43 protein-coding genes, 1 tRNA gene and 1 rRNA gene are annotated in these 46,770 nt (G+C 38.4%); 27 read left to right on the top strand and 18 right to left on the bottom strand.

What is annotated here, in order from left to right:
- The 7 genes from rrf (at nt 1) to G7Y57_RS15595 (ending at nt 6,350) form a co-directional block, all read left to right on the top strand.
- Nucleotides 1–111, top strand: a 5S ribosomal RNA gene (gene rrf / locus G7Y57_RS15565).
- A gap of 298 nt (nt 112–409) precedes the next feature.
- A complete protein-coding gene (locus tag G7Y57_RS15570) occupies nt 410–673 on the top strand; it encodes a DUF2089 family protein (protein WP_165026185.1) in 264 nt (87 codons plus the stop codon).
- Nucleotides 663–1,271 (top strand): hypothetical protein, encoded by a 609-nt coding sequence (locus tag G7Y57_RS15575; RefSeq protein WP_165026187.1) that lies wholly within the window; start codon nt 663–665, stop codon nt 1,269–1,271. Before G7Y57_RS15570 ends, G7Y57_RS15575 begins: the two co-directional genes overlap by 11 nt.
- Nucleotides 1,255–2,349, top strand: coding sequence for an alpha/beta hydrolase family protein (locus tag G7Y57_RS15580; RefSeq protein ID WP_165026190.1), 1,095 nt, complete (start codon nt 1,255–1,257; stop codon nt 2,347–2,349). Before G7Y57_RS15575 ends, G7Y57_RS15580 begins: the two co-directional genes overlap by 17 nt.
- A gap of 159 nt (nt 2,350–2,508) precedes the next feature.
- On the top strand, nt 2,509–3,519 hold the full coding sequence (locus G7Y57_RS15585; RefSeq protein ID WP_165026192.1) for a tetratricopeptide repeat protein: 1,011 nt from the start codon (nt 2,509–2,511) through the stop codon (nt 3,517–3,519).
- Nucleotides 3,520–3,607: 88 nt separating this feature from the next.
- The gene (locus G7Y57_RS15590) at nt 3,608–4,057 is read left to right on the top strand and encodes a hypothetical protein (protein ID WP_221412141.1); all 450 of its coding nucleotides are present in this window, start codon (nt 3,608–3,610) and stop codon (nt 4,055–4,057) included.
- Between the two features lie 88 nt (nt 4,058–4,145).
- Nucleotides 4,146–6,350, top strand: a complete 2,205-nt coding sequence (locus tag G7Y57_RS15595) for a TonB-dependent receptor (protein WP_165026198.1) — start codon at nt 4,146–4,148, stop codon at nt 6,348–6,350.
- Between the two features lie 67 nt (nt 6,351–6,417).
- Here the strand turns inward: G7Y57_RS15595 and G7Y57_RS15600 are convergent, their stop codons facing one another.
- The 8 genes from G7Y57_RS15600 to G7Y57_RS15635 all read right to left on the bottom strand — a co-directional run bounded on the left by G7Y57_RS15600 (nt 6,418) and on the right by G7Y57_RS15635 (nt 15,008).
- Nucleotides 6,418–7,002 carry an outer membrane beta-barrel protein gene (locus G7Y57_RS15600; protein WP_165026200.1) on the bottom strand — a complete coding sequence of 195 codons (585 nt, stop codon included), beginning with the start codon at nt 7,000–7,002 and terminating at the stop codon, nt 6,418–6,420.
- A gap of 58 nt (nt 7,003–7,060) precedes the next feature.
- Nucleotides 7,061–7,540, bottom strand: coding sequence for a gliding motility lipoprotein GldH (locus G7Y57_RS15605; RefSeq protein WP_255491480.1), 480 nt, complete (start codon nt 7,538–7,540; stop codon nt 7,061–7,063).
- The gene (locus tag G7Y57_RS15610; protein WP_410492655.1) at nt 7,533–9,005 is read right to left on the bottom strand and encodes a stage 0 sporulation family protein; all 1,473 of its coding nucleotides are present in this window, start codon (nt 9,003–9,005) and stop codon (nt 7,533–7,535) included. Before G7Y57_RS15610 ends, G7Y57_RS15605 begins: the two co-directional genes overlap by 8 nt.
- Before the next feature lie 304 nt (nt 9,006–9,309).
- Entirely contained in the window at nt 9,310–10,434 is a 1,125-nt protein-coding gene (holB, locus tag G7Y57_RS15615; protein WP_165026205.1) for a DNA polymerase III subunit delta', read from the bottom strand.
- Nucleotides 10,435–10,601: 167 nt separating this feature from the next.
- A complete protein-coding gene (locus tag G7Y57_RS15620) occupies nt 10,602–11,552 on the bottom strand; it encodes a methylenetetrahydrofolate reductase (protein WP_165026208.1) in 951 nt (316 codons plus the stop codon).
- A gap of 32 nt (nt 11,553–11,584) precedes the next feature.
- Nucleotides 11,585–12,946, bottom strand: coding sequence for an RIP metalloprotease RseP (gene rseP, locus G7Y57_RS15625; protein WP_165026211.1), 1,362 nt, complete (start codon nt 12,944–12,946; stop codon nt 11,585–11,587).
- Between the two features lie 33 nt (nt 12,947–12,979).
- Nucleotides 12,980–14,128: a 1-deoxy-D-xylulose-5-phosphate reductoisomerase gene (locus G7Y57_RS15630; protein ID WP_165026214.1), complete on the bottom strand. Its 1,149-nt coding sequence runs from the start codon at nt 14,126–14,128 to the stop codon at nt 12,980–12,982.
- 7 nt (nt 14,129–14,135) lie between these two features.
- Nucleotides 14,136–15,008 (bottom strand): murein hydrolase activator EnvC family protein, encoded by an 873-nt coding sequence (locus G7Y57_RS15635; RefSeq protein ID WP_165026217.1) that lies wholly within the window; start codon nt 15,006–15,008, stop codon nt 14,136–14,138.
- A gap of 282 nt (nt 15,009–15,290) precedes the next feature.
- Between G7Y57_RS15635 and spt the strand changes: the two genes are divergently transcribed.
- A complete protein-coding gene (gene spt, locus G7Y57_RS15640) occupies nt 15,291–16,484 on the top strand; it encodes a serine palmitoyltransferase (protein ID WP_165026220.1) in 1,194 nt (397 codons plus the stop codon).
- A gap of 103 nt (nt 16,485–16,587) precedes the next feature.
- Nucleotides 16,588–17,475, top strand: a complete 888-nt coding sequence (locus G7Y57_RS15645) for a beta-1,6-N-acetylglucosaminyltransferase (protein ID WP_165026222.1) — start codon at nt 16,588–16,590, stop codon at nt 17,473–17,475.
- A gap of 7 nt (nt 17,476–17,482) precedes the next feature.
- Here G7Y57_RS15645 and G7Y57_RS15650 read toward each other — a convergent pair whose 3' ends face one another.
- Nucleotides 17,483–18,256 carry a hypothetical protein gene (locus tag G7Y57_RS15650; protein ID WP_165026224.1) on the bottom strand — a complete coding sequence of 258 codons (774 nt, stop codon included), beginning with the start codon at nt 18,254–18,256 and terminating at the stop codon, nt 17,483–17,485.
- Nucleotides 18,257–18,613: 357 nt separating this feature from the next.
- On the opposite strand from G7Y57_RS15650, the gene G7Y57_RS15655 reads away from it, so the two are divergent.
- Both G7Y57_RS15655 and G7Y57_RS15660 read left to right on the top strand, forming a co-directional pair.
- On the top strand, nt 18,614–19,927 hold the full coding sequence (locus G7Y57_RS15655) for a gliding motility-associated C-terminal domain-containing protein (protein WP_165026226.1): 1,314 nt from the start codon (nt 18,614–18,616) through the stop codon (nt 19,925–19,927).
- A 36-nt stretch (nt 19,928–19,963) separates the two neighbouring features.
- Nucleotides 19,964–21,268, top strand: coding sequence for an anaerobic C4-dicarboxylate transporter family protein (locus G7Y57_RS15660; protein ID WP_165026329.1), 1,305 nt, complete (start codon nt 19,964–19,966; stop codon nt 21,266–21,268).
- 201 nt (nt 21,269–21,469) lie between these two features.
- Here G7Y57_RS15660 and G7Y57_RS15665 read toward each other — a convergent pair whose 3' ends face one another.
- Nucleotides 21,470–21,763 carry a hypothetical protein gene (locus tag G7Y57_RS15665; RefSeq protein ID WP_165026228.1) on the bottom strand — a complete coding sequence of 98 codons (294 nt, stop codon included), beginning with the start codon at nt 21,761–21,763 and terminating at the stop codon, nt 21,470–21,472.
- Between the two features lie 134 nt (nt 21,764–21,897).
- The gene (locus G7Y57_RS15670) at nt 21,898–22,494 is read right to left on the bottom strand and encodes a hypothetical protein (protein WP_165026230.1); all 597 of its coding nucleotides are present in this window, start codon (nt 22,492–22,494) and stop codon (nt 21,898–21,900) included.
- A 703-nt stretch (nt 22,495–23,197) separates the two neighbouring features.
- Here G7Y57_RS15670 and G7Y57_RS15675 point away from each other — a divergent pair.
- Together G7Y57_RS15675 and G7Y57_RS15680 are read left to right on the top strand one after the other, a co-directional pair.
- A complete protein-coding gene (locus G7Y57_RS15675; protein WP_165026232.1) occupies nt 23,198–23,623 on the top strand; it encodes a helix-turn-helix domain-containing protein in 426 nt (141 codons plus the stop codon).
- Between the two features lie 104 nt (nt 23,624–23,727).
- Entirely contained in the window at nt 23,728–24,183 is a 456-nt protein-coding gene (locus G7Y57_RS15680; RefSeq protein ID WP_165026233.1) for a cupin domain-containing protein, read from the top strand.
- Nucleotides 24,184–24,341: 158 nt separating this feature from the next.
- On the opposite strand, the gene G7Y57_RS15685 is transcribed toward G7Y57_RS15680, so the two are convergent.
- Nucleotides 24,342–24,725 (bottom strand): hypothetical protein, encoded by a 384-nt coding sequence (locus G7Y57_RS15685; protein WP_165026235.1) that lies wholly within the window; start codon nt 24,723–24,725, stop codon nt 24,342–24,344.
- 126 nt (nt 24,726–24,851) lie between these two features.
- Between G7Y57_RS15685 and G7Y57_RS15690 the strand changes: the two genes are divergently transcribed.
- Nucleotides 24,852–25,694, top strand: a complete 843-nt coding sequence (locus tag G7Y57_RS15690) for a GNAT family N-acetyltransferase (RefSeq protein ID WP_221412142.1) — start codon at nt 24,852–24,854, stop codon at nt 25,692–25,694.
- 277 nt (nt 25,695–25,971) lie between these two features.
- A complete protein-coding gene (locus tag G7Y57_RS15695; protein WP_165026237.1) occupies nt 25,972–26,658 on the top strand; it encodes a DUF1062 domain-containing protein in 687 nt (228 codons plus the stop codon).
- 250 nt (nt 26,659–26,908) lie between these two features.
- On the opposite strand, the gene G7Y57_RS15700 is transcribed toward G7Y57_RS15695, so the two are convergent.
- A complete protein-coding gene (locus tag G7Y57_RS15700) occupies nt 26,909–27,397 on the bottom strand; it encodes a GNAT family N-acetyltransferase (RefSeq protein WP_165026240.1) in 489 nt (162 codons plus the stop codon).
- A gap of 298 nt (nt 27,398–27,695) precedes the next feature.
- Between G7Y57_RS15700 and G7Y57_RS15705 the strand changes: the two genes are divergently transcribed.
- Both G7Y57_RS15705 and G7Y57_RS15710 read left to right on the top strand, forming a co-directional pair.
- Entirely contained in the window at nt 27,696–29,909 is a 2,214-nt protein-coding gene (locus G7Y57_RS15705) for a RelA/SpoT family protein (RefSeq protein ID WP_165026243.1), read from the top strand.
- Between the two features lie 438 nt (nt 29,910–30,347).
- Complete coding sequence (locus G7Y57_RS15710; protein ID WP_165026246.1) at nt 30,348–32,165, top strand: DUF4139 domain-containing protein; 1,818 nt, start codon at nt 30,348–30,350, stop codon at nt 32,163–32,165.
- 175 nt (nt 32,166–32,340) lie between these two features.
- On the opposite strand, the gene G7Y57_RS15715 is transcribed toward G7Y57_RS15710, so the two are convergent.
- Nucleotides 32,341–32,925 carry a sugar O-acetyltransferase gene (locus G7Y57_RS15715; protein ID WP_165026249.1) on the bottom strand — a complete coding sequence of 195 codons (585 nt, stop codon included), beginning with the start codon at nt 32,923–32,925 and terminating at the stop codon, nt 32,341–32,343.
- Between the two features lie 494 nt (nt 32,926–33,419).
- Between G7Y57_RS15715 and G7Y57_RS15720 the strand changes: the two genes are divergently transcribed.
- The 4 genes from G7Y57_RS15720 (at nt 33,420) to G7Y57_RS15735 (ending at nt 38,449) form a co-directional block, all read left to right on the top strand.
- A complete protein-coding gene (locus G7Y57_RS15720; protein ID WP_165026252.1) occupies nt 33,420–34,748 on the top strand; it encodes a solute carrier family 23 protein in 1,329 nt (442 codons plus the stop codon).
- Nucleotides 34,749–35,257: 509 nt separating this feature from the next.
- Nucleotides 35,258–35,719: a nucleoside-diphosphate kinase gene (gene ndk, locus G7Y57_RS15725; protein ID WP_165026255.1), complete on the top strand. Its 462-nt coding sequence runs from the start codon at nt 35,258–35,260 to the stop codon at nt 35,717–35,719.
- Between the two features lie 7 nt (nt 35,720–35,726).
- Entirely contained in the window at nt 35,727–36,749 is a 1,023-nt protein-coding gene (locus G7Y57_RS15730; protein WP_185153946.1) for a peptidoglycan DD-metalloendopeptidase family protein, read from the top strand.
- A gap of 344 nt (nt 36,750–37,093) precedes the next feature.
- Nucleotides 37,094–38,449 carry an FISUMP domain-containing protein gene (locus G7Y57_RS15735; protein ID WP_165026259.1) on the top strand — a complete coding sequence of 452 codons (1,356 nt, stop codon included), beginning with the start codon at nt 37,094–37,096 and terminating at the stop codon, nt 38,447–38,449.
- 83 nt (nt 38,450–38,532) lie between these two features.
- Here G7Y57_RS15735 and G7Y57_RS15740 read toward each other — a convergent pair whose 3' ends face one another.
- The 3 genes from G7Y57_RS15740 to ung all read right to left on the bottom strand — a co-directional run bounded on the left by G7Y57_RS15740 (nt 38,533) and on the right by ung (nt 41,644).
- Nucleotides 38,533–39,630, bottom strand: coding sequence for a hypothetical protein (locus tag G7Y57_RS15740; protein WP_165026263.1), 1,098 nt, complete (start codon nt 39,628–39,630; stop codon nt 38,533–38,535).
- Nucleotides 39,631–39,837: 207 nt separating this feature from the next.
- Entirely contained in the window at nt 39,838–40,929 is a 1,092-nt protein-coding gene (locus G7Y57_RS15745; RefSeq protein WP_165026266.1) for an SPFH domain-containing protein, read from the bottom strand.
- A 52-nt stretch (nt 40,930–40,981) separates the two neighbouring features.
- Complete coding sequence (ung, locus tag G7Y57_RS15750; protein ID WP_165026270.1) at nt 40,982–41,644, bottom strand: uracil-DNA glycosylase; 663 nt, start codon at nt 41,642–41,644, stop codon at nt 40,982–40,984.
- A gap of 132 nt (nt 41,645–41,776) precedes the next feature.
- On the opposite strand from ung, the gene G7Y57_RS15755 reads away from it, so the two are divergent.
- The 6 genes from G7Y57_RS15755 (at nt 41,777) to G7Y57_RS15780 (ending at nt 45,362) form a co-directional block, all read left to right on the top strand.
- Nucleotides 41,777–41,848 (top strand) — tRNA-Arg (locus G7Y57_RS15755).
- Between the two features lie 158 nt (nt 41,849–42,006).
- A complete protein-coding gene (locus G7Y57_RS15760) occupies nt 42,007–42,210 on the top strand; it encodes a hypothetical protein (RefSeq protein ID WP_165026273.1) in 204 nt (67 codons plus the stop codon).
- A 78-nt stretch (nt 42,211–42,288) separates the two neighbouring features.
- Nucleotides 42,289–43,362: a phage integrase SAM-like domain-containing protein gene (locus G7Y57_RS15765; protein ID WP_165026277.1), complete on the top strand. Its 1,074-nt coding sequence runs from the start codon at nt 42,289–42,291 to the stop codon at nt 43,360–43,362.
- Nucleotides 43,363–43,364: 2 nt separating this feature from the next.
- Complete coding sequence (locus G7Y57_RS15770) at nt 43,365–44,465, top strand: hypothetical protein (protein WP_165026280.1); 1,101 nt, start codon at nt 43,365–43,367, stop codon at nt 44,463–44,465.
- 118 nt (nt 44,466–44,583) lie between these two features.
- A complete protein-coding gene (locus tag G7Y57_RS15775) occupies nt 44,584–44,898 on the top strand; it encodes a DUF3853 family protein (RefSeq protein ID WP_165026284.1) in 315 nt (104 codons plus the stop codon).
- 125 nt (nt 44,899–45,023) lie between these two features.
- Nucleotides 45,024–45,362: a hypothetical protein gene (locus G7Y57_RS15780; protein ID WP_165026320.1), complete on the top strand. Its 339-nt coding sequence runs from the start codon at nt 45,024–45,026 to the stop codon at nt 45,360–45,362.
- A gap of 635 nt (nt 45,363–45,997) precedes the next feature.
- Here the strand turns inward: G7Y57_RS15780 and G7Y57_RS15785 are convergent.
- The gene (locus G7Y57_RS15785) at nt 45,998–46,507 is read right to left on the bottom strand and encodes a hypothetical protein (RefSeq protein WP_165026323.1); all 510 of its coding nucleotides are present in this window, start codon (nt 46,505–46,507) and stop codon (nt 45,998–46,000) included.
- Nucleotides 46,508–46,770: the final 263 nt, after the last annotated feature.

The following is a 46,770-nucleotide window of genomic DNA, read 5'->3' on the forward strand; positions in this document are numbered from 1 at the left end:
TAAGGTGGTTATAACATTGGGGCTCCACCTCTTCCCATTCCGAACAGAGAAGTTAAGCCCAATCGTGCCGATGGTACTGCAATTATGTGGGAGAGTAGGTTACCGCCGTCTTTAAGCAAGAGCGCCTCTAGTAGAAATACTACAGGCGCTTATTTTGGTAGATACTACATATACTACATATACTACTCACGAAACACGAAAACATAAAACGAATACATAACAAAAGAACCTAAACACAAAATGCAAAACTAGAAATACAAAAAAATAGTTAAATGAATTGGTCGCTAATTCTCTGTTTTTTTATTCTATTTTGTAAATAATATTTAGTTTGTGTTTAATATTATTTATATTTGTATTGTTTTTATTGAATAATTTATTTTCTTTGTGAAAAGATTAAACCAATTATAGTATGCTACCTTGCTATTGTCCAAGTTGCAAAGCGCAACTAAAAGTCAAAAGTCTTAAATGTGAAAATTGTGAGACTGAAGTGATAGGGAATTACGAATTACCCATATTAGCTTTATTGTCTACTGAAGAACAAGATTTCATTCTGAAATTTGTGAAGCATAGCGGAAGCCTTAAAGAGATGGCAAACCAGTTAAAATTGAGTTATCCTACTGTTAGAAATCTATTAGATGAAATAATCGAAAAAATCAGATCTTATGAAAAATGAGAATAACTGGCACCTGTTGCTAAATCCATTTGTGCGCATTGCCGGATGGAAAGCTTTCTTATTGGGAAGCCTTATTGCAAGTATAACAATTATTATAGGATATTTTAGTAACGTTTGGTATCCGGGAGTATTGGATATTAAATTGGCTACGCACCTCAATTTAGGAAAGGCTTTTCTGGTGCAAATTGTAAGTCAGTTCTATGTTGTATTTTTTATGTATCCCGCAGCTTTAATATTTGCTAAGAATACCAGATTACAGGATATTTTGGGTACTACAATGTTAGCTCGTTTCCCTTTCTTAATAGCATCTTTACTCGGTTTTATGGTGAAACCCGAGAGTATAGAGAATTTGATGGATGTTTTGCAAATGGGTATGTTTAATGTTGCTGATAATATTGGTCTTATTGCTGCTAGTATAATAATGGTTCCAATAATTATCTGGTATGTAATATTATTGTATAATGCTTTTAAGGTGTCTTCCAACATAAAAGGAACCAAGGCGGTTGTGACTTTCACAGTATGTCTTATCTTAGCTGAGATAGTATCATTAATTGTTAATTGGGTTTTTATCAAATATGTATATGAAACGATATTTTAATTTTATATTTCTAATACTACTTTCTGTTCAATTATCGTTTGCACAGGAAACCGTCTTGTCTAGGCCACAAGAGCCAATAAAACCGTATCCTTATATTTCGGAAGATGTAGTTTTTAGTAATGAAAATGCTAATATATCTTTGTCTGGTACTTTGGCTTATCCTAAAGATGTTACTAATGTGCCTGTTGTCATTCTGATATCGGGTAGTGGTCCTCAGGATCGAAATGAAGAATTACTTGGACATAAACCTTTTCTTGTGTTATCAGATTATCTTACCAAAAACGGTATTGCTGTTCTACGCTATGATGAAAGAGGAGTTGGCGAATCTGAAGGTAACTTCGGTATAGCAACAACATTGGACTTTGCTTCAGATGTTCGATCAGCTATCGACTATCTGAAAACAAGAAAAGATATTAATTCATCTAAAATGGGATTAATAGGGCATAGTGAGGGGGGCTTAATCTCGTTTATGCTGGCAGCAGAAAATGATGATGTCGCTTTTCTTGTGTCTATGGCCGGGCCGGGTATGAGAGGAGATTCTTTATTGCAGATGCAACGTAAAGCTGTATTTAAAGCTAACGGAGCGAGTGATGCAGCGATAGAACAGAATGAAATCTTACTGATTAAATTGCAGGATATTGTAGTTAACTATTCAACAGAAGATATTGTAAAGAATATAGATTCTATAGCAAAAGATATTCTTCCGGCACCATTGTGTGATAATATAGATGCAAAAAAAGGATTGGTTGGTCAACTTATGATGCTGTCTGCACCTTGGTTCAGTTATTTTATGACTTATGACCCGACGGATGCTTTGAAAAAGATAACTTGCCCTGTATTTGCTATTAATGGTGAGAAAGATGTACAAGTGGATGCAATAGTTAATCTGCAAAGGATAAAATTGTTTGTTGAAAGTAATGGAAATAAAAATGTGACAACAAAGCTATATCCTGATCTTAATCATTTATTCCAACATTGTACTACCGGTTCTCCTGACGAATATAGCCAGATTGAAGAAACTATTTCTCCGGAGGTTCTAAAAGATATATCAGATTTTATTTTGACTCAGACCGAATAAATTATTCTGATTCAAGAAAGCTATTTTGTCTAATCCTTTATTGAAAAATGAACAAGGTCTAAATCTTTTTTATTACTTTCGATATTAATCACCTTCTCAAATCGGAGGTGAATTTTTATGTGCTAATTATTAAGCCTTAACCCTTACTTACGAATATATATGAATAAAATTATTCCCGTATTATTACTAATAATCCTTTTTAGTTGCAAAACATCAAAGCAAAACATTATTTCCGAAGCAACGCCAAATACAAATATAGAGAAATTGGATATCGAGGAATGCATGGATCAGGCAAGCCTCTATCTCAAGACTAAAGAATATGACAAGGTTATCGCTAATTGCTTCGTGGTACTTAAACAAGATTCGACATACTGGAGACCACACATTCTGGCGGGAATAGCCTATCGGAATATGAATAAATTTCCAAAAACCATTTATCATTTCCAAAAAGTATTGGAATTACATCCTGACAATGCAGCGCCTTATAACAATTTGGCAACTATATATAACGAGTTGGGATACATTGATATTAGCCTCGACTTGTACAGTAAAGCACTGGAGATTGAACCCGTCTATGCTAACGCTTATAACAATAGGGGAAATCTATATATCGACTTGCAGGAATACGAGAAGGCAATGGCCGATTTAGAAGAAGCCATGCTGATAAATCCAAGTGGCGGTGATTCTTATTACAATATGGGAATAGTCTTCATGAAACAAGAAAGATACGAACTAGCAGAAGAATATCTATATGAAGCAGTAGAAATAGATCCTAATTTTACAGAGTCACTGTTGGTATTAGGAGATGTATTCGAAAAGCAAAACAAAGAAAAAGAAGCAAAGGAGTTATACGAGAAACTAATTCCTCACCTTACCCAAAATATTGAAGATAATCACTACGACTATAGTTCTTTGTTATATAGAGCAGAAACATATACCAAACAAGGTAAAGATGAATTGGCTCAACCCGACTATCAGAAAGCAAATGAGATGTATAACGAAATTGTCGAACAGAATCCAGATAGCTGGACTATGCTCAATAAGAGGGGGTGCACATTCATAGGGCTTAAACAATACGACAAAGCTCGTGCCGATTTTAATAGATCATTATTGCTTTTCCCAAAATCGGACGAAGCGAAACGCAAGTTAACTGAAATAGAAGGTAAATAATGAAAAAGAACTCTTAATATTTTATAACAACTAAAAACAAAGATTGTATCGACAAAGAGCATATCTTTGCACCACGATGAATAAACTGATGCATCATATTGTAATAATTATTGCGGCAATTGCTGTCTTCTTTACAGGGACAGGAGTTACTGTGATGAGTTATTGCTGTACGGGATGTATCACAGAAGTTTTTGCAGACAAACAACAATCCTGTTGTCTGTCGGAAGAGGCAATGCCAATAGAAGAATCGGACTGCTGCACTATGCACGGCGATATGGCTCACAACGAAATTTGTGCCAATACAATATCTTCTGTCGACGAGCATTGTACATCGTCCCGTCTGTCTATCGATTTAGATTCATCTATGTTCAGACCCCATGTGGCAAGTCCGTTTGTGTGGCTGAGCGATGTGCCTGTGTTTTCGGTAAACCTTTTACCTAAAGACATTGAGCGTGTAGATGTTGTTCAACATGTTGATGATCCACCCACTATTCCGCCACGCTCTTATCTGTCTCTGATAAGGGTGTTAGTCATTTGATTCGATAGTGCTTTATATCAGCTACTCAGAGATAATATCTTTGTGTGGCTACTAATTGTATTGTACTATTTTACTAAATTTGAATCAAATGAAATCATTTAAAATAATTATATTATTATTGTTTATACCTCTTATTGCCTTTAGCAAGGAAATGCTTAAAGGGCATGTTTACGATGCTGATAAACAACCGCTGATTGGAGCAAGTGTCCGCTGGGAGAATGCTAAAACAGGTGTTGTTACAGATGCAGAAGGAGCTTTTCAGATAGAAGGAACGCCTCACAAAGACCATATGTTAGCTGTATCTTATGTTGGCTTTACGGATAAGGTTGTGCATATAAACAGTTTTAGCGATGAGTTAATTATCATTCTCGACGAAAACATAGAACTGGGCGAAGTTGTGATTGAAAAAACACCTCCCGGTAGAATCACTTCCCGGTTGAATGTATTACAGAGTGAAACGATAACTAAGAAAGAGATAGGTCGTGCAGCATGTTGTAATCTTGCTGAAAGTTTCGAGACCAATCCATCGGTCGATGTTTCTTTTAGTGATGCCGTAACAGGTGCAAAACAAATCCAGTTGTTAGGATTATCAGGAACATACGTTCAGATGCTTACCGAAAATTATCCCAATTTCAGAGGGTCAGCCTCTATTTATGGAATGGACTATATACCCGGTCCATGGATGGAAAGTATACAAATATCGAAGGGCGCAGCATCCGTGAAGAATGGCTATGAATCGCTGACCGGACAAATGAATGTAGAGTACAAGAAACCTCAGACAGCCGATCCGTTAAGTTTAAATCTTTTTGCAAGTAATGTAGGTCGTTACGAAGGTAATGCCGATGCAGCTTTTGTGTTGAATGACAAATTATCTACGGGGTTATTTCTTCATTATTCTAACGAAACAGGCGAGCATGATGATAATAACGACGGTTTCTTAGATATGCCATTGAAACATCAGTTCAATGTGATGAACCGCTGGCAATATATATCGGGCAGATATGCATCTCAGGTAGGGGTACGTTTCTTGCAAGACTATCGTACCAGTGGACAGACAATGCACACGATGAAAGATAAGACAATGAAACCGTACGAAATATCGGTAAATGCTAATAGAGCCGAATTCTTTACAAAGAATGCTTATATGGTCGACGAAAATAGAAATGGCAACATAGCTTTGATATTAACAGGTTCGTACAACGACCAAAAATCGAAGTATGACATTAATCAATATAATGTATATGGAAATAACGTGTATGCGTCGTTGATGTACGAAACTCAGTTAGGTGTAGATCATCAGTTAAGTACAGGTTTGAGCATGAACTGGGATAAGTTCAACGAAAAAATAGCTTTGTCACAACCGATAACAGCCCAACCCAACGAAGAAACGACCACAGGAGCTTATGCTCAATATACCTTCAATAAGGATAATAAATTTGTAGTATTAGCCGGATTACGAGCCGATTACAGTTCATTGTATGATGTATTTGTTACACCACGCTTACATCTGAAATATATGCCGGTCGATTGGTTCAATGTTCGTGCTTCGGCAGGAAAAGGATATCGGACTGTATTTGTAATGCCCGAAAATAGTTATTATCTGGCAAGTAGCAGACGTATCGATATTGCACCCGATCTTAAGCAGGAATCTGCATGGAATTATGGTACAAGTGTTTCTTTCAATATTCCTATCAAAGGGAACGATTTAGTAATCTCGGGAGAGTGGTATCATACAAAGTTCAATAATCAGGTCGTGATAGATACCGACACAGACCAGCATGCAGTGAAATTCTATAATCTGGATGGTGGCAAATCGTATGCAAACAGTATGCAGATCGAAGCATCTTATCCATTCTTTAAAGGGTTTCATGCCTTGGCTGCCTATCGTTGGATTGATGTTAAAACCGAATACGGAGGTATATTGATGGATAAACCATTGACGAGCGATTATAAAGCTATGATAACCGCAAGTTACGAGACCCCTCTTAAGAAATGGCAATTCGATTTTACTACCCAGTTTAACGGTGGTGGACGTATGCCTACCCCCGATGCTGTAAACCCATTGTGGGATACTCGATTCGATTCATTTACAATCTTGAATGCTCAGGTAACAAAGAATTTCAGAGCATGGAGTATTTATGTAGGAGCTGAAAATATTACCGATTTTATTCAAAAAACTCCGATTATATCGGCTGATAATCCTTATGGTCAAGACTTCGATGCCACCATGGTATGGGGTCCGACACAAGGACGCCGATTCTATGCCGGAATCAGATATATTATCGGTAAATGATTTTATTATGATATATGAAAAGCCTTAAAGTTTATCTCTTAAGGCTTTTTTGTTTTATTGTTAAAGTTTAGAAGTTATATCCTATTCCTAATTTAACTCCTAGATTAAAGAAGTTCATCTTTTTATCGGGGCTTATGCTGTTCATCTGGAAATAAGGATTGATATTAAGTGTAATGTTATTCGAAAAAGTATGTTCAGCTCCTATACCAACGAGAAAACCAAGCTTCCCATCGTGATAAGACTCTTCATTATCCGATATCTTGAAATTAAGTACCCCTCCTCCGTTCACAAACAAGTAATTAAGAAAATGATATTTAACCAGTATAGGAATGGTAAGAAAATCAATATTATAAGATCTGCCGGACATATCTATTATCGGATTAAATGAAGGTGTAAAGCTTATTTTATTATGAACATATAAGATTCCGGTAGTGATTTCTAAATTCCGATATACTTCACGATTATATTCAATTCCAAAACTATAAAAGCTTTTAGTATCGTATCCTCCACCGCCATCAATATTATCTTTATAGCCGTATGATGCTGCTCCAAGTGGTGTTACTGTAAGACTTATTGTGTTTTTCTTTTCACTTTGAGCAAATAGGACAATAGTGAAAGCAGAAAACAGAATGATACAAAGTATCTTTTTCATAGTGTTTAAGGTGTTTAACTCGTTTGAATTTTTGCACACATAGCTTCAGGCTGTATTGCTAGTCCTGTTTGCTAATCCTTATACCGACCTTCTCTATACCGGTTAATGGCTCGTCGCGCATACCCTGTTCTATTTTGATGCGATAATTACGCTTTTCTTTGAAAACAGTGGCTTTGTCTAGCGATAAAGATGTTTGATACAATGAGCCGAAGCCCGAGCCTTTCCATTTACCGAATTCATCGGCAAGCAAGTATTCTTTCTCTATATGAGTAAATGTAGAATCGTTATCGATGTTAGATTGTACCAAGAACCAGATATTTTGATAAGGATAGTTTACATTGTTGGTAACCTCTATCGATATATTGTACGGAACGTTCACGTCGAAACTCGTAGAATCAATATCGAAAATCAATGTGTCCGTTTTAGACCACTCGGCATTCAACGGCTCTTTGTATTGATAATATATTTCACCCTGCTGACACGAGTAAAGTACAAGTGCCAGCAAAGTAAAACAGATTATATATAAAGTTTTAGGCATCAGTTTTCGGTGCATCCGGATTTTCATTTCTCGGCGGTCTGTTTCTGTTGTTATTTCGCCTGTTATTATTCCTGTTATTGTTTCGGTTTTCAGGTCTGTTGTTCCTTTCGGTTCTCTCTCCTTCAACTCTCTTCTCTGAATTATTTTCAGCCTTGTTTACTTCCGGTTTATTATTTTCAGATCGATTATTATTTGGTCTATTCGGTCTGTTCGGTCTGTTGTTTGGCTTATTAGCTTCAGTGTTGTTGCCTTCGGGTTTGTTTTCCGACTTGTTATTGTTTGGCTTGACGTCTCCACTCTTTTGAAGTTTTTTCTTCTTGTTGTTGGAGTTGTTGCCATTGCCGTTACCATTACCGTTCTTTTTCCCACTATTACTGTCGAATCGGGTAATACTACCTTGATCGAGTAAATCGTGCGATGCAGGTTTTTCTACCAATTCCTCTTCTTGCGTTTTCAGATGAGTTGGTCGGTCACCCTTCTTATTCATTCGCATAATATCCGACACTCTGTCCTTGGTCAGAGTTACGAGATTGGCAGCGAAATGTTTGTCGGTAGAGTAGGTCATCATACCCGACAATATATCTGTTTTGAAGTGGAAGAACGAACCGTCTTTTGTCTCTAGCGGAATTTCGCGTGGAGGAAGTAAACGTTGCGCTTCTACGTATGTATCCACTTCGAAGTTCAAGCAACATTTCAATTTACCGCACTGTCCTGCCAACTTTTGCGGATTCAGCGGTATGTCTTGCAAACGGGCTGCCGATGTAGATACAGAAACGAAGTTAGACATAGAGCTCGAACAGCACAATTCTCTGCCGCAAGGACCGATACCGCCTACACGACCTGCTTCCTGTCTTGCTCCGATTTGCTTCATTTCTATTTTTACACGAAACTCGGATGCGTATACTTTTATCAACTGACGAAAATCGACACGCTCGTCAGCTATATAGTAGAATATGGCTTTGTTACCATCGCCCTGATATTCTACATCGCTTATCTTCATGTTCAGAGCTAGTTCCTCAGCCATTTCGCGGGCACGCAACATTGTTTTGTGCTCCTTCTTTTTAGCCTCTTCGTACTTCTCTATATCGTTTGGTTTCGCTACGCGGTATATTCGTTTGGTTTCGCCACGATAGTTGTTTTTCATCATTTGCAGTTGTACAAGCTTACCGGTCAGGGTAACTTCTCCTATGTCGTGTCCGGGAGTTGCTTCTACCGCTACTACGTCACCTTTGTATATTTCTATATTATTGCTGTTCAGATAATATCCTTTGCGAGTGTTTTTGAACTGAACTTCTACCATCTGCGATTCTACCATCATATCGGGCATATCCTTCATCCAGTCGAATACTTCCAGTTTATTAGTGCCGGCACAGCACGATCCTGTTTTCTTTGTTTTGCTGCAACCACAACCTCCGCCGCTACTGCAACCACAGATTCCTCCTGCATTGTTGCCACAAGTGCACATCTTTGCACCGGCAGTAGCTACACCTATTACGCTTTGGGCTGTAACAATGCTCTTGCTTGCTGGTGCTGCCAGTAGGCTATCTGGCTGTTTGGCAGCCATGATCAAATGGTTATCCTCTTCATTATCTGCTTTGTCGCATGTGCAGCCGATAGGAGTCTTACACGTGCCTTTGCAGTCGTTGAAGCGGATTATTTTATTGGGATCTATATTGTTATCATTCATCATAATAAATTATTAAATTAGTAAAAACAAAGCCCCTTTTTACGACTTTGTGGGTTTATATTTAAGTATATAGGTTTTAAACCTATTGTTTCAATAGCATTGTTATCTTGAGGCAAAGATCAAAAAAAACCATCTTTGCGTTCACATTTTGTTCTATATGTCTTTCGGCAAGTGCCAACTCATCCATAAATCCGACGATATTCCGTTCATTAATAAACGGAGCAAAGCGTGTTCCGAAATTGGCTTCATCCTTTTCCAGATAAACCATATCGGGTTGTTTCAAATTACTCACAAAATATTCGCGAATCATATGCTGGGTATATACCAGATAATTCTTTTGGCTTTCGCGGCCTATACCACCCAGCTCGTTGCCAATAGATTTTATTTCTTTAATGTTGCGTGCATACGAAGCCCGCATCATTTTTACAAACAGGTTGAAGAAGAATTTATGTTCTTCGTTCAGGCTGATTGTATCCAACGCTTTCAGATAGCTGCCTTTTGATATATGAGCTATATTATCGGCATCGTCGGGTGTTATACTGTATTCCGATATCAGTGCCTTTGTGATTTCAGATTTATCTACACCATGAATATTGATACGCTGGCAGCGCGATTGTATGGTGGTAATAACTCTGTCGGGCGTATCCGATACCAATAAGAATATTGTCTGATCGGTAGGCTCTTCTATTATTTTCAATAGCTTGTTGGCACACGATTCATGCATCTTCTCGGGCATCCAGATGATCATAATCTTATACTTAGCCTCGTATATCCTGAGGCTCAGTTTACGGATAATCTCTTCACTCTCTTTGGCATATATCAAACCTTGCGAGTTTTCTGCCTCTATATTGGCCAGCCATTGAGTAAGATTGAAATAAATATTTTTGTGCAAAAACTCGCGCCAGTCGGCAATGTAGTCATCACACACCTCTTTCTTTTTTGCAGCCTTCTTTACAATCGGGAAAACAAAGTGCAAATCGGGGTGTGCCAGATGATTGTATTTCGAACATGAAGGGCATTTACCGCACGAATCGTCTTCACTTGGGTTCTCGCAGTTAAGATATTGGGCATAAGCTATCGCCAGAGGTAGTTTTCCAACTCCCTCCGGTCCGCAAAAAAGCTGTGCATGTGGAATAAATCCTTCTTTGATCGATTCCAGCAGGCGCTTCTTAATTTCGCTTTGTCCTATTATATCTTTAAATTGCATCTTTCAATTTTTAGCCCCTCCAACCTCCCCCAAGGGGAGGCTTTGCGAAGCCATTGTAATTTAGTTTACTATATTCTGTTCATTTCCATTTAATAGACTCACTCTTTCCATCTTAATTAATGCAAATTGCCTCTCTGAAGCCTCCCCTTGGGGGAGGTTGGAGGGGCTCAAAACACCTCTTTTGCTATTCTTCTAACGCTTTCAGTTGCCATCAGCGAATAAAAGTGCAGGCTAGGTGCGCCACGGGCAATAAGTTCTTTGCATTGTTTTATTCCCCATTCTACGCCGATTTCTTTAGCCGCATCGTCGTCTTTACATTTGCGAAGTTCGTTAGCCAATTCTTCGGGCATGCTCGATCTGAATATCTTAGGCAATACGGTCAATTGGTTTGCAAGATTGATAGGCTTCACTCCCGGTATAATTGGTTGGGTGATTCCTTCTTTGCGACATTTGTCTACAAAAGAAAAGTATTTTTCATTGTCGAAAAACATTTGAGTCACAAAGTATTCAGCACCATTCAGCGCTTTTTGTTTCATATAATAAATGTCCGACTCCATATTCGGAGCTTCCTCGTGTATTTCAGGGTAACAAGCCATACCGTATGCAAAAGGGGTAGAAGGCTTAGGAAATGCAGTCCCATCCATTGCAATGCCTTGGTTGAAATTATTCACCTGATTTTGAAGATCGGTAGCAAATTCGTTACGATTACCGTATACTTGGTCTGCCTCCAATTTTTTTGCATCACCACGAAGTAGGAGCAAATTATGTACACCTAGGAAATCAAGGTCTATTAGTGCATATTCAGATTCTTCTTGCGAGAAACCTTTACAGATCATATGAGGGATGGCAGTAATACCATACTTGTTTTGTAGAGCAGCTGCAATTGCCACCGATCCCGGACGTTTACGGATATTCATTTTCTTGATAGTTCCGTCCGGCATATCTTTATAGATATACTCGCTATGATGGGTTGTGATGTTGATGTACTGAGGATCAAACTCAACCAATTTATCTACTATATTATATATCTTCTCAATGCTATTTCCTTTCAATGGAGGAAGAGTTTCAAAAGAGAAAGCTGTTTTTTTGCTGTTATTTATTAATTCTGTTACAGTCATATTGTATTTCTATAATCTTTTCAACTTAGATATTATCCGAATATCGCTTTTACTATATCATTTCCGTTGGCTACAACCAACAATCCCAAGAGGAGAACCATACCTACGGTCTGGGCATACTCCTGAAACTTCTCGTTTGGTTTCCGGCGTGTTATAACTTCATACAGAAGGAACATAATGTGTCCGCCATCGAGCATCGGTATTGGTAGTATATTCATAAATGCAAGTACGATAGAAAGGAAAGCAGTCATTGTCCAGAATGTTTGCCAATCCCATTCGGCAGGAAACATTTTTCCGATTCCGCCAAATCCGCTTACACTTTTCGCTCCTTCTTTCGTAAAGATGAAACGTGATTGTGTAACGTATGCTTTAAGTGTTCCTACGCCCAGTTCTACTCCTGCCGGAAAAGACGTAAAGAAACTGTAATTGTCTGTTTGAATATTTTCTTTAGTGAAAGGAGAGAATGCTCTGGCGTTGATGCCAATAATGGCTGCTGTATCTACCATAGCAGTAACAGTTTGTATTTCTCCATCGCGAGAGAACGAAATAGAGACAGGGCGTTTTTCATCACCTTTAAGTTCACTTCCCATTTTGCCGACCATGCTTTGAAGCTTGTTGAACGATGTGATGTTAGTACCATCTAACGATGTTATACTGTCACCCGGCTTAAGACCGATTCTCGAAGCCTCAGAATTGCTCAATACACTGTCGATAACAGGTGATTTCCAGAAATCGTATGGTTGTTGACGAGATGCAATTACATTGTCGGCAAATCCTACAGGGGGATGGATTGTAACTAATTTACCGTCACGTTCAACTACTACAGCATCAGCATCGATAAATTTCATCAGCATGTTCATATCCAATATGCCACCACGCATTTGGAATTCTTCGCCATCGGCGCTCACCATTATATCTTTATCTTGAAAACCTCCGGCTTTAACAGATTCCGAGAAAGCCATTCCTTGTTTTGCGTTCTTCAATGGCAGATAAGTATCGCCCCATGCAAATAGCATCATCGAAAAGATAAACATTGCAAGTATAAAGTTGAACAATACGCCGCCAACCATTACCAGCAAACGTTGCCATGCCGGTTTGGTGCGAAACTCCCATGGTTGTGGTGGTTGCGCCAGTTGCTCTTTGTCCATCGATTCGTCCATCATCCCTGCTATCTTTACGTAGCCGCCCAGTGGCAACCAGCCAATACCGTATTCGGTATCGCTATTTTTAGGTTTGAACTTGAAAGGAGTAAACCATGGGTTGAAGAACAGGTAAAATTTCTCAACCTTTATTTTAAATATACGGGCAAACATAAAATGTCCCAATTCATGTATAATTACCAGTATCGATAAACTTAATATAAGTTGTAAGGCTTTGATTAAAAATGTTTCCATTAAATATTGTTATGTTATTATTTTTTCTGATTATTATTTGATGTATTCGTATGCTATGCGCCTTGCTTCGGTGTCTGTCGCTACATAATCTTCGTACGACGGTGTTTTCACAAAACTTGTTTTCAGCATTGTTTTTTCTATTATATCGCTCATTTCGAGGAATCCTATTTCATCTTTCAAAAACGAAGCTACTACTATTTCGTTTGCAGCATTAAGCGTGCAGGGCATATTGCCTTTGGTGCGTGCCGCTTCGAATGCAAAAGCCAGATTGCGGAAACGATCCATGTCGGGCTTCTCGAATGTCATTGTGCCAAGTTTGAATATGTCGAGACGTTCGAAGTTCGATTTCAAACGGTGAGGGTATCCGAATGCATATTGTATCGGTAAACGCATATCGGGCAATCCCAGTTGTGCGATAATGGATGCATCTTCGAATTGCACCATCGAATGAATGATCGATTGCGGATGTACTACCACTTCCACCTGATCGGGTTCGACATTGAACAACCACTTAGCTTCTATCATCTCGAAACCTTTGTTCATCAGTGATGCCGAGTCGATAGTGATTTTAGCACCCATGTCCCAGTTCGGATGTTTTAGCGCTTCTTTCTTTGTCACTTTGGCTAACTGATCGGTGGTATGATGACGGAAAGGGCCTCCCGATGCCGTAAGAAGTATTTTTTCGATTGGCGAATTCTCGCCGCTTAAGCATTGGAATATAGCAGAATGTTCAGAATCGACAGGCAGGATAGGAACTCTCTTTTCGGTAGCTAATGCCATAATGAGTTCTCCGGCAACAACAAGTGTTTCTTTGTTGGCCAGAGCGATAGCCTTGCCTGCACGTATTGCGCTGATAGTAGGTCTCAATCCTGAGTATCCGACCATCGCCGTAAGCACCATGTCTATCGGTTCGCTTTCTACAACCTGCGCTATGGAGTCTGCGCCAGCCCATACTTTGATGGGTAGGTCTATAAGTGCTTCTTTTAGTTCTTTGTATTTGTCCTCGTTGGCTATAACAACTACTTCGGGAACAAATTCGCGAGCTTGTTTTATCAGCAGGTCAACACTGTTGTTGGCTGTGAGTGCATATATTTCGAAATGGTCGGGGTGTTCTCGTACAACATCAAGTGCTTGTGTGCCGATAGAACCCGTAGAACCAAGTATTGCAATGTTTCGTTTCATATGTTTTTCAAAATGATATATAATCTTCAGGGTTAACAGCTGTGCCTTTGTACCATAGTTCGAATTGAAGAAACGAATCGGTCTTGATATTTTCTTTATCTGCTTCTATGACTGCTATTGCTTCCCCTGTTCTAACCTTGTCTCCTACTTTCTTGAGGAGCATTGTGTTGTGCTTATATATCGAGATAAATCCGTTTTTGTGTTGAATCTGAATCATGTAACCTTCCTTGAAATCGTATCCGGCAAATATAACCGTGCCTTCCAGTGCTGCCGAAACGCTTTCTTTGGTGGTCGTATTTATATTTACTCCGAATATTTGTTTGCTTGGGTTAAATTTCTGTATGATAATACCCTTCACCGGTTTGAAGAACACAATACCGTCCATCGGATTGTCCATGCCTTGGGGCAGTACAGAGAGATTGTATTTTTCTTCTTCGGCATATCGATTCGTATAGTCTATCTCCGATTGAGTTTTCTTTAGTAAAGGATCATTCTCCGAAATGGAAATGGTATCTAATATTTTTACAGAATCGAATTGACGTGTACCTGCAAATATTCCTTTCAGATTTTGCATGTAAGCTTCCTGATACATCATTTGCTGCTCGAGCGAGTCGATCTTGATTGCCGATTTGATAGCTTGCTCTCTCACTTCCGAATCCAGATATCCCGGCAGATAGTAGCGGATAGGGGTTGTGATGATAATGACAGAGGTAACGGTGACGAGCATGAACGCAAAAAGTAGGAACAAAACAGCCCCCGAAAATATAGATGCTCTTAGTTTCCATATTTCCTCTAATGTATTCTCATTAATAGCTGAAAGGCGATATTTGAAGTGTAACCGCTTCCAGAGATTATGCTTGTTTTTTTTCTTTGTACTCATTTAAACCTTTTAGTCTTTGCTTAGTCATAGGAACTATGCCCTGTTGTTTTCGGTTGATTATGCTATGTATAGTAAGACTAATGTACAAAAATAAGAAAAAGTAGGATATTTCGGGCTATATGGTAGCGAAGATTCACCCTAAATGTTCTTTTTTAAAATATTTAAGGTAAAAGGGGGAAGATGTGATTTTTTTTAGCTATTTTTGCAGCCTGCTTTTTTGTGAGACATGTTGTCTGACAGAAAATTGCAGTTATAATAATTTATGTTTGTTATAATTTGATTATGAGTTTATTAAGTGATAAGCTGTATAGATACGATGCGGCGAGAAATGCTCGGGCAGCAGGTATCTATCCCTATTTCAGAGAGATCCAAAGCGACCAGGATACAGAGGTCGTTATTAATGGTAAAACAGTGTTAATGTTTGGATCTAACGCCTACCTTGGCTTAACCAATCACCCTAAAGTAAAAGAAGCATCGATAGAGGCTGTTAAAAAATATGGAACAGGTATGGCCGGTTCTCGTTTTTTGAACGGAACTCTTGATATTCATGTTGAATTGGAGAAGAAATTAGCTGAGTTTGTTGGTAAAGAAGATGCCATCGTATACTCGACCGGTTTTAATGTCAATCAAGGTGTGTTATCATGCATTACAGGACGCGAAGATTATATATTGTGGGACGAGTTGGATCATGCTTCTATAATAGAAGGATGCCGTGTGTCTTATTCTACAAAACTGAAATTCCGCCATAACGATATGGAATCGTTGGAAAAACAACTTCAAAAATGTGAGCCTGACAAGGTGAAGCTGATTGCTGTTGACGGAGTATTCAGTATGGAAGGTGATGTTGTAAATCTACCCGAAATAATAAAACTTGCTAAAAAATATAACGCTAGCGTAATGGTCGACGAAGCTCACAGTTTGGGAGTTTTAGGATCTAACTATAGCGGAAAAGGAGTTGTAGAACAATGCGGGGTTACAGATGATGTAGAGCTGATAATGGGTACATTCAGTAAATCATTGGCATCTATCGGTGGGTTCATTGCCGGTGATGAGATTGCTCTTGATTACCTTCGTCACAACTCGCGTGCATATATCTTTACAGCCAGTGCAACACCTGCGGCAACTGCTGCGGCTAGTATGGCACTCGATATATTGAAGGCTGAACCGGAAAGAGTAAAAGCACTGTGGGATATTACTCACTATGCGCTTGACGGATTCCGTGCTATGGGTTGCGAGATAGGGCATACTTCTACACCAATTATTCCTTTGTTTATCAGAGATAATGAGAAAACATTCATGATTACGAAGATGTTGTTCGAAGAAGGTATCTTTGTTAATCCGGTAGTTTCTCCGGCGGTGGCTCCGAACGATACATTGATTCGTTTCTCATTGATGGCTACACATACCAAAGAACAGGTTGATATAGCATTCGATAAAATAGGAAAGATATTTAAACAATTAGGCGTACTTGCTTAAAATAATACCTTTTGTTTTATAAAATAAGTTTAGCCCTCTGTCTGTATGATAGAGGGTTAATTCTTTTTATATACCTTTGATGTTTAATTTAGAAGACTTATAGATGACCGGTGTAAAACATGCTTATCTGATAGTAGCTCATGCTAATCCGTTTATAGTGGAGCGATTGATTCGCCTCCTCGATGATGAACGAAATGATATCTATATACATGTGGATAAGAAAGCACATGACTTTAATTTTGAATATCTCAATTCGTTACCCCAAAAATCGAATATTTACTTTACCGAACGTGTCGACGTCAGATGGGGGCATGTGAGCCTCGTGAAGGCCGAGCTTATCTTATTTAAGTCTGCTTACGAAAAAGAGAAATATGGGTATTATCATCTGATAAGCGGTGCAGATCTGCCCATCAAGTCGCAGGATTACATACACAATTTTTTTGCAAAGCATAGTGGTCTCGAATTTATTGGATTTAGCAATGCCCAATGGGATGCCCAACGGGTAGATAAGATTCATCTCTTTTCCCGACATATGCGTGTAGGGGAGAAGCAGATAATAAAACGTATAGCCCGAAAAATAAGATTGTCTTTTTTGAAGACTCAAAATGCTATCGGATATAGTCGCACTAGAGGGACGACTCATAAATTTGTTTTTGGTTCGGAATGGGTTAGCGTAACATCCGATTTTGTGAGAGATTTACTGAAAAAGGAAAAATGGTTCCTTAGCTTTTATAAATATTCTAATTGTGCCGACGAAATTTATAAGCAGACTTTTGCACTAAACTCGCCATACAAGGATAAGCTATATAATACTGACGATGAACTGAAAGGCTGCATGCGTTTCATGGACTGGCAGCGAGGCCGACCTTATACATTCAGGGTAGAAGACTTTGACGAAATAATGGCGTCGGACAGTTTTTTTGCACGTAAATTTGAGGACAGTATTGATAAAGATATTGTAGAGAAAATATATAATTATCTTGCAAAATAAAACGATTTTAAGGAATTATAGGTGGCGTTATTTCAGGCCCCTCTGGGTCAGGTTCCGGATCCGGGTCGACCGGAGTGGTGTCTTCTGCAACATTTATTTGGAACCGAAGGCTTTTATCTCCGGCAGTAGCTATAAAATAGGCGAATGGACCACCAGCGATGTTGGTTGCTCCTGTATATGTAACAATTATGTTTTTTCCGTCGACTCTGACCGAGGCCGGACCTTCGGTAGTCCAGGTGATATCTTTAATCGATTGGCACGTAGAAGGGGACTCTAGTGTCACGAATACCGGCAAATTCATCAGTGTAATATTTGTAGGAGTGCTGGCCCCTTTACTAATATTAATTCCGCCGATACTGGATGTCACAGATTTCACTTGTGGTGCGTTTAAGCCACTCCATTTATTTCCATCCCATACATATAAACCGGGACATAGACCCGATGCATCTAATGTATTATATACAATTAATCCGGTGTGTTCAGCGTCTATATTTGCTTTGTTTGTTATGTATTCACTATTAGGATTGACGCCATCTTCTTTGGCAAACATGGGGAATAAATTATTTTTGCTGGTAAGTGTTACTCGCGGCAGCGATATTCCTTTAGTCGAGTTAGAGCCGTTCACTGCTCTGGCATCGTCTTCGGCATACTCTTTTATCTCTAATATGGTGCCCGGTATGGGTGGTGCAGCAGAGCCAATGGTTACTTGTGCGTATGTGTTAAAAGTGAATGAGGCTATTGATATGATAGTAAGTAGTGTAGCTATATTTTTATATTTCATTTGTATGAAAGTTTATAAATCCTTCTAATTCTATAATATACAATTCTAAAACATTCTATGTTTTACAAAGCCCTTTTTAGAATTAATATTAGAATACGATTCTTATTTCTGGTGCTGAGTGAGTTTATGAATACAAAATTAGCTATTATTTTCTGCGCAGACAAAGCTCATCAGTCATTATAATATTTTTTAAGAATGAAATAGTTACAGTGCAGTTCTATTCTGATAGGTCTATGGAAAACCATAAAAGCGATTGTTTTGTTTTAATCATATCCATAACAAAATTATGTAAGTCATAGATACGGCTTTTGTGATTTATATCGTATTTTTAGAACTTCATTCAAATAATTGAATAACATGAAGAGAATAGCATTCTTATGCTTGATCAGTATATTGTCGATACCCTTGTTTGCTCAGCAGTTTAAAGTGTCGGGCAATCCGTTTGTTTATAATGAAAATATAGGAGGATCGGGTTTGCAGGGAGTTTATTTGCTCAATAACCTTTCGGGCATTACAATATCTTATGCGTCTTCGGCAGTTTCTGTCAAATTTTACCATTATACCAGTTCTTGGAACGATAGGGTTTTAATATCTGCTTCCGATATTACGACCTACTCGAGTGGGGGCGTTACAACATACACTATATCTAACCTCGTCGACAACAGAGGGTATCTGGTGGAGGAGAATGGGACTTTGAGATCGGGTATATGGATTTTCGATTATAGCCGGCACCTGCCATCGCTGATTTCTATTTCGCCGATGGAGGATGAGAATAAATGTGAATTGCTTCGATTGATAATAAGTAAAACAGACGATTTGTTTTTCTATGGCAGAAATGGCGGAAGGCAGTCGGTCGTTCGTAGATATACAATTAGCTACAATACGTTGGAGTGGGATGCAACAAGTAAAAAGTTTAAAAGTAAATTGGATGAACGGAAAAATCTTGACATAGGAACCGAATACGTAGTAGATGCGCCACTTATAGATACTAAATTTACATTGCGCGGTGATCAGATTGCAGAGTATTTTGGCATTACTAAGTCTATAAGTTCCTCTACTTATCAGGCGGTGAGAGTACAGGCTCAGATCGATTATGAAATAGAAGAACGGGATTCTCCTAACGAAATAAACAAAGAAGAGGGTACATCCACTTCGTTTTCAGCGCCTGTGAGAATGAGATTGTTCGGGTATGGAAACGAGCCTGTAACTCGGTTTTATACTTGGTTCGTTTATAGAGCCGCAGATCTTAGAAATCCGATTTCCCGTTCCACCGATCGTGATATAAATTATGAATTTAATCAATCGGGCGATTTTGTTGTAAAGCTTGAGGTTGCCGACGCCTCTTCTCTCTGTGTAGATACGGCAAGTGTGTCGTTTAAGATAACAGAGTCGAAGCTCGAAGTTCCTAACTATTTCTCACCGGGCGATTCTCCCGGATCGAACGATGAGTTTAGAGTTGCTTACAAGTCGTTGGTAAGATTTAAGTGTACTATCTTCAACCGCTGGGGTGTAAAGCTTTACGAATGGAACGATCCGGCTAAAGGATGGGATGGCAGATATAAGGGAAGCTTTGTTGCACCGGGTGTTTATTTCTATGTGATAGATGCAATGGGTTCGGATGGTATCCATTACAAGAAAGGTGGTGATATTAATATATTGCGAAGCCGGTGAGGCCGGATCTAGATATTCAAAAATGAAAAGACAATGATGTTATTGCAGTTTATAATAGTTCTTGCCGCCATTATCGTTGGCGCCAGGCTAAAGGGTATTGGGCTTGGGGTGATGGGTGGTGTCGGTTTGGCTATGCTTGTTTTTGGCTTTGGGCTCGAGCCTACTTCTCCGCCTATCGATGTGATGTTGATGATTGTAGCGGTTATTGCCGCAGCAAGTTGTATGCAAGCGGCGGGAGGTCTCGATCTGATGGTTCATCAGGCAGAGAAGCTATTGAGGAAGCACCCTTCACGTATTACGTTTCTCAGTCCGGTAGTTACCTATCTTTTTACATTTCTTTCCGGAACGGGGCATGTAGCCTACTCGGTGCTACCTGTAATTGCCGAGGTGGCAAGAGAAACAAAAATCCGTCCCGAACGTCCGATGGCTATTGCTGTAATAGCATCACAACAGGCTATAACTGCCAGTCCTATATCTGCTGCAACAGTCGCATTGTTAAGTATGGTGGCAGGGTATGATATATCTTTATTACAGATAATGATGATAAGCGTTCCCGCCACTTTGGTCGGAGTCTTCCTTGGTGCTTTATACTCGCTTCGGGTGGGAAAAGATTTGGAGTTCGATCCCGAATATTTGCGCCGTATAGAATCGGGAATGTTCGACGAGAAGGAAGAAAAGGTTGTCGTGAAAAAGCATTCGTGGGGAGCTGCTGCTTCTGTGCTTATCTTCTTGCTGGCCACAGTATTTATTGTGTTGCTGGGGTCGGTCGAAGAATTACGCCAAACAAGTAATGGTGTACTGAATATGGCTATTGTTATCGAAATATTAATGTTATCGGCTGCGGCTCTGATTCTTTTGCTTACCAATACGAATGGAATCAAGGCTGCTCAAGGTTCGGTTTTCTCCGCAGGCATGCAGGCAGTGGTTGCCATTTTCGGTATTGCATGGATGGGCGACACGTTTATCAATGGTAATATGGCACAGTTGAAAGATTCGATAGAAGGGGTTGTTACTGCTATGCCGTGGCTATTTGGCATTGCTTTGTTTGTTATGTCAATCCTGCTTTATAGTCAGGCTGCAACTATACGTGCTATGGTTCCGCTGGGCATTGCTTTGGGTATATCGCCTTGGCTGCTTATCGCAATGTTTCCTGCGGTAAACGGCTATTTCTTTTTCCCTAACTATCCTACTGTGGTGGCAGCTATCAATTTCGATAGAACAGGTACTACACGTATTGGTAAATATTTACTGAACCATTCGTTTATGATGCCCGGTTTGATAGCTACGGCAGGGTCTATCGTTACAGGATTTTTCCTTATTTATTTGATGGGTTTTATTTGAATTAGGGGGAGTTCGATATAAGTATCATTTGCTCTCTATTTATCTGTCTAGCCTCCCCAACCCCTCCCAAGGAGGGGCTCTTGTATACCCTCTGTGTATTCCTCCCCTTAGGGGAGGTTAGGAGGTGCTCTCCGTTTTGGAATGGCAAAGACATAAAAAAAGCCGGAAATAAATTCCAGCTTTTTCGTTATGCTCTTTTAATCAAAAATCTGCATTTCGCGAATTTGATTTTTTTCTTACCAGCATCACATATACACCCAGTAATAAGATACATAGTAAGTAGTCTTTCGGTGTAAATCTGAATGCTGCATCCCACATACTGACTTCGGCTTTTTGAGATTTCTCTTCATAAGCAGGAAATACATATCTGTTATCTGTAAAAGAAATTGAAGAATATTCTGCTGATGGCAAAGCATAGACAGAAATTGCATCAACTTTTATAGATACAAATAGAATAAGAAGTAATGTAAGAATCGCCTTTTTAAAAGTTTGCATACCTGTAGTTTCTAAAGTTCTGAAGCTTGTGTCGTAATTATTGTGCAAATATACTGGGAATCCGGTAAAATTGAAAGTTTTAATGTGAAATAATATTTAAAATGCTAATGTTTAACATTCTGTTCGTCTTTTTCTTATAATAAATGTGCTTTTTTTACGATTGGTGTATGTTTTTCGTTTATGTATAGCACAGGGAAAAAGTCGTCAGTCTTCCAATCGGCATTTCGTTTAGTTATATCATTGTTGAAATAGGCGCGCAAATAGTAGTTCGAATCATCATCGTGAATCAATATTGTCTTCTTTTTTGCTGAGTTTTCATGCTCTTCGATCATTGATTCGGCTGTAATGCTTTTCGCCAGATTATCTATGTGGTATTTGTCATGACGTCTGTTGTCATTTACAAATATAGTGTAGATATATCCGTTTTTCTCACCAATCGGTTTTGCCAGACAAATATGAAAAGCTCCCGGAGCACTCATCGCTGCTTTTTGTAAATACTTGCGTATAGTTTTAAGCCAGACTGTGCCCAACAGAAATAGTACTATATAAGGTATCAGGTAGAATGATACGAGCATATCGTTATGAAACAAGTATAGTATGCCTATTAGTCCGACGAAAAGAAAGCAACTGGGCGGAACAAGTAATATACTCATCCACCACGGTGTGCTGTTGAGGTAACTCTTCTTAAAATCGTATTCTTTTTCGAGTTCCGAATATTTACTGGCTTTCATATGGTGTTTTGTTTTTTAACTACACAAAAGTAGGATTAACAATTAATATATTGCTTCTCGGAAAGTATAAAGTTTGTAAAATGAAGTGGATTGATGATTTATATTAACACTATTTTTATTTGCTTTTTCAATATTAGTGAGGAATAGCATAAGAGTAGATGTGGCATCCGATAATGACAAAGCCCGATCAGGAAAAGATCGGGCTTTACATTTCTAGGTAAAAGGGTCAGATGATGATTGGTCAAATCTGACAATACTGTTCAGCTATTCCTCGATGGAAAGCTATTTTATTCGCAATTACTTATCGTATAAACAACATTTACGTTTAAATATTAAGATATACAAAGGTAGTAAATTAAGTGAAATATGTTGCATAATTGAGTACTTTTATATATTAAATACACCTAAAACGTATTAAAATAATATTAACACTCTATATCGGAGGCTGAATAAAGCCCGATTTATTCGGGCTTTATCATTTCTAAGTAAAGCAGCTAAGCCCTCACTATTCAAAAGTCTTAGCAATGTTGTTGAGTGTAGTTTTAGTTTGCGTGCTTACATTATAAATGTTGGGTATAAATACAAAGTAATAAAATCTATTTAGTTGAAAGTACTTGATGAGGCGGTAATTTTCCGAACTTAAACGGTAATTTTCGGAACAATATTTTACTATATTTGTTTTGAAAATAAAAAATGATCAATAATGAACAAGTTAGATAAAATAAAGAAGACACATCACGGGCATAATGTTAGAAGAATGCGCGAAGTGTTAGGCATTAAGCAAGGTGCTTTGGCTATTATGCTCGATATGCCTCAACAGACATTATCGGACAAAGAGGCGAAAGAGATTATTGATGACGAAACTTTAGATAAAATATCGAAAGCGTTGAATGTTCCGCTCAAAGTTTTGCAAGAGATGAAAGAAGATCCCGCAACTATCATATTCGATCATCCTACATTTGCTGAAGGCAGTATTGGCAATGTCGGAGGAGATAGTATTCAATATAATAGCCCTGTGGAAAAAATTATTGAATTGACTAACGAAAAAGTCGCACTCTATGAGCGTATGCTCGAATTAGAAAAAGAGAAGATAGCTTGGTTAGAAAAACTATTGAGTGATAAGAAATAAAAGAGAGGGTGCAGGCTCTCGCTATTTTCGTATTAATAAAAGACTGTCGTTGTGCAGTCTTTTGTTGTAAGTAATTATACATTCTAAATAATGATTGAAAAGAAATGAAAGAAATCGAAACTATTGCAGAGAACGAAAATTATACGGCTGTCAACATCGGCAGCTTAGATAAATTGATGGACTATTCGCTCCTTCACCCGAAGACACAAAAAGAGGTGGAGGGTAAAGTGTTTGTTCAGGATGCTACCAGAGCCACGGGTACAGAAATTTCTTTTCAATCGTTACCACCTAAAAGAGAACTGTCGTATTTCCATATTCATTACCAGAATGAAGAGACATATATTATACTGAAAGGTTCGGGCGATTTTCAGGTAGACGACGATAGTTTTCCAATCTCGGAGGGTAGTATAATAAGGGTTGCACCTGCTGGAGTGCGTGGTATGCGTAATTCTTCGGACGAGCCGATGGTTTATATGGTTATTCAATCGAAAGAAGGATCATTGGAACAACGCACCTTTGTAGACGGAGAAAGGGTTGCTTGTGAGCCGAAATGGAAATAAAATATTGCTATTAAAATAGCAACTTGTACTTTGTGAATGGAGTACAAGTTGCTTTATATAATACTCTTCTAGGCAATAACCTATATTCCTTTTAGTGGATAAAACCTACTTTAACTGCTAGTGTCTATTTTGAAAAGTTGATTAATTATATATGAAAATTATTCCATATATATAATTCTTATTATTCCTACCGTAAGGCTAGTTGGGACACAACTATGTCTACCTGGCGGACATATGTGGTTTTTGCTGTGTAAACTGACCTCAAGATCAAAATAAGTTTTATCTCCTTTACGAAAAAAATACCACATTACATCATCGTAGTTTATAGAAAACTCAACATGTGATCCCCTTATTTCAAAATGGTAAGCAAATGGTAAGTTAAAATCAATTGTACTCCCATTTAAATCTAATGTTCTGCTAAAGATTAACGGTTTTTGATTAGCAGCATCATAAGTAAACTCAGTCAATAATCTTCTTGGAGCTTGAGCAAAGGCCATTGTCATTGAAAACAATAATAGAAGTAGTAAAAAAAGCTTTTTCATAATACTTAAATTTAGTTAAACAATAGGATGTGTCGTTAAAATTAAAAAATATATTGTTTCCGGCAATTATATGATTGAATATATTTATGAGAATCATCTATACTTGCATAAATCACTTATAATTTGATGAGAAATATGGATACCTTTATGTTTGTAAAAGCAACAATACAAGATTTAGATATGGTGCAACGTATCGTTTATAAGACAATACGTGCTATCTACCCAAAGTATTATCCGACCGAAGTTGTGGATTTCTTTCTAAACCATCATAGCGAGGATAACATATTGGCCGATCTGGTTAAAGGTAATACATTTCTTTTGGTGGAAGATGGGCAGTATATTGGAACAGGAAGTATTAAAGGGAATGAGATAAACAGAGTATTTGTTTTACCCGAATTTCAGGGAAGAGGCTTCGGTTCGCAAATTATGACTATGCTCGAAGGCTATATAGCATCCCAATATAATGACATACATCTCGACTCTTCGCTTCCTGCATTTAATATGTATATAAAGCGGGGATATCAACCGATAGAATATCGTGAAGAACTTGTTTGCGATAAAGTGCTATGCTATCAGGTGATGAGAAAGGAGTGCCCGACAATTTCCGTATCGGATATAAATCTCAATAGTAGGGTATTCACTTCTATGACAAATACGGCTAATGGCGAAGTGTCGGGAGATACAGTATTCCATTATTATCAGCAAGGCGACGTAATCTGGGCTACATACTCGGGTGGTATGATAACGAGGGGTTTTCTGATCGGTAAATTTATCGATAGCCGCAGGTTGAGTTTTTCTTATCAGCATATAAACGAAGATTGCGAAATTCGTATCGGTAAATGTGAAAGCCTTATAGAAATCCTTCCCGATGGCAGATTACGATTGAACGAAAAATGGCAATGGCTCGATAGCGATCAATCATGTGGTGAATCAGTTGTAGAGGAAAAGGTGATCGTATCTCATCGATAATTCAATAAATAATAATATCTTTGCATCAGTATTTATAAATAACTGTGCTTTGAGAACAATTCTCTTATATATTACTGCTTAATATTAGCCTTTAAAACTACAGGCTAATAATCTTTTTATCGGGGCGTTCGACTCTGATAAATTTTTCATTCTTATAACTTATTATCAGTTTACGGTTTCCTTCACGTAGGTAAGGTAATCGCTTAACTGTCACCTAATCGTCTTCATCGATCATTGTCTATGATCGGAAGGTTCGATTGATATGCATCGAATGCAAATGAAAAATTTCGCAAAGAATATTAAGCAGAATAATCCGGAGGGATTAACAAAAAATACAAAAACAGTCAGCCAATTCACGTGGGAGATAATACCCACAAGTACACCACTCTTTAAACGGAAATGCAGTAAGTGCAAAAGCAGCAATCTGTATTATAGCAGCGATAAGTTTCGGCTAAACTCACAAAAGAGGAGTATAGATGTGTGGTTAATTTATAAATGCGTGAAGTGCGACAATACGTGCAATATAACCATCCTGTCTCGTACCCGACCCGAGCTGATTGATAGGGAGTTATATCGGAAGTTCAGTGATAATGATGAAGAAACGGCGTGGATATACGCTTTCGATGCTGAGACTATAAGACGCAACAGCATGGAATTAGATTATAGCAATATTGAGTACGACATCGTTCGTGAGGATGTTACGCTGAAAGATATGATCGTGATGGACGTAGATTTAATCGAATTTGAAATTAAAGCGACTTTCAATCTTAACCTAAGGTTAACCCACGTTATCAGAAAGTGTTTCGATATATCGTTAAATCAGTTAGAGAAAATGTTGGAAGCAGGTGTAATTACAGTCTTGCCTTTAGGCCCTGTCAAAAAGAGTAAAGTCAAAGACGGTATCACTGTGATAATCCATCGTGAAAAACTAAAGAAATATTTGGAAAAAGAGGATGTAAAATGATTGTGAGGTATGAATGAGTAGTTATGAGTTGCCCTATCTTTCACCCTCTCTGTCATCCCGATACGATAGCCCCACCTAACCTCCCCCAAGGGGAGGAATACAAAAAGGGTATATAGGAGCCCCTCCTTGGGAGGGGTTGGGGAGGCTAGAGAGATCCCTCACTACGTTTCGGGATGACAGAGACGAGTATTTAGTCCCCCTTGGGGGATTAGGGGGCTGCCTTGGGAGGGGTTGGGGAGGCTATCCTTCTCTACTTATATTTTGCATCTACAAGAACTACGGATGTTTCAACCTGTCTTTCGGGAATCTTCCAATACTTTTTCAGTAGCATATTTTTCTCTTCTTCTTCAACCAGCCTGAAACCGTTCTTCGTGTAAAAATCTATCGCCCACACAGCATCTTTCCATGTACCTATAAGTATCGGCTTCTCTTGGCTATCGAGTAAGTGGTTTAATAATTTTGTACCTATCCCCCCATTTCGGTTTCTTGTTCTCACATAAGCATGACGTATCAGTTTCACGTCGCCTTTGTTCTGTATTCCCATTACGCCGACCATCTCATTGTTTTCCACATAACAACAAAAAGCAACGCCATCGGCTATTTGCTCTTTCAGTTCGTTCATTTCCATGTATGGCTGTTTCCATCTATCGGGTGGTATTACATCTTGATATGCTATCGAGGCATCGTTTATTATTTCGTATATGATCTCTATTTCCGAGTCCAAGCATTTTCTTATCATGGCTATCTTTAGGTTGTTTGTGAAAAATCCTATTTGTTTTTTTTTAATAAGGGACGCAAGTTAAAATATAATTTGAAAACAGACAAAAGTATTTTTATTAGAATGGAGATAAATATAATATTGGGGTATCCCGATATAGAGTAAACTATCTGTCAGACAGAACGTCAATAAGATATTTTTAGATATCGCCTCAACAACTCACAACCAAACGATGTTATACTAAAGAAAAAACAGTATTTTTACAATCACATATTTAAATCAGAAACTGAGTTTTTCTGCTCATATATTTTTGCACAGCATGGAACAGAAAGGATCCCCTATATATAACGACGATTTATTGGATTCGCCAAGGTTTAAGAAACTATTGGCAGGGTTGGAAGCCAATCTTTCGCCCAAAGAAATGCAAGATCTTCGCCCGGTTATCAAAAAATCGCTGGCAGACGGGATATACAATCGTGACGAAAAAATAGGTAGTGTTACAGACCTTACCATCAATACGATCTTTATTATGATTGAAGAACTGGGTCTTAAGAATGCAGCTATTTTGGCTATGGTTTTGTATCGTCCTGTTACTCATCATACAATTACGATAGAAGAAGTTGGTAAGACATTCGGTACAGATGTTGCCGAAATTGTAAAAGGACTGATGAAAGTGAATGCGCTTGATGCCAATCAGTCGGCTCTGGCATCAGAAAACTACATCAAACTACTTCTCTCCTTTGCCGAAGATATGCGTGTTATCCTGATCAAGATAGCAAGCCGCCTGTACCTGATGCGTACTGCCGAACAATACGAAGAACAGTTTCGCATGAAACTTATAATAGAGGTATGTTATCTCTATACACCTCTTGCCCATAAGTTGGGACTATATAAAATAAAGACCGAGTTCGAAGACTTATATCTGAAATATACAGATCGTGAGTCGTACGACTATATTTTGCAAAAGATTAGTGAAAGCAAAGCCGCCCGCGATAAATATATTGAAGAATTTATTGCTCCGATCGACGAGAAGCTAAAAGAAACAGGACTCAATTACGATATAAAAGGACGTGTGAAATCTATCTCGTCCATCAATAATAAACTTAAGAAACAGAAGATTGATTTCGAATCCATCTACGATCTGTTTGCAATACGTATCATTCTGACTTCTGATTTGGAGAAAGAAAAGGCCGAATGTTGGCAGATATACTCTATCGTCGCCGACTTGTACACGCCCAATCCTAAAAGATTGAAAGACTGGTTGTCGATACCCAAAAGTAATGGTTATGAATCGCTTCATACCACAGTGATGGGGCCGCAGTCGCGCTGGGTAGAGGTGCAAATCCGTACCCGTCGTATGGACGAGATAGCCGAACGAGGGTTGGCTGCCCATTGGAAATACAAAGGTCTCAAAAGCCAATCGCGTGTAGATGATTGGTTGACAAATCTGCGTGAGATGCTCGAGAATAAGAGCATGGATACAAATGAAAAGCTCGAAGATTTCAAACTCGATTTGTACGACGACGAGATATATGTTTTCACACCCAAAGGCGATTTGCACAAGCTGCCTCATGGAGCTACTATTCTCGATTTTGCTTTTTCCATTCATTCCCGCATAGGGTCGACATGTGTATCGGGAAAAGTGAACGGAAAAAATGTTTCGATACGTCACAAGCTGAAAAATGGTGATCAGATAGAAATTGTAACTTCGCCTAACCAGACGCCTAAACAAGACTGGCTTAGTTTTGTATCTACCACAAAGGCTAAAAACAAGATTCGCCAAAGTCTCAAAGAAGAGTCGAACAAACAGGTCGAAATAGCCAAAGAGTTGCTCAAACGCCGTGTCAAAAATAAAAAGATAGAGATCAACGAATCTATCATGATGAGGCTTATTAAAAAACTCGGATTCAAAACCGTTACCGACTTCTATGTTAAGATAGCCGATGAGACGCTCGATGTAAACAACATCATCGACCAGTACACCGAGATGGAGCGCAAGGAGAATGAGTTGCACGAAAAGCATGAATCTATCAGTGCCGAAAACTATGTTCCACAGATAACAGAAACAGAGAAAACTTCGTCTAAGAACGAAGAATTAGTAATAGACAATAATCTGACAGGAGTAGAATACAAACTGGCTAAATGCTGTAATCCGATTTATGGTGACGATATATTCGGCTTTGTATCTTCGCAAGGTATTAAGATACATCGCCAGAACTGCCCTAATGCTCACGACATGTTTACACGTTTTGGGTATCGGGTTATTCCGGCTCGCTGGTCGGGACGCTCGGGTTCTAATTACACGATTACGCTGAGGGTGATAGGACACGATGATATTGGTATTATCAATAATCTGACCTCTATTATTGCTAAAGAAAACGGAATCAGTATGCGTTCCATCAGTATCGATTCTAACGACGGCTTGTTTCAGGGGAATATATCCGTTACACTTAGCAATACAGATGCTCTGAACGGATTGATAAAGAAACTGAGAACAGTGAAAGGAGTAAAAGATATAAGTCGGTTGAGTTAAAATCAATTGACTTTTCTCTCAATATTCTGTTATTCCGAACTGAAAGTCCCACCTAACCTCCCCCAAGGGGAGGAATGCAAAGAAGATGTTTGGAATAGTTATGAGTTATGAATGATAAGTTATGAGTTAATCACACTTTGTCATCCCGATACGCAGTGAGGGATCTGTTCTGAAATAAGCTAATAGCTATTGGTTGATAAACCCAAGAGACAATAGATCCCTCACTGCGTATCGGGATGACAAAGGCGAGCATTAAGCCCCTCCTTGGGATGGGTTGAGGAGGCTAAGCAGCGTGGAGGCTAAAGTGCTAAATAACCTTATTGCAAACTTAAAGTACCAGAAATATAACAAACGTTAAAAATGGTGGGCTACTTATGAAATCCTCACCTCGTTTGATTCTATATTGCAGGTAAAAGAAATAAACTAAAATTATATTTTATGAAAACAAAGCTATTATGTGTCGCTACTCTGCTATTGGCAAGTGTTTCACAACAAGTGTTTGCTCAGGACAAAAAGGTTGTGCCATCTAAATTGAATGAAGCAACAGTCTTTTTTCAAGGTGCAGAATTAAACCATTCGGCTACCTCGGCACTGGCTAAAGGAGAGAATGAAATATGGATAGAAGGCTTAAGTCCTAATATAGATAAGAATAGTCTGAAAATCAAAACATCCAATGGTGCGATAATTTCTTCTTATGAGTATTCGGTAGATTATATGTCGGGCAATAAAGCCTTCAGTCCAATTGCCAAAAAACTGCAAGACTCGATCAGCATGTACAGGGAAAAGCTGAGCGCAGTTCAGACTGATATAACGATAAATGAAAATCTGAAAAACCTTTTGCAAAAGGGAACAGATAAAAATGTAGCCGGTTCGGACAAAGGCTTAGGTATAGACGAATTGGTGAAAACGATGGAGTATTACAAAACCAAATCGCTCGAACTTGAAAAAACACAAAAAGCGAATCAAAAAATAGAACAAGAAATAAAAGCTTCTATAAAAAGAGTTGAAACTCAATTCAATCAAGAGTCGCTTAAAAATAATAAAACATCGGGTGTTCTACGGCTTACTATCTCAGCGCCTGCTGCTATCTCTTCTAATTTTACTATCACCTACTATACATCTGCTGCGGCGTGGGTGCCATATTACGATATAAATATAGCATCGACCGACAAGCCGATTAAGATGATGATGAAATCGAAGGTTCGCCAAACTACCGGTCTCGACTGGGAAAAAGTGAAATTAACTCTATCTACCGCCACACCGAGCAATGGCAAAATTGCGCCTTTGTTTTCTGCATGGTTTCTCGAAAATATGCACTATGCGGTAGCTATGGGCAGTACGAAAAACAGGGCAATGCAAAATTCATATTCGTATGATATGCTGCCTGTTGCAGAGTTGAGCGCGATGAAGGTATCGAAAGATGATTACACACAAATGCCAAGCCAGCTTACACCACTCTATTATGTAGACGGTTCTCCGGTGGATGCCGACTATTATAATTCTATCGATCCTGCGATGATAAAGAGCAGCGATTTTATAAACGGTGGTGTTGCAGTAGCTCAATATGGTGCGCAAGCAGCAGGTGGTGTATATGTAATGGCGCTCAAGAGCAGCATGGACGATTATGTTACTCAAGCCGATAACGATATGAGTAGTGTGTATAATATTGATATAGCTTATACAATCCCGGGCAATGGTAAAGAGCAAAGCATAGATCTGCAAACTAAAGAGACAAATGCCGACTATAAATATTATTCTGCTCCTAAATTAGACACAGAGACATATCTGTTGGCTGAAATATCCAATTGGGAAACACTCGGACTATTGAGCGGAAAAGCCAACATCACTTACGATGGTACTTATGTAGGTGAAACATTTATCAATGCTGCATCTACCTTGTCTAAGCTTGCGCTTACTCTCGGAACCGAAAAACGAGTGGCTGTAAAACGTGAAAAAATGCAGGATTTCAGTAGCACTAAATTCTTGGGTAATGATACTAGACAGATATTTACATACAAGATAACTGTTAAGAATAATCAGAATAAAACAATCAAGATGGTTGTAAAAGATCAGTACCCGATCTCTACTCAAAAGAATATAGAAGTAGAGCTTTTGAAAGAAACTACTGCATGGACTGCTAACAAAGAAGATGTTGGAGTTATCACTTGGGAAGAAGAATTTGCTGCCGGCGAGACAAAAGAATATATTATAAGTTACAGCGTCAAATACCCGAAAGGCAGTAACTTGAATCTGTAATTAATCTCCTAAAATATGAAAGACTGTAATACAATTCTGTATTGCAGCCTTTTGTAGCCTCCCCAACCCCTCCCAAGGAGGGGCTCTTTGTATAGCCTCTTTGTATTCCTCCCCTTGGGGGAGGTTAGGAGGGGCTCTCAGTTCGGAATGACAGAGAGAGTTACACATAGCGTATTCATAACTTATATTTATTCTTATCCTCATCCGTTATCGTGCGGATTACTTTGCATGGATTGCCCACTGCCAAAACATTCGATGGAATGTCTTTTGTCACAACGCTTCCTGCACCTATAACCGTATTGTCGCCTATTGTTACACCGGGCAAAATAGTTACTGCTGCCCCTATCCATACATTGTTGCCGATGGTTACAGGGTAGGCATATTCCAATCCTTTGTTTCGCTGTTCCACATCTAAAGGATGCCCCGCAGTATAAATACCTACATTGGGTGCAATAAAAACATTGTCGCCTATACAAACTTTTGCACCGTCGAGAATAACAAAATTCATATTGGCAAAAAAGTTTTCACCTATCTCTATATTAAAACCGTAATCGCAATAGAAAGGTGGTTCGAATATGAAATTTTCACCGGTCTTGCTCAATAGCTTTTTCAATAGCGTCTTTCTCTCATCCTGTTTAGACGGATGCAATAAGTTATATTCGTATAATAACACCTTTGCATTTTCCCGTTCCTTTATTATTTCCTTGTCGTAATTGGCATCGTAAAGTAATCCTTTTGCCGCTTTTTCTTTTTCAGTCATAATAGTGTTTTATTATTCTCTATTCCTCAAATGTGAGAGGCAAGGTACTAAAAATAGATATGTCTTAACGATGAGGTTTAGAAAAATTAGAGGATATATAAAATAATTATGAATGATAAATTATGAGTTTATCCGTCTCTGTCATTCCGAAACTGAAACCCTCTTTGTCATCCCGAAACGTAGTGAGGGATCTATTATGAAATAGGCTGATAGCTAATAGCCATTGGCTGATAAACCCGAGAGACAACAGATCCCTCACTGCGTATCGGGATGACAAAGACGGATAATAAATCCCTCTTGGGGATTAGGAGCCCCTCCTTGGGAGGGGTTGGGGAGGCTAGACAGATCCCTCACTATGTTTCGGGATGACAGAGGCAGATAGACTCTAATCTAAAATTTATGCCTATCTATTTGCAACACTGTTACTAAAATTAAAAGAGGAGACAACTTTAATCTCAATTATTATTGTTTATTTTGCATCAAAATATAAAAAAATGGAAAATCAGAAAGTCGTCTTAGGTATACAAGATAAACCTAAACCCTTGCAGTGGTTACTGTTGAGTATTCAGCACCTCTTTGCTATGTTTGGCGCAACGGTGCTTGTTCCTGCCCTAACGGGTATGAGTCCCGCAGTAGCTTTAATATCGAGTGGTATCGGAACACTTATCTTTATCGTAATCACACAAGGCAAAGTGCCATCCTATCTGGGATCGTCCTTTGCCTTTATTGTACCCATCACCACAGCCAAAGGGATGGAGGCTGCGATGTCGGGGCAATTAGCACCCGGTAGTTTCCTTGTAGGTAGTTTCCTTGTGGGGCTTACCTATACCGTTGTGGCACTTATAATCAATCGTGCCGGAACAGGTTGGCTGATGAAACTGTTACCGCCTATCGTGGTCGGTCCGGTTATTATGGTTATCGGTTTGGGATTGTCGGTTACTGCTATTAAGATGGTGACTTACAATAGTGGTATGATTACCGATGATAATCCGCTGGGCTACGATCTCAATTTTGTATTGGTCGGTCTGGTTACCCTTACCATCACAGTTGTTACTGCCATATTTACCAAAGGCTTTCTGAGTGTAATCCCCGTTTTAGTAGGTATTGTAGGAGGATATTTGTTTGCTTTCTGTATCGGAATGGTCAATCTGCAACCCGTTATCGAAGCCAATTGGTTCCAAGTACCACCATTCGAATTCCCTTTCGTAGATTACACTCCGACTTTTTCGTGGAAAATATTTTTATTGATGGTTCCCGTTGCCATTGTGCCCATAGCAGAGCATATCGGTCATCAATTGGTGTTGAGTAAGGTTGTAAGTAAAGACCTTATAAAAGATCCGGGTCTCGATCGTTCTATGTTGGGCGACGGTATTGCAACTATGGTTGCAGCCGGTATCGGCGGACCTCCCAGCACTACTTACGGCGAGAACATAGGCGTGTTGGCTATTACGCGCGCATTCAGTATCTACCTGTTTGTAGGAGCGGCCATCTTCGCTATCCTTTTCGGGTTTTGTGGCAAAATAGCTGTTTTGCTGGCTACTATACCTACTCCGGTAATGGGTGGAGTATCTATCCTGCTATTTGGTATCATAGCATCGAGTGGATTGCGTATGTTGGTCGAAAATAAAGTTGACTTTAGTTTGAAGCGCAACCTTATCATCGCTTCGGTTATTCTTGTTATCGGTATCGGTGGTGCAGCTATTCATATCGGTAAGCTATTATCGCTCGAGGGCATGGCTCTTGCATCTATCATTGGCGTGTTGCTCAATCAGGTATTGCCGGGCAAAGAAGTTGTCGATTTTGATAAAATGTTTGACGAATAATCATTCATATTATATATAATGAAAATGGGTATAGGAATTAATCTTATACCCATTTTTGTTATTTCTCTTTTCTTTCCTGTCATCCCGAAACATAGTGAGGGAGCTGTCTAGCCTCCCCAACCCCTCCCAAGGAGGGGCTCTTTGTATACTCTCTTTGTATTCCTCCCCTTGGGGGAGGTTAGGAGGGGCTTTCATTTCGGAATGACAGAGAGGATGACAATATCTGTTTTTACGATTGTTGCTTTTTGGTTAAAATAGCGAATAAGCCCAAAATACCTTTCGGGTTATTTTTTATTAGAGAGTGTTATAATTAGTTAATAAGCTGGGTGTTTGTGACGCATCCTTATCTTCCTTGTTATTAGCAGCTTTAATCGGGTTAACTGTTGTACAACATACAAATCGGAGTGCGTGTATGACATTTTTTAAGAAGTTTAAAGTTGTAATGCATTGAAAATTACCCTATATTTGCCCATCACCCAAAAAAGAACATACTTATTTCGAAACAAAATATGGAGAAAACCCTTGTTATACTAAAGCCTTCGTGTGTTCAAAGAGCACTAATAGGAGAGGTTATTTCCCGTTTCGAAAGAAAAGGATTACGCTTGGCCGGAATGAAAATGGTTCAACTCGATGATGCCATTTTATACGAACATTATGCTCATCTTAAAGACGAGCCTTTTTTTAACCGTATCAAGAATTCTATGGAAGCCAGTCCCGTAATTGTACAATGCTGGGAAGGCCTTGAGGCTATCAAAGTTGTACGGGCTATGACCGGAGCTACCAATGGGCGTAATGCCGAACAGGGTACTATAAGAGGGGATATGTCTATAAGCTCGCAAGAGAATATAGTGCATGCATCAGACTCTCCCGAATCCGCAGAGGTAGAGCTGAAACGTTTTTTTAACGAGAATGAATTATTTGAGTATAAACCATCCGTCTTTGGATATTTGTATGCCAATGACGAGATATAAAGAAATTATGCAGAAAAGTACAAAATTATTGAAACAAAATCTGAAGCGCTTAAAGGTCTTACCTATAGCAGCTATGTTTCTATTACCTATGAGCAGCTTTGCTCAGAAGAGTGCAGAAGCAGACGACAGCAGAGTCGAGTTAACCTACAAACAACGTCACAGTAAAATCGTTCAAAACAACAATCTATACGCTGATGGAATAAAGATAAAACGCGATCTTTCTATACTCAAAGAAGTACAGGAAGAGCGCGTTTTAGCTGCAGATGAAATTCCGGCAGAAGAATTATATGGTGGTGTGTGGAACAATCGTTATGTTAATGCATATCGTGCGATAGATAATGTGCCTGACACGTTCAAGGTAGATTTATCTAATTTCACAATGCCGACCATGGGGCATACTACTTCTAACTTCGGACCTCGTCGCCGCCGTATGCATTACGGTATCGACCTTAAGGTGCAGGTAGGAGATACTATTTATGCCGCATTCGACGGAAAAGTACGTCTAAAGCAATACGAAAGACGCGGATATGGCTACTATATAGCACTTCGCCATTCTAATGGGTTGGAGACTGTTTATGGTCACCTTTCTAAATTCTTAGTAGAGGAAGACGATGTAGTAAAATCGGGCGACCCTATCGCTTTAGGTGGAAATACAGGACGTTCGACAGGATCTCATCTTCATTTCGAATTCAGATTTTTAGGTAAGCCTATCAATCCGATCGAAATAGTCGATTTTGATAATAAGGTATGTCATAGGGATACATATATGATAACATCAAATTCGTTTGATTATCCGACCAGAGCATCGAAACGTGGAGCTGCTACTTTGGCTGCGGGTACAACCCGTTCTAAAAAGACCACTACAAATAAATATGCTTCGGGATCGGTTGGCTATCATCGAATAACAAAAGGAGATACGCTTGGTGCTATAGCCCGAAAACATGGTACTTCTGTAAGCAAGATTTGTGCGCTGAACAGTATTACAACTAAAACAGTTTTGCGTCCGGGTAAATCGCTACGCGTCTCATAGAGAGATACTAATACTATTATATCATAAAAAGGTTGTCGATTATTTTCGGCAACCTTTTTTTATTTTGTTTTTTATGTATTCGGGTGTATTACAAGTGCTTAAATGAACAATATTTAAGGTTGATTGTTTTGTATATATCGTACTAATGAGTACTTTTGACGCCCCAAATACTCAATTATAATGCTCAATTGGTACCAGAATACAACGGCTGCATTATTGCCGTATTCAAACGAGAATATGCTGATTAGTTCTGTCTTTTTTTGGAACAGTGGAATTTCATGCTTGTGTCTTGTTGATTTTAAAATGCTTATTCTAATGTTCTATAATTAAAACTACAATATTGTATGATAACAGTATTTATAAAGAAATTATTTTTATTGTTTCTTTTCTGTTTCTTAACCTTAACCGCAGAATTGAATGCTCAGGTAACGATCGGTACATATACGGAACCGATGAAAGGTGCATTACTCGACTTGAAAGAGAATCCTAACGGGAATTCTGATAAAGGGTTAATTTTACCTCGTGTAACTCTCGTTAATAGAAATTCACTACAGCCCTGTGCAGATGGAACAGAAGGTGATAATAGTGCAATACATACCGGCTTGGTCGTCTATAATGTGACCACAATAACTACTAATGCTCAGGATCGTTTATGTCCGGGTACGCATGTTTGGGATGGAGCTAAATGGGAACCTATTGTAGACTATCCGACATGGGCTACTATGACAACACTTATATCTCAAGGGACTAATGTATTTACATTCCTCGATCCCGCCATTGCTACCGATTGGCCTGTTGGTAAAGATAGGGGACAATATCCGTTAGGTTATTTAGGTACTTATACCGATTCTCGGGATAACGAAATCTATAATTATACCCGTTTTTACGTCGCAATAAATAAAAGAATAGATACTTATGAGACTAAGGATAGCTATTCTTGTGATCCCAATACTCCAAATTTTGTTACTAGTGGAACTCTTCAAGTTCCAGTCTATGGTGCTTTCGAAGATGGTGTCTGGATGGCAGACAATCTGAGAGCAAGAACTTACGATACCCAACGTGATAATGGTGAAACGATTGTTCAGGCATTAAGTGGGCCTACAACCAATACAGGTACAAATTATACTTCTACTTATTGGCAATATCCGGGTACAGCTGCTGCTAATGCTACCACTCATGGATTATTATATACATGGGCAGCTGCGAGCAACTCCAAAGTAAGTACTGCTAATGAAGGGGGGCTAAATGAAGGTTCACGGGTTCAGGGTGTTTGCCCGAGAGGCTGGCATTTGCCTAGCGACAGGGAGTGGACTAATCTGGAGAATGGAATTATTGTTAATACAATCAAATTTAGTTCTACACCGACTATTGGTGTAAGTGGTATTATTTCTTATACTAATACAAGTGCTACTCGGGGTACTTTCCATGGGCAAGCTATGCGAAGCACTACCACCGGAACGACTCTTGTGGGAACGAGTAAAGCCGCCAATGCGGGTGGTTTTAATATTTTTATGTCCGGCTTTGCCAACAACGGAGGTATTCAGGGTTTTGGTACAGGAACACATTATTGGTCGAGCAGTAGCCATAGTGCCAGCAATGCATGGAAACGTGCGTTAGACCCAGCTCTTTCTACTGTTAGTTATAGTGGTGGCGCTCGAAATAACATGTTTTCGGTACGTTGTATGAGAAATCAAAGCTGATGCAATCAATGGTGCTGATTTATATAATGAAAGGCTATCGGAATTTTATTTTCGATAGCCTTTTTTGTTAGAGATAATACTATTTATTGTTGCGTATACAGATAATATATTCCTGCAATGGCAAGTAAGCCCGCAATAATAGCCAGTATAATTTTGATGGTGCTATATGGCCTGCTTCCTGTTATATTTCCGTTTCGTCCGTTCATATAGAAACTATATAGTTTATTTTTGTAAGTATAAGAAGATATGTAGACAGGCAAAAGGATAAGTTTGAACTTAATATCGGTGATTTTCGTGTCTTTAGAATCTATTTGCTGCTTGTCGCCACCAATATCATATCTTATTTTAGAGTCTATCCTATCGTTTATAACCCTCTTGGCGGTGTTGAAGCCATCGCGCAGATTGGTCGTGTATTTTTCGGTCGAAAACCCACTGAGAAAGCGATTGTCTGCTTCAACCATATTTATTGTATCCCATCCGCCTCCACCGCTTACCTGATCGAGTAATGCTTGGTTGATGTGTTTTGATGCCGATACCATAATATCGTCGAAGAACAAAGAAACATTACCGCTGCAATACGTCCAGCGGGTACGGATTTCGGTACGCTTATTGTTGCCGCTACCTACGGTCACGGTATAGGTATCTCCCCGTTTTCCGGTATAGGAGGTTTCGGTTTGAGCATCATACGTCCAGCAAGGGATATAAAGTCCTTGCAGCTGATCGGTTTGCATAGCTCTTCTCTTTAGTTTGTTTGGTGCAAACCATAATGATTTTAGCCACTTGTGCAAATGCTCGTTTACGCAGTCGTCTGCTATATGAAAGGGCAGTATGTAAGATGCTTGTATGAGTCGCTCTTCATGTGCATCAGATTCTATAAGTGGGGTATTACAATAGGGGCATGCAATCGATTTGGTATTCTCGTCGAAAGTCGATTCCGCTCCACATTTACGGCAGCCTATAATTTTTGTTGCTTTAAGGTTTATCTCCTCATAGGCTCCTGCGTATTTTTCGAAGTCGAGTTCTACAACTTCTTCCACAGGCTTTATATCTATGGGGGTATCTGTATTGCAATAGTCGCAATGCAGGAATGTTGTACCCGGTTTATATTTTAGCGAGGCTCCACAATTCATGCATTGAAATGTGGCATTGCTCATATTGATGTTTTCGTCTGTTTCTGACATGCTTTGTTTTAAGATATCTCCTAAATTCTAACCCCTTCTATACCTCCCCTCCCCAAAGGGAGAGGGCAGAGAGTATATGGAGTGTTGATGAGTTATGATTTGCTTCTCTCTGTCATCCCGAACTGAAAGCCCCTCCTAACCTCCCCCAAGGGGAGGAATACAAAGAGAGTATACAAAGAGCCCCTCCTTGGGAGGGGTTGGGGAGGCTTATTTTGGTAATGGCGGAGGTGTTTGTCCCCACAATTGTTGAAGATCAGATTGGCTTTCTGCGGCAGCCCAATCCGTCATACCTTGTTTCCATACCAGTGTTTCTTTGGTTAATATCTGTTTTGCCACCAGTTCTTTCAGCCCTTCTTTGTTGAACGGTCCCGATTGTTGTCCGCCTACAGCTACATAGTATGCCGTGTCTGTCGGTAGGGGTGGTGGGGGCGTATTTTGAGTGCTTTGTGTCGACATCGATTGAGCCATTGTGTTTGCCATCGCCATTCCTGCGCCTAAACCAATGCCCATTCCGGCTGTTCCCGAAGGGTTTTCGGCAGCGGCTTCCATTGCTTTGGCAGCTTTCATTTTTGTCAGCTTATCCAGGTCGATTTTGTCGAGACGGCTAAGTTCGAATATTTCTTTTTTGACCTCTTCGGGCATTGAGATATTTTCGATGAGGAATTTTGTAACTTCCATACCGTATGCGGCAAAGTCGTCGTGCATGAATCCGAATATACTTTCTGATAGTTCGTTCAGATTGGATGCATATTCTTCTATCGGTTTATTCGCTTCTCCTGTGGCATCCGAAAAGCGTGTTACGATAATGCTTTTTAGTTGTTCGCTGATGTGGTTTGTTGTGAACGACATATTTGTTCCTACTATCTCGCGGATAAATGTAGGTGCATCTGTTATCTTGAATGAGTAGATACCGAATGCACGAACTTCGATCATGCCGAATCTACTGTCTGAAAGTACTAAAGGGTTTTTAGTTCCCCATTTTTGGTCGATGAAATTCTTTGTGCTAACGAAATATACTTCGGCTTTGAATGGGCTGTTGAATCCGTATTTCCAGCCTTTAAGGGTAGATAGGATAGGTAGATTTTGTGTATTGAGGGTATATGTGCCGGGTGTGAATGTATCGGCTATTTGTCCTTCGTTGATAAAGACTGCCATTTGCCCCTCGCGTACTATGAGCTTAGCATTGTTTTTTATTTCGTTGTTATGTCTTTCGAACCGATAGACAATTGTATTTTGTGTATTGTCGAGAAATTCAATTATATCAATTAATTCTCCTCTTAGTTTATTGAAAAATCCCATATATTTAAATTATTAGTGATTTGTTTTTAATTTCGATATTTTATGTTCAAACTTACCACTCTATGGGACTGATGCCTTTTGCCGAGAGGTATTTATTTGCTTCGCTGAAATGATTGTTCCCGATAAATCCTCTGTGAGCCGATAGGGGAGAGGGGTGTACCGATTTAAGTATGAGGTGTTTGTAAGGATCGATGAATGCGGCTTTTTTCTGTGCATACGATCCCCATAGCATAAATACCAGATTTTCCCGTTCTTCGGCAAGATGGCGTATGGCTGCATCGGTAAATGTTTCCCATCCCTTGTTCTGATGCGAGGCTGCCATATGTGCCTGTACGGTGAGTGTGGCATTGAGTAGGAGAACTCCTTGATTAGCCCATCGTGTAAGGTTTCCCGATCGTGGAATGGGAATACCTAAGTCGCGATTTATCTCCTTGAATATATTGACCAGCGAAGGTGGTGTTTGTATGCCGTCGTTTACCGAGAATGAGAGCCCGTGTGCCTGCCCGTCGTTATGATAGGGGTCTTGCCCGAGTATTACCACTTTCACATTATCGAAAGGGGTATGGTCGAATGCATTGAATATCAATTTAGCGGGTGGGAATATCTGTTTGGTGCGATACTCGTTTCTTACAAAATCGGTTAGCTTTGCGAAATAGTCTTTCTGGAACTCATCGTTGAGCCTATCTTTCCAACTTTGCTCTATTTTTACATCCATTAGTTTAATAATTATAGGTTAAGTTGATTCAAATATACTGCTTTTTGGTAATAGATTATTTATGAAGCGATATGTTTTGAATAAGAGGATGTAAAAATCGGAATAATTTTATATTTTTGTGCCTTCTATCATGGCTCTGTAGTTTAATGGATAAAATGGAGGATTCCGGTTCCTTTGATGCGAGTTCGATTCTCGCCAGAGTCACAGATTAGGTTTTGAGTGGTTTTTATCTGTTTCATTAAGTGGTATATGTTAGTGATTATTAGAAGATAAACCTTTTGTGGTTCTTTCCCATTTTGTTTGGTTTTTCAAGATTGTGTTAGTATCTTTGATAGTAATTCGAGCTATTTAATACTCATAAAATGAAACTAAAATACAATGTAAATTTTAGGCTTGAGAAACGTAATGACAAAGAAACAGGAGAGCCAATCACTAAAAACTTGCCAATAAACCTAGATTTCACTTATAATGGTAAGCGTTTGATGTTCTTTACCGGTTATCGTATTGATGCTAGTAAATGGACTGATTTCATAACTAATGCTTCCGGAGAAAAGATTAAGGTTTAGCAAGTCAAGAAAAACACAACAAATAAGGATGGTATTCAGTACAATCAAATAAATAGGCGACTGGATGAAATCAGTTCTTTGATCGTACAGATTTATACTAAGGCTGTCGCAAATAATATCTCCATTGATAATGAGTATCTCCGATCAAATCTAAATAAAGAACTTGGTCAAGAGAAGGTTAATAATACTTCTAGTACAATCTTCTGGAATAAATGGGATGAGTATTTAACAACTCATAAAGTTTCTGACCTCCGTAAGAAACAATTGAAAAGCACGAGGAACCATTTAGAACGATTTGAACAGCAAACAAAGTATAAATTGGCTTTTGAAACTATAACGCCTAAACTACTTTCTGATCTTGAAAACTTTCTACTAAACGATAACCCGGATAAAAAAGAATATGAAGATTTGCCAAAAAATAAAGTTCCTCGCAAGAAATCACAAAATTCTGTATCTAGTATTTTAAAACGTTTCAGAGCATTTCTATCATGGTGTATGCAGTCTCAAAATGGAGCTTTAATAAAAGAAAATCCATATTCTTTTTTCCAACTAAAAGGAGAGGTATACGGCGCTCCTATTTGTATGACTAAAGAGGAACGGGATTATTTATATGATAAAGAGATAATAGATGAAAAATTGGCTAGAGTTAGGGATATTTTTTGTTTTCAATGTTTTGTAGGTTGTCGGGTTGGAGATTTAACGACTTTTACAAAGAATGATATAATTGATGATACCTTAGTTTATTATCCTAATAAGACTAAAACGGAAAATAGGGTTCCGGCTAGAGTTCCTCTCTCAAATAAGGCTAAGGTAATATTAGAAAAATACGACTTCCCAGATGGTAAGTTGCTTCCATATATTTCTGATCAGAAGTATAATCAATATATAAAAGAATTATTTCAGAGAGTTGAATTAAATAGAATGGTAACACGTTTTAATGCTTTGACAATGCAAAAGGAACAAATTCCACTATGGCAAGCAGCTAGTTCTCACTTGGCACGTAGAACATTTATACATATTCTTCACTCGAAGGTAAAGGATAGTGTTATTGCATCGATGTCGGGGCATGTGAAAGGTTCTAAAGCATTTGATCGATATTACGAGGTTGACGATAATACAAGGCAGGAAGCAATAGATAAATATTTAGATTGATTATGAAAAAAGAGTTAGATAGAAATAAAGAAAACAGTGTTTTTGATAAATATTCTTTATTAGTTGATTTATTCGTAATAATGTGTATGTCATGGTATTTTATATACGTGTTATGCGAGAAAGGGTATGGTGTTTACTTTCAGGTAGGTATTATTGCTGCCAATATTTTAATTCCATTTTTTCTCTATAACCTTCGGTATAGTAATATTTTTTCAACACACCAAAGAATAATTGATAATCGTTTGTATACTTCTCGTCTAAGAAAAATTGTATATCGTCAAAGACGAAATTATTTTCTTGTGTTTTGTTCTATTCTTATTTTAGTTATCTTTTTATCTTGTGTTAGTGTTGCACAAAATATTTTGAATTATTCTATTGCCATCTATTTTTTTATTGGGGGGAGCATAGCTATTATTATGATTATGTACTATTTTACAACAAAAAAGTTCATCAGAAATACAAATTCAACGTATTTCAAAAATTATAAAATTGCTGCACAAGGAGTAATTTTGAGAGATATTCGGTTCATAGTAGATATTTGGAAAAGTAATAGAGATATTACAATAGAAAAGGATACTGAAAATGTCTCTCTTGAAGCTAATGGTGAGCATATATTTGACAATATATCTAATAAAATGGCAGAAAAGAATATGGCTAAAGAAGAAATGTTAAGTGAAAAAGCTGTAATCAATCAATTGAAAATTGTTTATGATAATAATCAAAAATTAGAGTCTAGGTTATTTGAATGTAGTGATTCCAATACGTTGGTTAAATTGTATTCTGGGATTCCTTTTGATGATAACGAGTATTTTAGATGGATATTAACAAGAGAATCTAAGGACCGACTGTATAATAAAGCTTATGATGGGAAACCAACCTCTTTAGATTTATGTTTGTTTATGATATATCTTTTAGAAGGTAAGGATAGTAATCCATATCAACGGAGTGATAATAAAAAAATTATATACCTAATATCAAATAAAGTTGAACTAAATGGAAGAATTGTTAGTCTAAATACTAATCGTAGAAGCTACCTTGTGTCTAATGCACGAAATAATAGGGGAAAAGATACCATAATAAGGACATTATTTCAGACTAAGTAAAGGACAAAGTGGTATTTTGCACTTTGCTCTTTATTTTTTGTATTGCTCTTCGTATAAGTAGTTCTTTGCCTAACAGAAAACAACGTAATAATATCTAATAAATTAAAAACCGTTTATAATGAATGCAAAAGAACAACCAACAGTAAACATCGGTGGAACGATTTACACTCCTATAGATGTAAACGAGATGCGAGAAATTATACATTCCGCAGTTGAAAGTGCAATACAAGGAAAAACGAGAAAAGAATCCAAAAAGACATTTATTCGAGGTATCCATGGTCTCGCAAAATTTCTGAATATCTCTCCAAGTAAAGCCCAAGAAATAAAAAATAGTGGGCGCATAAGTTTTTTTAACAACGGACGTGTAGTCTTGTTCGATCCCGACAAAGTTTTAGAAGAATTAGAAACTCAAGCTAAGAAAGCAAAGGGTTAATTATTCTTACTTATATTTTCTCTGTTTTAATCCAATAATTTATTTATATGTTAAAGTGGTGCATGAAAATTCATGTACAGGGACTTTCTATGCAATTTTTTTAATACAATCAAATAGAAACATAAATGGATGGTTATTCACTCACGGCTAAAATGAGAAAGATACGGCGACGATTTCGCTTAACAGCTACGGAGCAAGCTCTATATCAAGAATTGATAAGTATCTGTAATGAAGAAGGATGGTCTGAGATATTTCGTGTAGCGAATAATGAATTATTTATTGCATTAAATATTACAGAGAAAACACTTATTAAAGCACGAGAAAGCCTTATTAATAGTGAACTCATTTTTTATAAATCAGGAAAAAGTAAACGGTCTGTAGGCTCATATAGTTTTACCAAAACATTTGAAACGGCAGTAAAAATTACAGTAGATGATATAGGCAATAGTATATATGGGGGTTAAAAAGAAAAATACAAAACGCCGCGCGCTCGTGTGCAGCTTGAAAGCCTTATGAATAAAGGGTTTCGGCTATATTTTGGGTGTAAGGCTATTTTATTTTGAATGATACAAATGTCATGTTTATAGCATGTGATTGTCATGTGGGGCAAGAAAACGCGGGGCTTAGTGCCTCTTTTTTTATGTCTCGGTGTTTAAGTTTTGATTTATGAGTGCTTTTTGTGTTTTAATGATCGTGAATAATCGGTGTTTTTACAGTGGTAAAATAGCGTTTTAACGGTGTTTGAACAATCGACGAAAAAGTGCTTTTTCTCTCAATGGTGCGTCAAATGGTGCGTCAAATGGGGTGTCAAAACGTGGTTTTTAATTGTGTGTACGGATATACAAACGATCATAAAAAGGGGGGTAATGGCATAAATATGTCTTTAAAAGACCCCAAAACACCAAATGTCAGCACAATAATAATACGTTTAATTACCTGATAAACAGATATTAGATTGTGATTTTATGTGAGTTGTTAGAAAAACTATCTTATCAAGTCTAATTAATATGCGCACTCTTTATAAAAAGACCTATAAGGCATAAGAAAAGCGGCAAGTAAACAGTATATGTTTATTTGCCGCTTTTGTTGTATTAATATCTTATTTCGAGGTCTTGCGAAAGTTGGGTGCTACTAGCTGGCTGGCTAGTTTGTACGCTTCTTTGCTATCTGATACCGTGTATTTGCTTTTACGCACTTGTACAAATGTACTATTGTCGTACCAGTCATTCGGCGGTAGGAACTCGCACCAAAATGGGGCGTCAATAGGCAAAGTTATGTCATGTAACGGCTTTAGGTGTTCGAGGTCGCCGATTCTTAGTTGAATATAATATCGGTCGCCGCCGTCTCTAATATAATCTGCCCAACGTTCGGCGGTTAATGCCGATTGTGTAATGTATATATATTCTCTCTCTATCGTTTCACGCTCACAATCGGGGTCTATTGACCGAACGTCTTTAAAAAACTTACTAAAGGGCTTTATATTGTCTTTGTCTGTTAATAGTAGATCGTTAATTCGCTTCTTTTCGTTTACAGTAGCGCAAAGCGAGAACATAAACGAAGTATTTTTAATATAGTCTATGGCGGTTTGAGGGGTGTAGCTCTCTATCATATTAAAAAAAAATCTATTTTTTTGATTGATTAATTATTTAGTTAGCAGAATGTTAAAATGAAACAATTATAATGAGTGTATATAGTACTCAATAATAAACGATTTAAGTTATTAATTTTTTTTATTTTTGCGCCTCAAAAAAAACGACGACATATAAAGAGGAAATTAAAACAAAATTACGTTAGTCAAATACTATTTACTTAAATGATCTATAAACTTATCTTTTGAGGCGATAATCTCGTCTTGCGATTTTATTGTCTTAT

It is taken from the genome of Dysgonomonas sp. ZJ279, assembly GCF_011039205.1.
Lineage (GTDB): Bacteria > Bacteroidota > Bacteroidia > Bacteroidales > Dysgonomonadaceae > Dysgonomonas.

Excerpts from the sequence above, each read along its gene's own strand:
- G7Y57_RS15685 (WP_165026235.1), bottom strand. The coding sequence starts at position 24,725 with ATGAAAAAGCTTTTTTTACTACTTCTATTATTGTTTTCAATGACAATG.
- G7Y57_RS15785 (WP_165026323.1), bottom strand. The coding sequence starts at position 46,507 with ATGATAGAGAGCTACACCCCTCAAACCGCCATAGACTATATTAAAAAT.
- G7Y57_RS15745 (WP_165026266.1), bottom strand. The coding sequence starts at position 40,929 with ATGGGATTTTTCAATAAACTAAGAGGAGAATTAATTGATATAATTGAA.
- G7Y57_RS15760 (WP_165026273.1), top strand. The coding sequence starts at position 42,007 with ATGAAACTAAAATACAATGTAAATTTTAGGCTTGAGAAACGTAATGAC.
- G7Y57_RS15670 (WP_165026230.1), bottom strand. The coding sequence starts at position 22,494 with ATGAAAGCCAGTAAATATTCGGAACTCGAAAAAGAATACGATTTTAAG.
- G7Y57_RS15580 (WP_165026190.1), top strand. The coding sequence starts at position 1,255 with ATGAAACGATATTTTAATTTTATATTTCTAATACTACTTTCTGTTCAA.
- G7Y57_RS15675 (WP_165026232.1), top strand. The coding sequence starts at position 23,198 with ATGAACAAGTTAGATAAAATAAAGAAGACACATCACGGGCATAATGTT.
- ung (WP_165026270.1), bottom strand. The coding sequence starts at position 41,644 with ATGGATGTAAAAATAGAGCAAAGTTGGAAAGATAGGCTCAACGATGAG.
- G7Y57_RS15690 (WP_221412142.1), top strand. The coding sequence starts at position 24,852 with ATGAGAAATATGGATACCTTTATGTTTGTAAAAGCAACAATACAAGAT.
- G7Y57_RS15665 (WP_165026228.1), bottom strand. The coding sequence starts at position 21,763 with ATGCAAACTTTTAAAAAGGCGATTCTTACATTACTTCTTATTCTATTT.
- G7Y57_RS15610 (WP_410492655.1), bottom strand. The coding sequence starts at position 9,005 with ATGTGCACTTGTGGCAACAATGCAGGAGGAATCTGTGGTTGCAGTAGC.
- G7Y57_RS15695 (WP_165026237.1), top strand. The coding sequence starts at position 25,972 with ATGAAAAATTTCGCAAAGAATATTAAGCAGAATAATCCGGAGGGATTA.
- G7Y57_RS15715 (WP_165026249.1), bottom strand. The coding sequence starts at position 32,925 with ATGACTGAAAAAGAAAAAGCGGCAAAAGGATTACTTTACGATGCCAAT.
- G7Y57_RS15700 (WP_165026240.1), bottom strand. The coding sequence starts at position 27,397 with ATGATAAGAAAATGCTTGGACTCGGAAATAGAGATCATATACGAAATA.
- G7Y57_RS15605 (WP_255491480.1), bottom strand. The coding sequence starts at position 7,540 with ATGCCTAAAACTTTATATATAATCTGTTTTACTTTGCTGGCACTTGTA.
- holB (WP_165026205.1), bottom strand. The coding sequence starts at position 10,434 with ATGCAATTTAAAGATATAATAGGACAAAGCGAAATTAAGAAGCGCCTG.
- G7Y57_RS15720 (WP_165026252.1), top strand. The coding sequence starts at position 33,420 with ATGGAAAATCAGAAAGTCGTCTTAGGTATACAAGATAAACCTAAACCC.
- G7Y57_RS15740 (WP_165026263.1), bottom strand. The coding sequence starts at position 39,630 with ATGTCAGAAACAGACGAAAACATCAATATGAGCAATGCCACATTTCAA.
- G7Y57_RS15770 (WP_165026280.1), top strand. The coding sequence starts at position 43,365 with ATGAAAAAAGAGTTAGATAGAAATAAAGAAAACAGTGTTTTTGATAAA.
- rseP (WP_165026211.1), bottom strand. The coding sequence starts at position 12,946 with ATGGAAACATTTTTAATCAAAGCCTTACAACTTATATTAAGTTTATCG.
- spt (WP_165026220.1), top strand. The coding sequence starts at position 15,291 with ATGAGTTTATTAAGTGATAAGCTGTATAGATACGATGCGGCGAGAAAT.
- G7Y57_RS15775 (WP_165026284.1), top strand. The coding sequence starts at position 44,584 with ATGAATGCAAAAGAACAACCAACAGTAAACATCGGTGGAACGATTTAC.
- G7Y57_RS15710 (WP_165026246.1), top strand. The coding sequence starts at position 30,348 with ATGAAAACAAAGCTATTATGTGTCGCTACTCTGCTATTGGCAAGTGTT.
- G7Y57_RS15735 (WP_165026259.1), top strand. The coding sequence starts at position 37,094 with ATGATAACAGTATTTATAAAGAAATTATTTTTATTGTTTCTTTTCTGT.
- G7Y57_RS15620 (WP_165026208.1), bottom strand. The coding sequence starts at position 11,552 with ATGACTGTAACAGAATTAATAAATAACAGCAAAAAAACAGCTTTCTCT.
- ndk (WP_165026255.1), top strand. The coding sequence starts at position 35,258 with ATGGAGAAAACCCTTGTTATACTAAAGCCTTCGTGTGTTCAAAGAGCA.
- G7Y57_RS15585 (WP_165026192.1), top strand. The coding sequence starts at position 2,509 with ATGAATAAAATTATTCCCGTATTATTACTAATAATCCTTTTTAGTTGC.
- G7Y57_RS15660 (WP_165026329.1), top strand. The coding sequence starts at position 19,964 with ATGTTATTGCAGTTTATAATAGTTCTTGCCGCCATTATCGTTGGCGCC.
- G7Y57_RS15730 (WP_185153946.1), top strand. The coding sequence starts at position 35,727 with ATGCAGAAAAGTACAAAATTATTGAAACAAAATCTGAAGCGCTTAAAG.
- G7Y57_RS15680 (WP_165026233.1), top strand. The coding sequence starts at position 23,728 with ATGAAAGAAATCGAAACTATTGCAGAGAACGAAAATTATACGGCTGTC.
- G7Y57_RS15635 (WP_165026217.1), bottom strand. The coding sequence starts at position 15,008 with ATGAGTACAAAGAAAAAAAACAAGCATAATCTCTGGAAGCGGTTACAC.
- G7Y57_RS15575 (WP_165026187.1), top strand. The coding sequence starts at position 663 with ATGAAAAATGAGAATAACTGGCACCTGTTGCTAAATCCATTTGTGCGC.
- G7Y57_RS15655 (WP_165026226.1), top strand. The coding sequence starts at position 18,614 with ATGAAGAGAATAGCATTCTTATGCTTGATCAGTATATTGTCGATACCC.
- G7Y57_RS15630 (WP_165026214.1), bottom strand. The coding sequence starts at position 14,128 with ATGAAACGAAACATTGCAATACTTGGTTCTACGGGTTCTATCGGCACA.
- G7Y57_RS15650 (WP_165026224.1), bottom strand. The coding sequence starts at position 18,256 with ATGAAATATAAAAATATAGCTACACTACTTACTATCATATCAATAGCC.
- G7Y57_RS15780 (WP_165026320.1), top strand. The coding sequence starts at position 45,024 with ATGGATGGTTATTCACTCACGGCTAAAATGAGAAAGATACGGCGACGA.
- G7Y57_RS15705 (WP_165026243.1), top strand. The coding sequence starts at position 27,696 with ATGGAACAGAAAGGATCCCCTATATATAACGACGATTTATTGGATTCG.
- G7Y57_RS15590 (WP_221412141.1), top strand. The coding sequence starts at position 3,608 with ATGCATCATATTGTAATAATTATTGCGGCAATTGCTGTCTTCTTTACA.
- G7Y57_RS15595 (WP_165026198.1), top strand. The coding sequence starts at position 4,146 with ATGAAATCATTTAAAATAATTATATTATTATTGTTTATACCTCTTATT.
- G7Y57_RS15570 (WP_165026185.1), top strand. The coding sequence starts at position 410 with ATGCTACCTTGCTATTGTCCAAGTTGCAAAGCGCAACTAAAAGTCAAA.
- G7Y57_RS15600 (WP_165026200.1), bottom strand. The coding sequence starts at position 7,002 with ATGAAAAAGATACTTTGTATCATTCTGTTTTCTGCTTTCACTATTGTC.
- G7Y57_RS15645 (WP_165026222.1), top strand. The coding sequence starts at position 16,588 with ATGACCGGTGTAAAACATGCTTATCTGATAGTAGCTCATGCTAATCCG.